This is a genomic window from uncultured Duncaniella sp., assembly GCF_910578445.1.
Classification (GTDB): domain Bacteria; phylum Bacteroidota; class Bacteroidia; order Bacteroidales; family Muribaculaceae; genus Duncaniella.
Genome location: NZ_CAJTQC010000026.1, coordinates 1 through 40,919, shown reverse-complemented (window position 1 = coordinate 40,919; position 40,919 = coordinate 1). Strand labels below are relative to the sequence as shown.

Annotated in this window: 33 protein-coding genes; 19 read left to right on the top strand and 14 right to left on the bottom strand. The window is 46.4% G+C overall.

Features of this window, described 5'->3' with window-relative positions:
* Window positions 1-549 precede the first annotated feature (549 nt).
* Window positions 550-1,008 (top strand): immunoglobulin-like domain-containing protein, encoded by a 459-nt coding sequence (locus QZ311_RS10190; protein WP_297067359.1) that lies wholly within the window; start codon window positions 550-552, stop codon window positions 1,006-1,008.
* Between the two features lie 291 nt (window positions 1,009-1,299).
* On the opposite strand, the gene QZ311_RS10185 is transcribed toward QZ311_RS10190, so the two are convergent.
* The 6 genes from QZ311_RS10185 to QZ311_RS10160 form a co-directional block, all read right to left on the bottom strand.
* Window positions 1,300-2,067 carry a TIGR02757 family protein gene (locus QZ311_RS10185; RefSeq protein WP_297067356.1) on the bottom strand — a complete coding sequence of 256 codons (768 nt, stop codon included), beginning with the start codon at window positions 2,065-2,067 and terminating at the stop codon, window positions 1,300-1,302.
* A 36-nt stretch (window positions 2,068-2,103) separates the two neighbouring features.
* Window positions 2,104-3,225 carry a TlpA disulfide reductase family protein gene (locus QZ311_RS10180; RefSeq protein ID WP_297067353.1) on the bottom strand — a complete coding sequence of 374 codons (1,122 nt, stop codon included), beginning with the start codon at window positions 3,223-3,225 and terminating at the stop codon, window positions 2,104-2,106.
* A 195-nt stretch (window positions 3,226-3,420) separates the two neighbouring features.
* A complete protein-coding gene (locus QZ311_RS10175) occupies window positions 3,421-4,512 on the bottom strand; it encodes a thioredoxin family protein (protein ID WP_297067351.1) in 1,092 nt (363 codons plus the stop codon).
* A 13-nt stretch (window positions 4,513-4,525) separates the two neighbouring features.
* Window positions 4,526-5,905, bottom strand: coding sequence for a RagB/SusD family nutrient uptake outer membrane protein (locus QZ311_RS10170; RefSeq protein ID WP_297067348.1), 1,380 nt, complete (start codon window positions 5,903-5,905; stop codon window positions 4,526-4,528).
* 11 nt (window positions 5,906-5,916) lie between these two features.
* Window positions 5,917-9,534 (bottom strand): SusC/RagA family TonB-linked outer membrane protein, encoded by a 3,618-nt coding sequence (locus tag QZ311_RS10165; protein WP_297067344.1) that lies wholly within the window; start codon window positions 9,532-9,534, stop codon window positions 5,917-5,919.
* Between the two features lie 35 nt (window positions 9,535-9,569).
* On the bottom strand, window positions 9,570-10,724 hold the full coding sequence (locus tag QZ311_RS10160; RefSeq protein ID WP_297067341.1) for a FecR domain-containing protein: 1,155 nt from the start codon (window positions 10,722-10,724) through the stop codon (window positions 9,570-9,572).
* Window positions 10,725-10,882: 158 nt separating this feature from the next.
* On the opposite strand from QZ311_RS10160, the gene QZ311_RS10155 reads away from it, so the two are divergent.
* Window positions 10,883-11,476: a sigma-70 family RNA polymerase sigma factor gene (locus QZ311_RS10155; RefSeq protein WP_297067338.1), complete on the top strand. Its 594-nt coding sequence runs from the start codon at window positions 10,883-10,885 to the stop codon at window positions 11,474-11,476.
* 111 nt (window positions 11,477-11,587) lie between these two features.
* Here the strand turns inward: QZ311_RS10155 and QZ311_RS10150 are convergent, their stop codons facing one another.
* On the bottom strand, window positions 11,588-16,075 hold the full coding sequence (locus tag QZ311_RS10150) for a pectinesterase family protein (protein ID WP_297067333.1): 4,488 nt from the start codon (window positions 16,073-16,075) through the stop codon (window positions 11,588-11,590).
* A gap of 314 nt (window positions 16,076-16,389) precedes the next feature.
* Between QZ311_RS10150 and QZ311_RS12455 the strand changes: the two genes are divergently transcribed.
* Window positions 16,390-16,479 carry a DUF4160 domain-containing protein gene (locus QZ311_RS12455; protein ID WP_363323604.1) on the top strand — a complete coding sequence of 30 codons (90 nt, stop codon included), beginning with the start codon at window positions 16,390-16,392 and terminating at the stop codon, window positions 16,477-16,479.
* A 159-nt stretch (window positions 16,480-16,638) separates the two neighbouring features.
* On the top strand, window positions 16,639-17,061 hold the full coding sequence (locus QZ311_RS10145; RefSeq protein ID WP_297067326.1) for a DUF2442 domain-containing protein: 423 nt from the start codon (window positions 16,639-16,641) through the stop codon (window positions 17,059-17,061).
* A 133-nt stretch (window positions 17,062-17,194) separates the two neighbouring features.
* On the opposite strand, the gene groL is transcribed toward QZ311_RS10145, so the two are convergent.
* From groL to QZ311_RS10120, 5 genes are all read right to left on the bottom strand, one after another.
* Window positions 17,195-18,832, bottom strand: a complete 1,638-nt coding sequence (gene groL / locus QZ311_RS10140; protein ID WP_297067323.1) for a chaperonin GroEL — start codon at window positions 18,830-18,832, stop codon at window positions 17,195-17,197.
* A gap of 92 nt (window positions 18,833-18,924) precedes the next feature.
* Window positions 18,925-19,200 (bottom strand): co-chaperone GroES, encoded by a 276-nt coding sequence (locus QZ311_RS10135; protein WP_123613007.1) that lies wholly within the window; start codon window positions 19,198-19,200, stop codon window positions 18,925-18,927.
* A gap of 343 nt (window positions 19,201-19,543) precedes the next feature.
* Entirely contained in the window at window positions 19,544-20,266 is a 723-nt protein-coding gene (locus QZ311_RS10130; protein WP_297067318.1) for a lysophospholipid acyltransferase family protein, read from the bottom strand.
* Between the two features lie 203 nt (window positions 20,267-20,469).
* On the bottom strand, window positions 20,470-20,910 hold the full coding sequence (locus QZ311_RS10125) for a hypothetical protein (protein ID WP_297067308.1): 441 nt from the start codon (window positions 20,908-20,910) through the stop codon (window positions 20,470-20,472).
* Window positions 20,907-22,148, bottom strand: coding sequence for a hypothetical protein (locus tag QZ311_RS10120; protein WP_297067301.1), 1,242 nt, complete (start codon window positions 22,146-22,148; stop codon window positions 20,907-20,909). Before QZ311_RS10120 ends, QZ311_RS10125 begins: the two co-directional genes overlap by 4 nt.
* Window positions 22,149-22,520: 372 nt before the next feature.
* Between QZ311_RS10120 and QZ311_RS10115 the strand changes: the two genes are divergently transcribed.
* From QZ311_RS10115 to QZ311_RS10095, 5 genes are all read left to right on the top strand, one after another.
* Window positions 22,521-23,195, top strand: a complete 675-nt coding sequence (locus tag QZ311_RS10115; RefSeq protein ID WP_136413757.1) for a succinate dehydrogenase cytochrome b subunit — start codon at window positions 22,521-22,523, stop codon at window positions 23,193-23,195.
* A 78-nt stretch (window positions 23,196-23,273) separates the two neighbouring features.
* Window positions 23,274-25,253 carry a fumarate reductase/succinate dehydrogenase flavoprotein subunit gene (locus QZ311_RS10110; RefSeq protein ID WP_297067362.1) on the top strand — a complete coding sequence of 660 codons (1,980 nt, stop codon included), beginning with the start codon at window positions 23,274-23,276 and terminating at the stop codon, window positions 25,251-25,253.
* Between the two features lie 17 nt (window positions 25,254-25,270).
* Window positions 25,271-26,026, top strand: a complete 756-nt coding sequence (locus QZ311_RS10105) for a succinate dehydrogenase/fumarate reductase iron-sulfur subunit (protein ID WP_289758453.1) — start codon at window positions 25,271-25,273, stop codon at window positions 26,024-26,026.
* Between the two features lie 507 nt (window positions 26,027-26,533).
* A complete protein-coding gene (locus QZ311_RS10100; protein WP_123613003.1) occupies window positions 26,534-27,037 on the top strand; it encodes an RNA polymerase sigma factor in 504 nt (167 codons plus the stop codon).
* A gap of 566 nt (window positions 27,038-27,603) precedes the next feature.
* Window positions 27,604-28,107, top strand: coding sequence for an RNA polymerase sigma factor (locus tag QZ311_RS10095; RefSeq protein WP_297067292.1), 504 nt, complete (start codon window positions 27,604-27,606; stop codon window positions 28,105-28,107).
* A gap of 154 nt (window positions 28,108-28,261) precedes the next feature.
* On the opposite strand, the gene QZ311_RS10090 is transcribed toward QZ311_RS10095, so the two are convergent.
* Both QZ311_RS10090 and QZ311_RS10085 read right to left on the bottom strand, forming a co-directional pair.
* The gene (locus QZ311_RS10090) at window positions 28,262-28,876 is read right to left on the bottom strand and encodes an OmpH family outer membrane protein (RefSeq protein ID WP_297067289.1); all 615 of its coding nucleotides are present in this window, start codon (window positions 28,874-28,876) and stop codon (window positions 28,262-28,264) included.
* 74 nt (window positions 28,877-28,950) lie between these two features.
* Window positions 28,951-29,130 (bottom strand): hypothetical protein, encoded by a 180-nt coding sequence (locus QZ311_RS10085; RefSeq protein WP_297067285.1) that lies wholly within the window; start codon window positions 29,128-29,130, stop codon window positions 28,951-28,953.
* 228 nt (window positions 29,131-29,358) lie between these two features.
* Here QZ311_RS10085 and QZ311_RS10080 point away from each other — a divergent pair, with 228 nt between their 5' ends.
* The 10 genes from QZ311_RS10080 (at window position 29,359) to QZ311_RS10035 (ending at window position 40,723) form a co-directional block, all read left to right on the top strand.
* Window positions 29,359-30,819 carry an aminoacyl-histidine dipeptidase gene (locus tag QZ311_RS10080; RefSeq protein WP_297067282.1) on the top strand — a complete coding sequence of 487 codons (1,461 nt, stop codon included), beginning with the start codon at window positions 29,359-29,361 and terminating at the stop codon, window positions 30,817-30,819.
* A gap of 333 nt (window positions 30,820-31,152) precedes the next feature.
* Entirely contained in the window at window positions 31,153-31,911 is a 759-nt protein-coding gene (locus tag QZ311_RS10075) for an N-acetylmuramidase family protein (protein WP_297067279.1), read from the top strand.
* Between the two features lie 272 nt (window positions 31,912-32,183).
* Window positions 32,184-33,140: an SPFH domain-containing protein gene (locus tag QZ311_RS10070; protein WP_297067277.1), complete on the top strand. Its 957-nt coding sequence runs from the start codon at window positions 32,184-32,186 to the stop codon at window positions 33,138-33,140.
* Between the two features lie 102 nt (window positions 33,141-33,242).
* Window positions 33,243-33,440, top strand: coding sequence for a DNA-binding protein (locus tag QZ311_RS10065; protein ID WP_297067275.1), 198 nt, complete (start codon window positions 33,243-33,245; stop codon window positions 33,438-33,440).
* Window positions 33,441-33,774: 334 nt separating this feature from the next.
* On the top strand, window positions 33,775-35,868 hold the full coding sequence (locus tag QZ311_RS10060; protein WP_297067272.1) for a hypothetical protein: 2,094 nt from the start codon (window positions 33,775-33,777) through the stop codon (window positions 35,866-35,868).
* 173 nt (window positions 35,869-36,041) lie between these two features.
* The gene (locus QZ311_RS10055; protein WP_297067271.1) at window positions 36,042-36,851 is read left to right on the top strand and encodes a S1/P1 nuclease; all 810 of its coding nucleotides are present in this window, start codon (window positions 36,042-36,044) and stop codon (window positions 36,849-36,851) included.
* Window positions 36,852-37,151: 300 nt separating this feature from the next.
* The gene (locus tag QZ311_RS10050; RefSeq protein ID WP_297067269.1) at window positions 37,152-39,206 is read left to right on the top strand and encodes a carboxypeptidase-like regulatory domain-containing protein; all 2,055 of its coding nucleotides are present in this window, start codon (window positions 37,152-37,154) and stop codon (window positions 39,204-39,206) included.
* Complete coding sequence (locus tag QZ311_RS10045) at window positions 39,175-39,759, top strand: outer membrane beta-barrel protein (protein ID WP_297067267.1); 585 nt, start codon at window positions 39,175-39,177, stop codon at window positions 39,757-39,759. The genes QZ311_RS10050 and QZ311_RS10045 overlap by 32 nt, the downstream gene beginning before the upstream one ends.
* The gene (locus tag QZ311_RS10040; protein WP_297067266.1) at window positions 39,756-40,556 is read left to right on the top strand and encodes a GLPGLI family protein; all 801 of its coding nucleotides are present in this window, start codon (window positions 39,756-39,758) and stop codon (window positions 40,554-40,556) included. The genes QZ311_RS10045 and QZ311_RS10040 overlap by 4 nt, the downstream gene beginning before the upstream one ends.
* Window positions 40,553-40,723, top strand: a complete 171-nt coding sequence (locus QZ311_RS10035) for a hypothetical protein (RefSeq protein WP_297067264.1) — start codon at window positions 40,553-40,555, stop codon at window positions 40,721-40,723. The genes QZ311_RS10040 and QZ311_RS10035 overlap by 4 nt, the downstream gene beginning before the upstream one ends.
* The last annotated feature ends 196 nt before the right edge of the window (window positions 40,724-40,919 follow it).

The following is a 40,919-nucleotide window of genomic DNA, read 5'->3' as shown; positions in this document are numbered from 1 at the left end:
TGTCGGACAATCAATTGACGTTGTTCTGATTTCTTATATCGAACTCACGTTAAAAAACATCGTCACGTGACTGTACTGTTTAAAGGCATGAACCGGCAACGGTTTCATGCCTTTAATCTTATTTAACTTTAGAGATAACCATACACCAATACCTCTTGATTATCTTTGTAAAAATTTCACATACCTTTTGGCAAGAGAGCCTGAAATATGTGGGAATTTTTCATTTTATAACTGAAAGGTGTTATTGAAATTATCTTCCGTTCTCAAACTTGGCGGTTTGTATTCCTACGAAGATGATTGGCAATAGCACCTGCATCGATTGCTATACCCCTGCCTTCCATATGGAGCGTAAGGACAGATTGGCATATTCGGTGTGGGGCTATTGCTTTATCCGTAGGAAAAGGTACGCCAAGACCTGAGAGCGGGATAAAGCAAAATAAATCCTCACACCTTTTTATTTATCATTTTAAAACCATGCCTTTAAAATCTTTATGGCAGATATTCTAAAGCAGATAATGTGATGAATCTTTTAAATTTAGAAAGGTACTAATGAAAACCGCTTATATTATATGTTTTGTTGTTGGTTTATGCGGGTGTGTGAATAGCGTTTCTCATACTCAAGAAAAAGCAAACCAATCTAATATTATTGTTGATGAAGATTTGCATCACAACGACTCAATATATTTGATAGTAAAAGACATGGATAAATTATCACCGTCTGACACTGTTAGAATTGAAATAATCAACAATAAAGATACGATTTGTTCGACAGGACAATATTACAAGATTGAACAACTGATTGGAGGTCACTGGGTCGCAGTTCCTTTGGGTCCTGGAATATTCTATGATATTGGTTATGAGATTCAAGCTCATAATTCGAGAAAATTTGAAATAGATTTAAACGAAACTAAGGACGTTCTTCAGAAGGGTATTTATAGAATAAGTAAAATTGTTAAATTTAGAGGGGAAGAATTAATCGTTTCAGATGAAATAAACATACATGAATAGAAAGATGGACTATATTCCCTCTTTCTATTCATGTATGTTTATCAACTATTTATTTTACTGACAATGATTCGGTAAAATTTGAAGTTGAACAGACCTGCTAAGCGGATAACTGAGCCAACTTGTTGTTTTTATCTTCTGGATTATTTTGATATGCGGAGATTTTCCGTAAGTCGAAATATTTGTCGAAGCAAGATAAGACTCAAACATTAGTCTCTTGAATCGGGCTACTGACAGATTCGGATAACCTTTCCTTATGACCTCTTTGCAGACATTGAGAGCCGTGAAAGAAAATTACAGCTTCATGCCGATTCCGAAGAGGGCGAAGTCGTAGATGGTCGGGTCGGAGGGATTGAAACGGCGGAGGTGGGCGGTGACCTCATCGACCGAACGGCGGTCGTTGGCCTTGCGTGTTAGAAGTCCAAGCTCACGCGAAATGTCACCGACATGGACATCGAGAGGAATGTAAAGCTGTGATGGGGAGATTATGTCCCACACACCCATGTCCACGATACCGTCGTTTCTGACAAGCCAGCGCAAAGCCATGTTCACACGCTTGAGAGCGGTCGTCGAAAGATTCTGAGGCAGACAGCGGGATGCGAACTCATTGTTTGCCGGATCGGTCGCCTCAAGCACACGGTTTATCCCCTCTACAAGTTTCCATGCCGGAGCTTCGGATGAAGCTATAGACTCGCTGCGTCCGAATTCCTGAAGCGAACCGTGACGCGCATAGATGGCACGCAGGCCTCGGAGATAGTGTTTGAGATGCTGAGTGAAAAAAGTGCGGTGGATATTCTGACCGTCAGGCAAATCCTCGTAGCCCTCGTCCATGACGTAGGCAAAAGGTTTATTGTCCATCAGCGCGAGCAGACGGTCACAGTCACGGCATATCATCTTGCGGTTGCCCCATGCGATGCCTGAAGTGAGCAACGCGGCAATCTCTATGTCGCGGAGGTCTTCGAAACGACGTGGAAACCGGACGGGATCATCCTCAATGAAAGACGGCGAGTTGATTCTCGCCGCCTCTGTGTCAAGGAGATTTTTCAAATCTCTTTCTGTCATAGTCTATGTTTTTACAGTCTTTTGAATCGACTTGTCTCAGAAAATCACATTTGTGTCAGTCTTGACAGCAGCGGTATCGTTGGCAGATGTCGCAGCCGGAATGACAAGTGCCTGAGGCTCGTAGGTCGACATAGCTTTGTCGACATCATCGATAAGAGCCTGACTATACTTGTCGCGTGACACGATGACTCCATCAGGATTGATAAGTATGATGCAAGGGATGCCTGTGATGCCATAGAGGTCGGTGGGAACATTCTGGGCATTGATGATGCAGGGCCAGTCAAGACCGTGGCTCTTGATAGCTTTCAGGGTATTTTCAGGTTCGTCCCATACGGCTACGCCGAGAACATCGAGACCTTTGTCCTTGTATTTTGCATAAAGTTCCTTAATTACCTTTGTCTGACGGATGCACGGACCGCACCAGCTTGCCCAGAAATCGACGAGCGTGTAGCGCCCGGGCTTCACATAGTCGCTGAGTTTTTCGGTCTTGCCATTGTAGGTAATAGAAAAATCCTTGTAGTGCTTACCTTCGGATGTCTCGGCACGTGCAAGGAGCGACTTACGGAGAGTCTGAACACGTCCTGACGAAGCGAGATTGGCATCGGCAGCAATAGCTGCGTCGAGCTGTGCGAGATCCATTTCATAGGCCAACTTAAGGAAATAGTAAAGGCCGAGGGTATTTCCCTTGTTTTCTGCATATGCCTTTGACGGTATGCCATCATATTCAGCCTGCAGAGCCTTTGCCTTAGGCATCAGTGTCGAATCGTTCTGATCAATGTTCTGATACTCATCGACAATTTCCTTCATGCGCTTGGCATATGTCTCCATCTTGGCATTGAGTGGAGTTCCGGAGGCTACTCCGTCGGGAGAAACGGTCACATTTCCCTCTTCAACGATAAAAATCGGGCCACGCGCACCGTCGACAACCAGACGTCCAATGAAAGGCGACTGTGAGTTGCCAGAAAACTTGGCCTGACCCTCAGCTACAATTACGGAATCAACCTTCTGGCCATTGTCCCAGTTGAGAAGATAGGCCATAGTATTGTTTTTCTCGGCCGGCACACTCGCGGTCACCGAATAATTTGACTGCGCATTGAGAGTGCAGGCGCTCACTGCAAGCATCCCGGCAGACAGCGCAAAAATAAATTTTTTATCCATAAATAATAATGTAGTTTATTGAGACAAAAGTACGTAAAATCCACCAAACAGCCAAAATGTCAATCCATCTAAAAAAGAGGCTGTGTCAAATTGAATTGCACCCCAAAAGTTAGACAAAAAACTTTTGGGGTGCAGTTTATAAACCTTAATTACGACACAGCCTCCATCTATTATAAGGCAAAGACAAGGTTTAAATCAATGGGATTTTTCAAGCTCAATCAATGTTCTGACAGCGAAATACATGTCTCTCGAATCAAGTGTTCCGATATATTTGCGTATGAACGACGACAGTCTTTTTTCCTGCTGTTCCATATCGGCAGAAAAAATTGTATTTATCTCCGTCAAGAAGCGAGCTTGTTCGATTTCTCCTAACTTTGAGAAATTGACGTCGCAAAAAGAGAGATATTCTTCATCAGTCATATTTTTTCGCATTTCGCAGAACTCAAATATCGGTTCGAGTTTCTTCATTTTTCCAAATGATTCAACTTTAGATTTGAATTTTCGGTATTCGGCGATGCTATCATCATTATTAAGCAGATTCGATGAAAAATATCTCATTGCTTCCTCATAATACAGCCTGTCAATCACATCGCCGAGCTTAGCACGGTCATCGGGGTTAAATTTATTCAAATTTTCCACAATAAACGGTAGTCTCGGATTACTGTAGGCCCATGTATAATTGGTGAATACAAACAGATTTTCACTCTTCAGACGTTCTTCGTACGGAAGTGAATTAAAGTATTCGTCAATAACCGTGGAGACTTCCTTTATTGCAGAATCATAGTCATCATATGAATCCATGATGTTCATGGCGTATGACTTTACTGTCTTCGCGTCACGGATGCCTGATTTATAACGGGCGGCAACTCTATCGGGGTGCATGTCAGGATTGCAGCAGTTTTCAACGGCTGCAATAAATTCGTCTTCGCCACGATAGCCTGAAAACATACCGGCAAGCTCTCCATCGCAGTTAAACACCGCAATTGTCGGATATGCTTCGACCTTTATTCTTTCCGCCAGACCGACACCTTCTTTTTCCGCGTCAAGTTTCAGACATATAAAATTGGAATTGAGATAATCTCCGACAGCTTTGGACGGAAAAATCTCTTTTGACAGCTTTTTGCATGGACCGCACCATTGGGTATAAAAGTCAACAAAGACTTTTTTGTTTTCCGCTTTGGCAATTTTCAATGCCTCATCAAAGGAAATCTCGCCAAACAGGGTCTGTCCATGCACCGTGAGTGCTGACAGCAGCATAAAAACGTTCAACACAATTTTTCGTATCATTTTTCAGGCAGTATTAATAGTTTTGTGTCAATGATGAATTTCTGTTTACAGCGTCCAGCGGGAACGGGAATACCCAAAGCGGGGAATCCGGACGAAGGCTGACAGACTCACCTTCGCCGAGGTCACGGACTATGGTCCGTTTATATCTTTCCTCAGTGTTCCATCTGCGCAAATCGAGAAAATTCTGAACCGTGTAGATCATTTCAACCCTTTTCGCACGCTCAAGCAAGCGCATCGCTTCTGTCTCATCGACGGGATTCTGGGCTTTATTTATAATCGGCTCATAACAGTAATCATAGATTCGTTTTTCACGAACTCTGTCGACCATTTTCAGGCCTTGGTCATATTTGCCTTGACGAATAAGACATTCAGCCGCAGCATAGATAATCTGTTCGGTTCTTATCCCGTAATTACTGATATTTGCACTTGAAGTATTGAAGTAGGCGCCATTATACTCCTCAGCATAATCCGGGTCCCAGATGTAATTTTCCATCAATATGTCGCCTTCTTCAAATAATTCAACCGTTTCTTTTGATATCATAGTGTACCCGATTGATGTGTTGGGGCCACGTGAATATACGAAAAAGTAATTTGACGGATGGTCCCAGCTCAACTTCCAGTCACCTCCGCTGACAGTCTCTGTCCTGTCCTCGATAACTGAATTTATCGCCAACGCCTTATTTGCGTATATCAGAGCCCGGTCATAGTCTTTCATCTGCAAGAGGACAAGGGCACGCATGCCATAACCGAAATCCTTTGCGACTCTCTGATGAACCTTAGTCGGGTTATCATATAGCTTTTCAATGACTTCATCAGAACAATCTTCAAGAATTCTGTCATACGTTTCTTTCAATGAGATTTTCTTTTTCTGTTCTTGGAAATTAATATTATCAACGTAGGCGATTCCGCCTTCGCCGGCTGCCTGGCTTTCATTGTCATATTGTTTGGCATGAATATTGGCAATGAGAAAATGGAGCCAGCCTCTGACAACTCTGGCCTCTGCGACAATCCGCTCTTTTTGTTTGGAATCGCCCTTGGCCTCAGGTGTTTTGGCTATTACAATATTCGTATTAAGAATATAATTATAAATTGTATTATACCGGACATCTGTCAGACGGAGAGCCTCTCGCTTAACCGACTCGTCATAAGACGCAAGGATGTATTCATATGTCCCTTTTAAATCTGCTGAAACTGAAGCGTAACACGTGTTGGTAAGTGTCTCAAGGTCTCCCGGACTTTCATCAAGATTATATACCTGATTGAGCAATGTCTCAAGGTCATCGACAGTCGTAAGCGTTGTCTCTCCCTTGGGGATAATATCAAGCTTGTCGTCGCATGATGACAAGCATAAGGCTGAGATACATAATAGTATCAACGGATAAATATTTTTCATTATATTCGCTTTTAAAAATTAACTAACAGACTCATAGTGTAGCTCCTGGGAGTCCTGTTTATGCTGATTCCACCCATGACCGCTTCCGGGTCAAGGCCGAGCGGATTACGTGCCCATGTACAGACATTATTTATCTGTGCGCGAAGCCTCAAATCTCTCAGCCTGAGTTTTGAGATGATAGCCCTGTCAAACTGGTAAGAAAGGACGATGTTGCTGATTTTAAGATAATCAGCATGATAGACACTCCGGTTCATATATGGCGCATAGTCATATCCGATGGTGGAATATGCCTTGTAACCGTTAGGCATAGCTTCTACGTCGCCTTCCCAGTATCTAAGACAAGAGGAAGGAGTGGCGCCACTGGTATATCCAAGGTCATTGCCGTAAGTGTTCCATCTTTCGTTACCTGCCCTCATATAGTGTCCGCCATAGAAATTAAACATTGCAGAAAGCGAAAAACCGGCATATTTAATCTCAGGAGTAAATGAGGCTGCTACAGTCGGGTCGGCCGAACCGTGGAAAATAAGGTCATCTTCAGAAAATTCCGACTCATATATGCTCTCACTGTGTATATTTCCGTTGTGGTCCCTCCATCCGATAGATCTTGTACCGTCCTCATTGTCAATCAACCCGGCATAATCGAAAGAGAAAATTGAACTGCGTGGATAGCCTTCACGCAGATATCCATAAAGATAGTCCGAAGCGGTTGGCGGTATATGGTTGAGGCCCGTAACTTTATTCTTGTTATAGGCTATGTTGAAATATACGTTCACCCCTACGGAATTACGCAATTTCTGAGGTAGGATATTAGCGTTAATCTGAAGTTCCACGCCGGTGTTTACCATATTACCGGCATTAATCGTCATCACGTTGTCCGGCAGACCTAATGTCGGGTCCATATCAGTTTCCGTCAGCAGGTCGCTGCCCGATTTGTGGTAATAGTCAACCGAACCGCTAAGCCTGTATCCACAGAACGCATAGTCGATACCGATATTGGTAGTGGCTGTCTTTTCCCATCTGAGCTGGTCATAAGGAGCATTTTTTATGACACCCATCGGCAGAGAATTCATCCAATTGTTTTTGATTGCGGCTGTCAAATATGAACTGGCGTTTGAATCAATATTTCCAGTGAGGCCATAAGAGGCTCTGAGTTTTAACGCGTTCAGCCATGTATAGGCCTTCATGAAGCTTTCATTGTGAAGGTTCCAGCTTGCACCGACAGACCATAACGGACGACCACGAAATTTCGGGTCGGAGCCGAAAAGGTCCGTTTTATCGACTCGCCATGACCCCGATAAAGAATAGCGCGAATCAAAAACATAGTTTCCGGTAAAATATACAGAGTAATAGCGATGAAGTATGTCACCGTCCTTATCGGGCAGACGTGGAGCCCCCTGCACTCTATATTCATTTCCAAGCGCGCTTTTGCCTGGCGAAGTGATATAGTCCCAGTCGGTGGCCATGTTACCATTATTTAAGGTCAAGGGATTATATCCATATCTTATGTCCGAACTATCCCATGAATGGGTCTGCCGGTATTCCATGCCGGCCAGAGCGTCAACGAAATGTTTACCGAATGTGTTGTTATATCGTGTCTGCCCTCTGAATGTATAGTGTACGCCATGTACATGTGATGTCGTGAGGAGACCACCGTCAGGTATATGATGTGTTGTTTCGTTAACCGTTATTTCCTTTTTGCCAAAATTAGGTTGGGTTATTATATCCCATACATTCGGATCATCCCAGTCTATATTATCAAAAGCATCTGGGTCGTCGACCCATTTTTTCACCTGAGTAGAGGATGTGTAGAGATTGTAAAGGTAGCGCATATAATATGAATCATTCTCACGGAGCCTTCTTGAACGCGATGAAATATCTTCATACTGAAACTGTGCCTGTGCTGTCCAACCGGGCATAATCCGGAATAACGAATGGATATGGGTCCTTATATTAGTATAGTCTGATTTTGTGAAATTCCGGTTTAGCTCGTCATGAGTGGAGAATCCAACCGGCTTCAGTTCCAACTCTGCATTACCTAAGTTCGGCTCTTTAAGATAAATGTCTCGCTCGAGTTCCGCATAAGTGCCATCTTCATTATATATAGACTGATATGGCAGAAACGCATTGATGCCGAGTCCGTCCACACCAGAACGATATTTTGACGCTTTATTCCGGACTTCTACGCCAAATGACAAATCTAACCATGATGCCACTTTCAAATCGCCTTTATATTTATACTGGAGCGTATGTTCATGCTCCTTGTATGCGCCGCGGTTGTTGTCGCGATAGTTTACAACCATACTCGAGGCGAGATTACGACACAGTACCCTGACGGCCAAGTTATATGATTGTTCGACACGCTGTCTCTCGGCTATCTCCCGATACTGCCTGCGATAGTCGTTCTTACTCCATTGGCTCAGTTTGCTTTCAAGAATCTCGTCTGAAATATCGCCACGATGATTCTCAACCAGCAGTCTGGTGACAGGAGTCATCCCCTGAACACGACCACCGGTATATCCGTTTATAAGGTTTTTAAACGCCGACTGGTCCTCATCATCACGCATCGCATTAAAATTATATCTTTCAAGTTTAATCATCTGCCCTGCATCCGCCCAATCAAAATTATCATAACTCTGTCGCTCTGACACAGTGATATCGGCATTGAATTCAACTTTAACCCGCTCGTTGGCGGCCTGCTTTGTGGAAACTACAATGACACCATTCGTGGCTCGCGCTCCATAAATGGCTGCGGCAGCGGCATCTTTCAATACAGTGATATTAGAAATTTCATAGGGATTTATACTTTCAATTCCACCTTCGATAGGCAAGCCGTCCACTACAATCAGAGGAGCTCTTCTTGCATTAAATGTTCCAGTCCCTCGGATTACCATTTTATCGTCACCGAGATCATTAGCGTTTTTTGACAGAACGAGACCGGGGACCGCACCCTCAAGGTTCTGGATTATATTGGACGTATAACGTTTATCCAAATCGTCAGCAGTGATGGTCTGGAACGCACCCGTGGCGTTTTCACGTTTAATATTCTGATAGCCTGTCACAACAACCTCGTCCATGACTGACGCATTGTGTTTAAGGACAATTTTCAGATGCTTGCCGATATTAGATTTGGAGAGGCGCTGTATTGACGGATGCATACCGACATAGTTAACCACAAGGACCGGACTGTCATTGTTTATATCCATGGCAAAGTTTCCATCGACATCTGTCACGACACCGATTGAAGTCCCCTGTATGACCACAGCCGCGCCAGCCAATGGCTCTCCGGTTTCATCTAAAACTGTTCCTGATACTCTGGACTGAATTCTGCCTGACGGCATCTTTTTAAGAGATATCGATTTGTCAACGATTACATAACTGAGACCCAGCTGGTCAGAAAGAGTCTTGTCAAGAAGTTTTTTCAGACTGACACCGTTGAAAGTTCCATACACTTTGCTGCTGATGTCATCAAACAGTCCGGACTGATATACAAAATCATATCCTGTGGCTTTTGAAATAATCTCGATCGTCTGCTGAGGATTATTTCCGTTAAAAACCGCATCATAGTTCCTGGCCAGAGCCGAAAACGGAACTATCAATGCAAAAAGCATGATAATGAAAGGTTGTCGCATAATTGAGTTGATTATAATAGTTTGATGAATTGATTCTATTGCTGTCCTGATATCTTGACATGGTTTCCATTAATGGCAAATTTTACGCTTCCACAGTTTTCTATAATGGTCATCGCTGTGACAAATTCAGAATATCGGGGAATACTCCCGTGGAAACGAATCTCCGCTACATCAGGGTCCTTGAATTCATAATAGAAATTATACCATCGGGCGAGATCCCGCATGATATTTCTCAATGGCTGCCCTTCAAATACAAATCGTCCGTATCGCCAACTGGTTATTACATCTGGCTTTACGAGCTTCATCGAAAGCTGTTCATCATTTTTGTTGAAAACAGCCTGATGACCGGGAGACAAATAAACTTCCGCACCGGGACTGTCAAGCCGTGACATGGCGATTGAACCTGACTCTAAAGTTATATATGACATGTCGTCATCAGAATAATCCTTGATATTGAACGCAGTACCGTAGACTCTTATCTGCTGATTTCCCGAAACGACGTAAAACGGCCTGTCCGGTTCATGATGAACATCAAAATATGCCTCTCCTGAAACTATTACACGACGCTCATCCCCACCGAAGGTTTCAGGATATCTCAGAGTAGATTCAGAGTTAAGCCAGACTTCAGTAGAATCCTCAAGAATAATTTTAAACTCTCCGCCCCTCGGGACTTCAACACATAAGGATTCCGCTACAACACTGCCCGAGTCGGATTCTTTCGGAACAAAAAATGAGCTGTTTACAGCAGTGTCATTCGCATTCAAGGCTATTGTCTTTTCATTTGACAAGCGAATTAGCGCTTTGGTCTCTCCGGGATGTATAAGACACTGTTCATGGCCTGAACGTGCAATTTCAGTCTCCGACATATCAATCCTGACATCATCGGAGTTAAACATAATCATGACAACCCCCGCAAACACGGCGGCAGCCGTCCAGTAGACTAGTCTCTTTTTTATCAAATGCCTGCGTTCAGCCCTCGCAATCATCTGTTTCATCTGAGCTTCAGCACGTGAGACATCCACAAGTTTCCTGTAACGGAACTCGCGCTCCAGTTCATTCGGGTCACTAAGCAGCCGAAACAGAATCTGACGTTTATGATTCTCGCCAACCCATTCGGATAGGGTCTTTTTCTCTTCGTCAGATATATTACCGACAAAGAGTTTATAGAATAAGTCGCTAATTAACTTCATGACTAAATCTGAATTAAAACTATCTTGAAGACAGATGCTGAATTTTCCATCTCTTGTTATCTATTATTACGGACTCAGCATACAGAGGGTATAATATTTCTGAAAAAATATTTTTATTTGTTGTCAGGACGGTTTTAAACAACTATATTTGCAACATAATGATGCCAGACTATACATACATATTTGAATCATTTTGTAAAGGACGACTAAGCCCGTTCTATAATGAATTATATCCGGCCTTACTGCGTTATGCTGTAAAAATATCAGGAGAGAATCTATCTTATCTTGCTGAGGATTGTGTGCAAAGCGCTATTCTCGAGACATACCTTCATCGCGAAAGTTTTGAATCAACGCTGCATTGGCGCAATTGTCTGTTAAGAAATATCAGGAACAGAGTTATTGACCTTATCAGAAAGGCTGATTGCAACAAAGCCTATATCAACAACCTGTTACTCAGCGACCAAGTTGAAGATGATATTTCTCTTGCCATAATTTATCAAGATGCTTTAGACGTCATATATGCAGCTGTTGAATCGTTGCCCGAAGAATACCGTAAAACGTTTGAACTCAGCTTTATTCAGGGATTGAAAAATGCGGAAATAGCCAATTTGCTCTGTGTTGCCGAGATTACTATAAAGAAACGAAAAGCAAGACTTTTGGATAAAATCAGAACTATGCTTGGAAGTGACATAGATGAACACACATTACTGATTATAATTGCTTCGGACATCAGTAGACATGCAGTCGGTTAATTCACGTTAGACAGTCACGGACAGTGTGAATTTACGATAAAATAAGAGGCTGTGTCATAATGACACAGCCTCTTATACAGTATGGTTAAAGTCTTAAAAAATGAACTATTCTCACTTCACAACGACTTTAGTAGAGACAGTGCGGCCTGATTCGAGCGTGTCGACCTTGATGAGAACGCCCTGAGTGCCTTCGCTCACGCGCATGCCCTGAAGGTTGTAATAGACAGTCGAAACGACAGCGTCGTCAGCAGATATGCCATCAATGGCCGAAGTTGCGCCTCCGACAGCGACAGCCTCTCCGAGACCACCCATTTCGTTGGCGGCACGGACAGCGTAAACCTCACCGGCACGGCTGGCCTCGACTTCAAACTGAGGCTCGATGGTGAAGGCGATCACCTTGCCGTCCTTGCATACAGCCCAGCATGAAACGTAATCGCTATTGTCCCATGAAAGCATACCGTTTTCAAGAGTGACATTGGTCGGGGCGGGAGCCTGCTCAGTGAAGCTTGCGGGATCCCAGTCGTCATTTGAACCAATGACAGCCTCATAGCTCATTGCATCGGCTTCTTCCTTGGTAAGAACCGGATTGTTTTCGTGTGAATCGGCAAAAATTTTCTTGCGCTGGCTGAGATCAATCACAGTGCCTGTAGATGTCATTGAATTGTATTCGGCAAAGCGTGCAGGCCAACCGCCGCTCATTTCGTTCCATCCGATAGCCGAAGGCTTAACGGTCATCTTGGTGTCGATATACACAGCAGTGGGAGTACCCTTGCCCCAAGGACGTCCGAGAGTATAGTTACCGTCGATATCATCCTTCTCGCCAACGATTTCGCAATCCTTGAATACGTAGCCGTACTTGCGGGGATTTGACGGAACAGCGAGGTAACCACCCTTCTCACACATCTGGAGGGTAACGGCGTTGTAGTAAACGTCGCCCTTGCCACAGAGGAAGTCGGTGCGTCCGCGGAGGACACCACCTTCAAAGTAGAAGCGACCCTGCTCGTTGTTTGATACATAGGTATCCTGATAAGCCCAGAGACATACATCTTTCATCATTGTCTTGTCAGAACCGTCGTTGAGCACAATGTCACGGCCACGGGCATCGCCCATCGAGCTCTTCATCGTGAGGTTCTGGAAGTAGGTGTTGGCCGCGGTCTTGTCGAGACGGAGCACATCGCCCTTGCCGATACCTTCAAGAAGATTGGATGCACCGAAGCCATTGTTGCCCTCGCCTTCAGGAACGGTGTTGGTGATGACAACGCCTTCCATACTTTCGCCGATGAACGAAATGTTGGGGGTATTGATATAGGTCGTGGGATCGGGGTACGACTTGCCATCGCTACCAACCTTGGTGGCGGTGGTGCTTGCCGGAATCTTATAGAAACCGTCGTGGATGAAGATGCGGAAACGCTTGGTCTTATCTTCGCGAGCACCGGCAGCCTTGATGGCAGCGACAAGTTCGTCGACATTGCTTACCTCTGCGTCATAGAGAGCCTTCGCTACGACAGGACGGGTCTTGGTGGTGAAGTTGATTTTAATCTCTTCACTGATTGTGTTGTCAGTGAGGTCCATCACACTGTTGGCAGGAAGAGTGAAGGTGTAGTCGGTAGCGTAAGCAAGATTCTTGTACTGGAAAAGTATGGTCTTACCTGAAACAGAAGGCGTAAGAACCTTGTCGCCGAGAGAGGCCGTCGTACCTTCCTTGACTTTCACCTTCTCGTCGAAAGTAAGAACAATCTTGCCGTTGATAGATGCCGACGAAGAACCGTTCTCGGGAATGAACGAAACAAGCACGGGTGCAGTGCCGTCGTCAATCATTCGGGATGTTCCGATGATGTAGCTTGCACCGATACAAGCGCCGTCGTTGTCAGACTTGGTTCCGTCAATGTCGGAATCACGGTCGGCAATCCAGCGGATGTACACTGATTTCTGATTGTTGGCTTCAGCGGGAAGATTGAACTCACCGTCAGTCCAGTTCTTTGCTCCCTGCATGAAGAGAGTGCCTACAGTCTGCCAGTTTTCACCGTCAAGAGAATACTGGACATTGTATTTCTGATAAGCATTGTAGTTGTAGACCATAGCGGTGATGACCTTGAGGTCGGTGAAAGCCTCGGCGTTGACCATTGTCTGCCAATAGTATTTTCCGAGACCGTCAGTCCGCCAGTTAACACCACCGGGACGGCCTTCATAGCCACCGGCCGAAGCACTCTTGTCGAGCCAGCCCTGAGAATTTCCGGCCTCATCGCGGAGCACGAGAGCAGCAGCGTCATTGTCGGCAGCAGCGAAGTCGGCTACACGTCCGTTGTTGCCCGCACGATGGAAGTCCCATCCGGCAACGAAGTCAATGGACGAATAGCTGGCTGTAAACGACTTGTCGGCATCCATTACAATCTGTATCTCGCTCGACGACTGACCATCGTTCCAGTTAGTGAACGTAAGGATGGGGTTGCTGCTTGCCGTGAGGGTCACGGTAGTGCCTTCCTCATACATATTCTTTCCGTCGACAACAGTCGGAGCAGGAGTCGGAGCGACCATGTAGCTGTTGGCTCCGCCCTCTACGTTATAATCGAGAGCAAATGTGCGGAGCTGCTCGAAGTTGGCAATAATCTCAGAGTTGGCATCGACAACGTAGGTGAACGAAGTTTCGGCGGAAAGCTCCTTGCCGGAAGCATCGGTCCAGTTGATGAATTTATAGCCGAAATTGCGGACGGCAGACAGAGTGACCTCAGTGCCTTTCTCATATTCGTCGGCAGCAGGATAGACGGACACCTTACCGGCAGCTTCGATATTCTGAGATAGTTTAAGAGAGAATTTCTCAACCGCCTCAACTGTTCCGTTGAGTATACCGTTGATGTGGACATCGGAAACAAGAAGGCCTTTGGTGTTGGCATAACCATTGTTCATGACAAGATTGAATCCATCGCCTGAAGTAAGAGCCTTCTGCTGGTCGGGGGTCAGAGTGTATTCAAACTTGACTGTGTATGAATCAAGATTTCCCTTGGAGTCCTCGGCCTGAGTCTTGTTGTTGCGGTGAGGTGTAATAGATGCAAATTCTACAGATTCGCCACCTGTGACCTCGCCACGGACAGTCACATCATTGCCGGCTCCGTCTGTTCCGTCACGTCCGACATAGAAGCTGACGCTGACGGGAGTAAAGGTCAGACCCTTGACAGGCTTAACAGTCCATTTGATTATGTCAGACGGGCCGTTGGCAGACTTGATGTCGACAAACTGTCTGTCGGGGCACATGGTTGTGCTGATAACTTTCTTGAAAGTACAAACGCCTATGTCGAAATTGGCAATCGAGAATGTAGCCTCAGGCATTGCCACGACATCTTCCATGAAGTTTGACGAATTGAATGCCCATACGACCGAGGCTTCCTGATTTTCGAAGGTTGCACCGGCAATGTCCTTGGGAACGAAGGGCAGAACCACCTGAATGTAGCGGTAGTAAGATCCGTCGCCGATCACGAGGTCAACGAATTCAGCCTTTCCCTGACAAGTAAACGAGGGATTCTTGGTTCCGTCGGCAATCGAAATGCCATCGACTGTCGTGGTGGTCGGCGAGCTGTATGCCTCAGTCGAAACGACCGCGCCTTTGCAGGAGGGAACTTTAAAGGTAGTCCCGGCATTCATCTGAGCCCAGTCGTTCCAGTTGCCGTTGGCAATCTTACCGCCGTTGTTGGTGTCAAAGTCGAGTTTCACGTCGATGATTTCAGTGCCAACCTTAGCCTGAGCCACCCAGAAACCGGTCACGTTCTGGAATCCTACGGTCGGAGCACCGTTCTGACGCTGGAAATCCCATTTGATTGTCACAGGATCTTTGCGATCGGCAAGCGAGACAGCATTGTCGACGAAAACAGGAGTCAGAGTGACAGGAGCTGTGACAGTCATGAGTTCACCGATTTCATAGTTCTTGCTGCCGTCGGTCCAGCCCACGAGGGTCTTGCCTTCCTGATACATTGTAAAGTTGGCAGGGATTGTGAAAGTCTTGCCGGCCTCAATCTTCTCTGAGGCAGGAAGAATACCGGCATCGGCATAGTCACCGAATCCGAATGAAACCTCTACGTCTTCCACAATATCCGAAGGATTTACTTTCTCGACAGCGATGTAGGGGGTGTAGCTTCCACCTGCGATTGTGAGAGTAGTGGCATCGCCTTTGTAGATAACCGATGCGATGTTTGCAGTCTTGTCATTGTGATAGCAAGCACCGTTGTTTGTGTTGAACGTTGCAACAGTTTCTCCGGCAACATTCTTGACAGTCACATCGCCACCCCAAGCGCATGTGCCCATAGAGATTTTCACAGGACCATCAACAGACACGGTCGAGCTAAAGTTGCCCCAGCCGTGTTCGTCGGAATGATACTTACCCGAAAGGATTATTGCAGCGGAAGCATCGTCGGATGCAACACGCGAGACAACTCCGTCAGCACCGACGGCAACTCCGAAAGTGGTCGACGATTTGTCAGCCTTCTCACTATCGGTGAGAAGATTGCCATTGGTCAAGTCCACTCTGATGTCCTTAAACTCAGCACGCGCCGACTGGAATCCCAGCAAGCATGCCAAAACGAGGACAACATTCCAAATTCTTTTTGTCATGAGTAGAAATTAGTAATAATTGGTATTAAATTTATTAATAATAAAATAGTGATTACTCGAACATAGCACTTATTGTAAAAACGAATGCCCGGACATGTGGTATCAGACTATTCCTAAGTGCAAATCTACGACTTAATTCGCTAATATCCAAGCATTGAGCAACTGAATATTAAAATATTATAAAAATTCGCGTCTGAATATGTTTTACCGACATAAAACTTTTGAAGACGGGAAATAAGTCCTATTTTTGCAAGAACGATGGAAGACATGCCACTTCCAGCATTCACTTTAATATCAAAAACACGAATATAAATATGCCAACTGTCCTATACATTTTCGGAATCCGTTTCTTTTTCTATCCAAATGACCATGAACCCATACATGTTCATATCCAATATCAGTGATTGTCAGCCAAAATACAAGTCGAGCCTGAAATAAAACTTATAGAAAACAACGGAATAAAACAACAGACCATAAAGAAAGCATTAGACACAGTGGCGTTTTATAAAGATGACATCGTGGCTGAATGGCATAAAGTATTCACAAAATAACCCCCATAAATTATGGAACGTATAGAAAAAGTCTGGTTTGAGGACAACCATATATGGATTCAAACTGAAACGGGCAAAAAATATCACCAACCGCTCGAAGCCTTCCCCACCCTACTGGATGCTACTGATAAACAACGTAAAAATTTCTATTTATGGGAAGATAATCAAAGTATACGCTGGGACGAAATCGACGAGGACATACACATATCCAACTTTTTTGAGACTTATACCGTCAACTACGACAATCCCGTGAACAACCTTCTCTCTCGTTTTCCATGGCTGAATCTCGCAGCTTTTGCAGAAATGGCAGGAATGCATAAGAGTAAACTCGACCGTTTCAGGTATGGTGTCTGGACTCCAAGTCAGGAGACTCTCAACACAATCCGCGAGACCATCATCAAAGCAGGTAAAGAGATGTGTGCGGCAATGTTATAAGCAAACTTGATTATACGAGGCGTCGTAATACATAAAAAATCGGCCCGTCCCTTCTATTGCTGAAAGGTAACGGGCCGATTTTCTTTATTTATATCTTCGCTTGGGAAGCGGTCAATTGATAATCACGGATTGATTACATCATGCCGCCCATGCCACCCATGCCGGGAGCGGGCATTGCGGGAGCGGGATTGTCTTCCTTCTTGTCGGCGATAACACATGAAGTAGTGAGGAACATGCCTGCAATCGAAGCTGCGTTTTCAAGAGCCACACGTGTAACCTTGGCAGGATCGATGACACCGGCAGCGAGAAGATTCTCGTAGTTGCCTGTGCGTGCATTGTAGCCGAAATCAGCATTGCCGTCCTTGACTTTCTGAACCACTACAGCACCTTCTTCACCGGCGTTGGCAACAATCTGGCGGAGGGGCTCTTCGATAGCACGGAGCACGATGTTGATACCTGTGGTCTCGTCGTCGTTAGCACCCTTGAGATTTTCGAGTGACTTCACGCAACGGATGTAGGCTACACCGCCGCCGGGAACGATACCTTCGGCGATGGCTGCACGGGTTGCAGAAAGCGCATCGTCGACACGGTCCTTCTTCTCCTTCATTTCAACTTCGCTGGGAGCGCCGATGTGGAGCACAGCTACACCGCCTGCGAGCTTGGCGAGACGTTCCTGAAGCTTCTCGCGGTCATAGTCGCTTGTGGTCTGCTCAATCTGAGTCTTGATCATAGCGATGCGCGATGCGATAGCCTCCTTGTTGCCTGCACCATTGACAATGGTGGTGTTCTCCTTGTTGACTGTGATTTTCTCAGCGCGTCCGAGCATATCCACAGTAGCGGTTGCAAGCTGCATGCCCTTTTCCTCAGAGATTACAACACCACCGGTGAGCACTGCGATGTCTTCGAGCATTTCCTTACGGCGGTCGCCGAAACCGGGGGCTTTGACAGCGCAAACCTTGAGCGAACCGCGGAGACGGTTGACAACGAGAGTTGCAAGAGCTTCCTGATCGACATCCTCTGAAATGATGAGAAGGCCACGGCCAGACTGTGCGGTCTGTTCGAGCACGGGAAGAATATCCTTGATGTTGGAAATTTTCTTGTCATAGATGAGAATGTAGGGGCTTTCCATCACACATTCCATCTTTTCAGTGTTGGTCACGAAATAGGGTGAGATGTAGCCACGGTCAAACTGCATACCCTCGACGATGTCGACAGTGGTTTCAGTTCCCTTTGCCTCATCAACAGTGATGACACCCTCTTTCTTCACCTTCTTCATAGCTTCGGCGATGAGATGGCCGATAGCCTCGTCGTTGTTTGCAGAGATGCGGGCCACGTCTTCGATTTTCTTGAAATCGTCGCCTACTTCCTCGCTCTGAGCCTTGATGCCTTCAACCACAACGGCAACCGCACGGTCGATACCACGCTTGATGTCCATGGGGTTAGCACCGGCGGCAACGTTCTTGAGACCAACGTTGATGATTGCCTGTGCGAGCACTGTGGCAGTGGTTGTTCCGTCGCCGGCATCGTCGCCTGTTTTCGAAGCCACTTCCTTGACGAGCTGAGCACCCATGTTCTGGAATGCGTCTTCAAGCTCGATTTCACGTGCTACGCTGACACCGTCCTTAGTGATGTGGGGTGCGCCAAACTTCTTTTCGATGATCACATTGCGTCCCTTAGGACCGAGTGTAACTTTCACAGCATCGGCGAGAGCGTCGACACCCTTTTTGAGCTCTTCGCGAGCCTTTATATCGAATTTAATTTCTTTTGCCATTTTATTTCTTAATAATTTAAGAGTTATCTTTTTGAGGGGATATCAGGATATTTCCGTATCCTGTTTTTTTGTCAGATTCTTCCTGTCAGGAATTATTTTTCGAGGACAGCAAGGATGTCGCTCTGACGCATGATGAGATATTTAGTGCCGTCAAGCTCGATTTCCGAACCGGCATATTTGCCGAAAAGGACTTCATCGCCGGCCTTTACGACCATCTCTTCATCCTTAGTTCCGTTGCCGGTAGCCACGACTGTTCCACGGAGGGGTTTTTCCTTTGCAGTATCGGGGATGATGATACCTGCGGCTGTTACTTCTTCAGCAGGAGTGGGGCTAATCAGCACTCTGTCAGCTAATGGCTTGATATTCATAGTTTCTGATATTATAAATTATTATTGATTAATTTTTCAAATATTTTTAAGGTCGGCCGGGGCGCTTAGCCCGTCGTTACCGCTTCATGATATCGCATAAATCGTGCCAAAGGCAAGGACTGTCAGTCGCGACTGACAAAATGTCAATCAGGCAGACGTGTGGACTCATGGCATAATGACAAGACCGGCACACAGCACCGGCTATCCATAGACAGAAACATTTTAATAAGCAGAAATGTTCAGCAACGCATCAGCCAATCTGAGCGCCACAACCTGACTGCGACGCCCCGAAACCAAAATGAGCACTTATAATATTTAATATAATAAGGTGGTAACAGCCCGCTCAGAGCGCTGAAGCAATCGATGACCGCGATTCCTCCATAAGCCGTGGCAGATCGTGACCGTCGGCCGACGGATGGATGGGCTTATGTATGGTCAGATGGATATGCCCGGGGACAGGCAGTTTCTTGAATCGCGGGAGCACCTTGAATGCGCCGTCAATGGTCAGCGGAACGACCGGAAGATTAAACTCTAAGGCAAGTCGGTAGGCCCCGCGTTTGAACGGCCGCATCTCGCCTGTCCATGTCCTCGCCCCTTCCGGGAAGATGACGAGCGACATACCTCCGCTAAGCTGACGCTCGGCACGCTCCATGGTACGGCGGGTGGCCGCTGGAGATGAGTTGTCGACAAAAATCTGCTGCGCCCAGCGGCAGGCCCAGCCGACGAAAGGTATCTTCTGCAGACTCTGCTTCATCATCCAACGGAAATTATGACCGAGATAGCCGTAGACGGTAAAAATATCATAAGCCCCCTGATGGTTGGCCACGAACATATAGCTGACCTTTGAGTCAATGTTCTCGCGACCGCTGACAGTCACCCTGACAAACGCCAGCCAGCAAAACAGACGCGCCCAAATGATTTCAGGATAGTAACCCCACCAGCGCCCGAAACCGAGAGCCGAACCGACAGCCGTGGCGACAGCCGTGATGATGGTCGCCACTATCAGTAGCGGACACATGATTAACACCTGATAGATGCGATAGAGGATGAGCAAAATTGCTGGCATGTGCGTATGTTTTAGAGCGTCTAAAAAAGGTTCACAGGGCATTTGGCCCGTTTAGTGCTCGCAAAAATACACATAATTCCTATAAATGTCAAATAAATATAAATCATCTCGGATTTCAGCATCTCAACGTCAATATACATATATATTTAAAAGACAGCCTGATGACCTTAAGTCAGCAAGCTGTCAGTAATTAATCAAGAACTCTATTTCAGCTCATCAAGAGAGTGAATCAAACGTTTTCCCTCAAATGATTTCAACTGACACCTCCTGATTTTCTTTAAAATTTCATTCTTTGTCAAATTGGCTTTAGCTAAAAGCTCGGTTTCTGTGCCATTGTATTCTCTATAAACAAGACCTTCACAGACATATCCCTTAAATCCTCCATCGGAAGAATATGCAGAACCACGCCAAATATAACCAATCTTCTTCATCTCAAGATTATATATATTACATATATCATCCGAATCAATATAATCATCATATCTGGCTACAAGACAACCATTGTAATCTGTAATATTTCCATCAGCAATAAAACAAAATACGATTATACGGCCTTTAGTTATTTCATCAATAAGTATCTTGTTCGAAATACAAGATGATGCCACAATAAAGACTAATATAATAATTGAATATAGCAATTTCATCTAGTTGGCATTTTTTCAAAGCTATTAGAACCTATCACTTCTCCTGTATCAAGAGATTTTTCCGTGAGAGTATAATGAACTTTAATACATGATATACCTTCCCATCTTCCAAAAATAGTAAATCTACGACCGGATTCAACACCTTCGACATCCATACTATAATCACATGAAATAGTACCACTTTTAATCACAGCAGTAAGTGTCGCTTCTGAACGAGGAGACACGATAAGTTCCTGAGTAAAAGTATATGATATATTATGCGACGAGTTTTCACCATAAGTAAAACTCTGAGAAGTTGTTTCCGTTACTTTACCATCAGCGCCAAATCCCAATATCTTAAAACTCGCACCTCCACTGACATTAGATGTATATGACTTGTTTTCTTGGAAAGAAGATGTCTCAACAAAACTATCAGCAAAAGTAAAGGTATGCTTTTGTGAGTTCCTTGTTTCATTGTTTACAGATGTACTGATTACTTTATCAGGCTCTAAATCAACCGAGGCATCACTAATATTATATCTTGGAGATCCGAGCATCCTTAGATTTTCAATCAATCTAATTTCAAACTCTTGCGTTGCACTTTCAAAATACCTATTGAAATATAATCTAGAATCTTTAACACCAAGAACTTCATAATAAGCACCTCCCGGTTCTCCCCAACCAAATACTTCTGCTGTATTTTCGAGGATATTCGACTGTGGTCTTTTACGTCCTTTTAAGAAAGACCATAGCCCCCCAAGTTGAGAGTTATCATCTCTAGCATAGAGCACCTTCGTTTTAGAAGGGTCATTAGAGAATTTACCAATTGATAAAATACAGTTATTATTATCAGTTATGTAGATACTACTCGAAATTGGATTCAAATTAATTCTAAATTTTTGTTTTTTATTCTCTCCTGACTCTGCTAATCCCACTTCCTTTCCTGCTCCATTCGATGACAAGAATCTTGCTTTTGAATTAGCCACATTTTCACGGACGACGATATTCACCTCCATTCCTTCAATATCCCCAAAAATATCATTCTCATTTTCTGATATATCTCGATTTGTATCCATAATTATATCTTCATAATATGGGACAATCTCCCCCAAATCATATAGACGGTTATCCATGTCCATTATCACATTAGATTGAGATTCACCACATTTATCCATAGAAATAGTCATTTCTTCTGTACAAGAGGTAAACAACACTAACGAAATCAGAATGATTTTTTTTAATTTACAATGCTTTTTCATAGTAATTATTGTTAATAAAAAATTTAATAGGTTTCCACAAAAGTAAAACACTTTTTACATACCTACAAATCAATTTATTGAATTTAAACATCATACATATATACTATACAAAATTCAATTAATTAATAAAAAAAATCGTTTATTGTAATTTATGAACCATTCTTTCCTATCATTAGTTAAAGAAATTTTTCTTTAATCCTTGTAAAGCCCGATGTTTTGACGTAACTTTGCACTATCAAGCGCACACTGCGCATTTTTGGCAACGACTACCCATAGATTCCCGGTCTCCGGATTTCGGGAGTCTACCATTTTCTCCATAGCACAATTTCATAAATCCAATCTAATAATTTCTAATTTCATTTCCAAACTACTATGTGGTTAACATGCTCATCTATAGGAAGGAAGTTCGTGATGGCACTCACGGGCATTTGCCTTGTCCTATTTGTCACGTTTCACTGTCTGATGAACGGAGTGGCTATTTTCTCGCCTGATGGCTACAACGCTATCTGTGCATTCCTCGGAGCCAACTGGTATGCTCTCGTAGCATCAATCGGCCTCGCAGCCCTCGCAATCATCCACATCTGCTATGCAGTGTGGCTCACCATCCAGAACCGCAAGGCCCGTGGCAATGACCGCTATGCCGTCGTTGCAAAACCCGCACAGGTTGAATGGGCTTCGCAAAACATGCTCGTGCTCGGTATCGTGATCCTCGCCTTCCTCGTGGTCCACATGATTCAATTCTGGGCCAAGATGCAGCTGGCAGAAATTCTCGGCGAGCACTTCCCCGATCCACAGAACGGCATCTACTTCATCAATGAAGCGTTCAAGCTCGTGTGGACTCCTATCGTCTACATCATCGGCTTCATCGCCCTCTGGTTCCACATGAACCACGGCTTCTGGTCAATGTTCCAGAGCTGCGGATGGGACAACGACACATGGCTCCCGCGCCTCAAGAGCATCGGCTTCTGGTGGACTACCATCGTGGTTCTTCTTTTCATCGCCGAAGCTATCGTGTTCACAGTCCGTGCCCATAGCGGATGTTTCTAATCTCATCGTTAACAATCCCACATCACAGATATGGCAGACAACAAGAACCTTGAGGGTATGATCGACTCTACCCCCATCATGAAGGATTACGCCGACATCGAATCCTCCAAGCTTCCTGAATATCAGATTGATTCAAAGATCCCCGAAGGCCCTCTCGCCCAGAAGTGGACAAACTATAAGGCTCATCAGAAGCTCGTCAATCCCGCCAACAAGCGTAACCTCGACGTGATTGTCGTAGGTACAGGTCTCGCAGGCGCATCAGCAGCCTCGACCCTCGGCGAACTCGGCTTCAATGTGCTCAACTTCTGCATACAGGACTCACCCCGCCGCGCACACTCGATCGCAGCTCAGGGTGGTATCAATGCAGCAAAGGACTATCAGAACGACGGCGACTCTGTTTACCGCCTCTTCTACGACACCATCAAGGGCGGTGACTTCCGCTCGCGCGAAGCAAACGTCTATCGTCTCGCAGAGGTGTCAAACAACATCATCGACCAGTGCGTGGCTCAGGGTGTGCCTTTCGCACGCGAATACGGCGGCCTCCTCGCAAACCGTTCGTTCGGTGGCGCACAGGTGTCGCGTACATTCTATGCCAAAGGACAGACAGGCCAGCAGCTCCTCCTCGGCGCTTACGCTTCACTCAACCGTCAGATTAAGAAAGGCACTGTGAAGTCGTTCAACCGTCGCGAGATGCTCGACGTTGTCATCATCGACGGCCGTGCACGCGGTATCATCGTCCGCAACCTCGTCACAGGCGAAATCGAACGCTACGCCGCTCATGCCGTAGTTCTCGCTACCGGCGGTTATGGCCGTGCATTCTTCCTCTCGACAAACGCAATGGGCTGCAACGGCTCTGCTGCAGTTCAGGCATTCAAGAAGGGTGCTTACCTCGCCAACCTCGCCTTCACCCAGATTCACCCCACCTGTATCCCCGTTCACGGCGAAGACCAGTCGAAGCTCACACTCATGAGCGAATCGCTCCGTAACGACGGCCGCATCTGGGTTCCCAAAAAGAAAGAAGACGCCGAGGCTATCCGCGCCGGCAAGAAGAAACCGACCGATATCCCCGACGAGGACCGCGACTTCTATCTCGAACGCCGCTACCCCGCTTTCGGTAACCTCTGCCCCCGCGACATCGCCAGCCGTGCTGCCAAGGAACGCTGCGACGCAGGTTTCGGCGTAGGTACAGGCAACGCCGTTTACCTCGACTTCAAATACGCAATCAACCGTCTCGGCGAAGATGTCGTGCGCGACCGCTACGGCAACCTCTTCGACATGTATCAGATGATTTCTGACGACAATCCCTACGAGACACCTATGATGATCTTCCCCGCAAGCCACTACACAATGGGTGGTATCTGGGTCGACTATGAGCTCCAGACTTCAGTCAAGGGTCTCTTCGCCATCGGTGAATGTAACTTCTCAGACCACGGTGCAAACCGCCTCGGTGCGTCTGCGCTCATGCAGGGTCTTGCCGACGGTTACTTCGTGATCCCCTACACAATGCAGAACTACCTCAGCGACCAAATCAAGGTTCCCCACTTCACAACCGACACCAAGGAGTTTGACGAAGCAGAGAAGGCCGTACGCGCCCGCATCGAAAAGCTCATGAACATCAAGGGAACAAAGTCGCCTGACCAGATCCACAAGCGTCTTGGTCATGTGATGTGGGATCTCGTCGGTATGGGACGTACACTCCAGAGCCTCGTCAAGGCACTCGACGAAATCGAGAAAGTACGCAAGGAATTCTACACAGACCTCCGCATCGTAGGCCGTGCCGACGACCTCAACACCGAGCTCGAAAAGGCACTCCGTCTCGAAGACTTCCTCGTGATCGCCAAGATGATGGCAATCGACGCTCTCAACCGCAACGAATCATGCGGCGCTCACTTCCGCGAAGAATACCAGCTCGCCGACGGCGAAGCCGCACGTAACGACAAGGACTACATGTATGTTTCCTGCTGGAAATATACCGGCGACAACGAAAAGCCCGTCCTTCTCAAAGAGCCCCTCAATTACACCGAAATCAAGGTTCAAACACGTAACTACAAATCATAAGAAAATTTCGAAGACAAATGGAACATACTATAAATGTAAACCTCAAGATTTGGCGTCAACGTGGCCCAAAAGAACCGGGTTCATTCCAGACCTATCGTGTTGAGAATGTTTCGACCGGCAGCTCATTCCTTGAAATGCTCGACATGCTCAACCAGCAGCTCGTCGACCGCAACGAAGAGCCTGTGGTATTCGACAGCGACTGTCGCGAAGGCATCTGCGGTATGTGCTCACTCTATATCAACGGACACCCCCACGGTCCTGTACAGGGCATCACAACCTGCCAGCTCCACATGCGTAAGTTCAACAACGAGGACACCATCACCATCGAACCGTGGCGTTCGGCCGCTTTCCCCGTGATCCGCGACCTCATGGTCAACCGCAACGCTTTCGACCAGATTCAGCAGGCAGGCGGCTACGTGTCGTTCAACTGCGGTGGCGCTCCTGACGCCAACAACCTTCCCATCTCGAAGGAAGTGGCCGACGTGGCAATGGACTCTGCAACCTGCATCGGTTGCGGTGCTTGCGTGGCAGCCTGCAAAAACGGCTCTGCAATGCTTTTCGTCAGCGCCAAGGTAAGCCAGTTCGCACTCCTCCCGCAAGGTCAGGTAGAACGCGCACGCCGTGCACGCGCTATGGTCAAGAAGATGGACGAACTCGGATTCGGCAACTGTACAAACACCGGTGCATGCGCAGCCGAATGCCCCAAGAACATCCCTCTCAGCAACATCGCACGCCTCAACCGCGAATTCGTAAAAGCAAAATTCGCCGACTAAAGCCAATCACGCATAACGCGTATCAATAAAAAAGTGACCGCCGTCAATCCAGTTGAAGGAATGACAGCGGTCACTTTTTTTGCACCATAATGCCAATGCGCCATACCTACTTTAATTGACACAAAAGACACCACTAATGCAAAATTTGGTTAAAATTCCGATTGTCCGAAAACAAAACGCCCATCTGATGAATTAAATGTATGCAATCGAATCCCAACATGCCGGCAAATGCGGATTTTATTGCAAATCACACCCAACTGTAACAATTTTGCAACAATTATGAATTCAGACTAAACTGCTAAAATTCAAAATATTATCTTATTTTGTGACAAATTTGTCATTGTTTTAACAAAAATTTATATTAAATTATTTATTGCGATAATAATTTGTTGTAATTTTGAATTGTCAAATGCGTCCGGACTATTCCGGAAGCATCCTGACGACAAAAGGAACACAACAACAATCCTCGATTCTTTTTGATACGTTCAACTCTCTAAATTTTCAATTATGGGAACTCAGGAATTTCAAAACAAGCTTATGAGTCTTCAAGGCAACCTTCTGAACTTTGCCTACATGCTCACCTCAAACAGAGACAACGCTTACGACCTGCTCCAGGACACCACCCTGAAAGCCCTTGATAATGAGAGCAAATATGTTGACAACACCAACTTCAAGGGTTGGGTTTTCACCATTATGCGCAACATCTTTATCAATAATTACCGCCGCGTCGTTCGTTCCTCTACAGTTATTGACCAGACTGAAGATCTCTATCACTTGAATCTCTCACAGGATTCAGGCCTCGAAACACCCGAGGGCTCTTTCGGAGCTAACGAGATTTCAGATGCCATCAATGAATTTCCCGACGAATACCGCATTCCTTTCTCCATGCACATCGCCGGGTACAAGTACAATGAAATCGCCGAAAAGATGAATCTCCCTCTCGGAACTGTAAAGAGCCGCATCTTCTTCGCTCGTAAAAAACTTCAGGTGCGTTTTGCCGACTATCGCTGATAGGCCGATAAGACTGCATCTTGAACAAGAAAAACATGCACGACCAAAGCTAAACATAAAAACTATTTTGTAGAGATTAAATTTTTCCTGTATAACTAACCGTACGTTTCCATAAGGAAAAGCGGTAAATCAGATTGTTTTACGATTCACTACATCGAGATTTATCATGGTATTGATTTGACAGAACCATACATAGAGATAAATATGTCATTATTTTCTTAAGATGCTAATTTTATCCTTTCAGCTATAGGAATCACACACACTGATAACAGATCCGGAACGCCTGCGAAGTTGATTCGCGGGCGTTTATTTTAAGAAATCTGTAATAAAAAGATACATTGCAACAATTCCGCAACATTATAAACATCGCAATACACTACTGTTAATCAATACATTACATTTACATCTCAGTCCTCTCATCACCAATTAACATTCTTTCACAATAAGAATCCTCCTTCAAGCGATTTTAGCGGTAACTTTGACATGTAAACAAAAAACGACATTGTTGAAAAGCACACTTTTCACAACATCAACACTCCGTTCAACCGCATAAAAACAACGAATTTATGGGAACTCAGGAATTTCAAAACAAGCTTATGAGCCTGCAGGGCAATCTCCTCAATTTTGCCTACATGCTCACCTCAAACAGAGACAACGCTTACGACCTGCTACAGGACACCACCCTGAAAGCCCTCGACAACGAAAGCAAGTATGTTGACAACACCAACTTCAAAGGCTGGGTTTTCACCATCATGCGCAACATCTTCATCAACAACTACCGTCGGGTGTCACGCTCGGCGACCATCATCGACCAGACCGACGACCTCTATCATCTTAATCTGTCTCAGGATTCAGGTCTCGAAACCCCGGAAGGCTCTTTCGGAGCAAATGAAATTTCGGATGCCATCAACGAATTCCCCGACGAATACCGCATCCCCTTCTCAATGCACGTAGCCGGCTACAAATACAATGAAATCGCCGACCACATGAACCTCCCGCTCGGCACTGTCAAGAGCCGCATTTTCTTCGCCCGCAAGAAACTCCAGACCCGCTTTGCCGACTACCGCTAAAAGCCCGACACCGGCATGGCCACCCTGCTCCTCCCGGCCCTGCTAAACGACTTACACATATGAAATATACATATCTATTCTTTTAAATTAAAAAAACAGGCCTCCCATCCGGAAAGCCTGTTTTTTAATTTCTTATTCTCTGATCGAGCGCCTCTTATTTAGCAGACTCAACCTTGTTGTAGCGTGCGTTAAGGCCATCAATGATGTCACGGGTGATATCAAGTTTCGGATTGAAATAAATGCCGGCAGCCTTGAAAAGGATAGCGTCATATCCCTTCGAAGCATTGTAGAGCTTTACATAATTTTCAATCGAGTCATTCAGCTGAAGCTGCTGCTGGCCGAGCTCGTTTTCGGTATTGCGGCTGAGATTTGCAAGATAATTTTCGGCATCCTGCTGCATCTTCTGGAGCTTCTGCATATCCGCATTGTAGCTGGCCTCGCTGAGATAGCCGTTGCTGCGTGCTTTCTGCTCGATGGCAGCGGCAAACTTCTGGATTTCGCCGGCTTTGGCCTGACGTGCGCTTTCAATCTTCGACACAGCCCTCATTGAAGCCTCCTGAAAATCCTTTGCAAGATTATAGTGGGTCATGAGTGAATCAGAGTCGATATAGCGGATATTAAGGACGGAAGAGGTTGCGCCATCGGCTGTTGCTGCTTGAGCCGGAGCTCCGGCTGCAGGGTCGCTTGACGTTGAACCGCCGCACGAGGTAGCAGTGAGGGCAAAAAGACTTAGAAGCAGCGTCGAAGCTGATATTGCTAACTTGTTCATGTGTTAAAGATGTGAGATAATATTGAATTTTGTGATGTTTATATTCTTGGTGTCTAAACTGAAAATCCGATGTTTCATGGTTCGGTGTGACTGTGCGCACACCCTATGCCTCGGCGCTTTAGCTCCGGGATGTCATGCGCATGTCCGCTCGGGAATTTACCTCCTTTGACAAAGAGCGCCTTAACTCCCATAATCACCACAGCCACACCTACGAGGATAACGGCTGCAACTACTGTCAGAAGTACAATTTTCATAGACAATCGGGGTTTTCAGATGCAAAAGTAGCAATTTAGCGCAAATTATAGCGTCTATCTCAATTTTATTTTATAATTTAGTGGTGCAAATCAGAGATATTTAACAATTGTTTCACACTTGCGCTAATATTTCCTAAAATATGCGTATACAGAGACTATCTGCAACACATATTTTTAACATGTCCGTAAAATTTTCATTACGTCCATAATTCCTTAAATATTTCATATATGGAAATCAAAGATCTTCAACCGCGTGAGGTATTCTCTATCTTCGACGAGATTACCAAAATCCCCCGGCCTTCCAAGAAGGAGGAAAAAATCCGTCAATACCTTCTTGATTTTGCCGCAAAGCACAATCTGACAGCAAAGACCGACAAGGTTGGCAACGTGGTCATTTCAAAACCGGCAACCCCGGGCCATGAAAACGCCCCCACAGTAATCATGCAAGGCCACATGGACATGGTGTGCGAATCAAACGACAAGCACTTTGACTTCGCCAACAGTCCCATCCCGGCCGTGATCGACGGCGAATGGATCCGCACCGAAGGCACTACTCTCGGTGCTGACAACGGTATCGGCATGGCAGCATCGCTTGCAGCCCTCATCGACGATTCGTTCGAACACGGTCCGCTCGAAGCCCTCTTCACTGTCGATGAAGAAACAGGCATGACAGGAGCAAACAACCTCGGTACAGACATGATCACCGGCTCTATGCTTCTGAACCTCGACTCTGAGGACGATGCTGAAATCTTTGTCGGATGCGCCGGCGGTGTCGACACTCAGGCCTTCTTCACCTACAACCGCTCTTTCGCTCCATCCGATTTCCTTTACTTCAAGATAAACGTCGAAGGCCTCAACGGCGGTCATTCAGGTGGTGACATACATCTCGGACGTGCCAACGCCAACAAGCTCCTCGCCCGTTTCCTCTTCCTCCTCTCAGGAAAGCACGAAGTCGTACTCGCTGAAATCGACGGCGGAAATCTGCGCAACGCAATTCCCCGCGCAAGCCATGCTGTCATCGGAGTCCACACATCGCACAAGGAAGAAGTGCGCGTAGCCCTCAACCACTACATCGCTGATCTCGAAAACGAATACCAAGGCATCGAGCCTAACCTCAAGATCACGATGGAGAGCGTCGACACCCCTGAGTTCTCAATTGACCAAACCACATCGACCAACATCATCCGCGCCCTCTACTGTGCGCCTCACGGAGTCGTGTCGATGAGCCGCGAGCTCGAAGGTCTTGTCGAAACTTCGACCAACCTCGCATCTGTCAAAATGGCAGCCAACAACACCATCGTTGTCACCACAAGCCAGCGCAGCTCTGTCGAATCGCGCAAGTGGGACATCGCCCGTCAGGTAGAAGCAGTCTTCCTCCTCGCAGGTGCACGCGTTGAACACGGCGACGGCTACCCCGGATGGCAGCCCAACCTCGAATCACCCATAATGAAGATTACCCGCGATGCCTATCAGGAACTCTATGGTGTGACTCCCGCTATCAAGGCTATCCATGCCGGACTCGAATGCGGTCTCTTCCTGACCAAATACCCCCACCTCGACATGGTGTCGTTCGGTCCGACCCTCCGCGACGTACACTCTCCTTCAGAGAGAATGCACATTCCGGCCGTCGAACGTTTCTGGTGTCAGCTCAAACGCACACTCGAAAAGGTAGGCGAACTTAAGAAATAAAAAAACAACATCGTAATACTCACGTGTCACATCTGCATACACGCAGATGTGACACGGATTATTGAAAAAACATACTCCGGACCGACAGGCCACGGACATTCTCTCCCCCTCATCTTTCCCGGATATTTTCAGAGGAAAAAACCGGTCAAAAATAAATCTGAGATTAAACCTCAACGCCGACAAGGCGTCTTATTGTCAGGCGTAATGCCGAGCCAATGCAGCGAAAGGTATGGACTCCGCATGAAACCCTGAGTAAAATCATCACTTCTGAGATAGTTATCCCCTCCGCACCGTGCGGTGCACAAGGGAATTGTTTTACTAAAGTAAATTTTTATGCACAGACGTTTCGCTCTGCTCATGCTTGCAGCTCTCTTCTCGGCGGTGCTTTTCTCCAAAAACGAACAATCTTCGTTGAGCACAAGCCCCGACAACCTCTCCCAAGTATTGGCAGAATGTGAAAATCTTCTCTCCGACACGATTATTCAGCTTACAGAGGAAGATTTTGAAGAGGTGGCCCAACGACTTGGAGTCGAAGTAGCCGCCATTAAAGCCGTTGTCGAAATTGAAGCCGGCCACTCACACAACGGCTTCGCATCGCCCGGCAAACCCCTCATCAATTTTGATCTGACAATGTTTCGTCGATTTGCCACCCGCCGTGGTGTCAACCTGTCGAAATACAGCAAATCACACTCCGTTGTCTTCACCTCATCGCGAGGCTCGCAGACAAGGGCCCACAAACGGCTCGAAGCGGCAATGTCAATCAATCCCAATGCTGCTATTGAAGGCACATTCTGGGGCATGTTTCAGATTGGCGGATTCAACTGGAAAAAATGTGGCGCAAAGAATCTCGACGATTTCGTGGAGCGCATGTCGACTTCCGAGCGCGAACAGCTCGATATGTTTGCTGAGTTCATCATCAACTCCAACCTCCTCAAACCGCTTCAGGACAAAAACTGGGCAACTTTCGCCCGTGGATACAACGGCCCCGGCTATGCCCGCCGTAACTATCACACACGCATGGCCAAAGCATACAACCGCTATTCACAGGCCGCATTAGTGGCCGAAAAGGCCAACGAAAAGCCGGAAAACTAAAACCGGCATCCACTCCGACATCAGAAATCACACACGTATCTCTAAACCCACAGCGATGACAGCTCCCTTTTCCGGGAAGCTGTCATCGCTGTTTAATGTCCGACGATCACATCCCTCTCCCCTCCCTCCTCCCTCCAAACAAAAATAAAAATTTCAACCGGAAAATTTGGAACTGACATAAAATGAAGCTATATTTGTGATATAAAATAATATCATTTTAATATCACAACCGTTTCATCGGATATTTTAATAATCCCCTAAAATTAATCGCCATGACCACTACCGACACCAACAAGGAATTCAACTATGAAGGCCGCGTCTACAATGGCTTCTTCATGCTTTTTCTCAACATCATCCTGATTCCTGCCCTTATAGGCGCTATGTTTACCTTAGCCCCCGACACGGAATCTTTCACGTTGTGGATACCGGTTGTCATCCTCGCAATTCTGTTTTTCATCTGCCTTGGCGGCTTTTTCATCCAGCAGCCCAATCAGGGTCGTGTAATGATATTTTTCGGAAAGTACCGTGGCACATGCCGACAGACAGGATTCTACTGGGTCAACCCCTTCATGACACTCAAGAAAATATCGCTCCGCATACGCAACATGGACATTGCGCCCATAAAGGTCAACGATAAAGTCGGCAACCCTGTGATGATCGGCATGGTGCTCGTATGGAAAGTCAAGGACACATACCGCGCAGTGTTTGATGTCGACGCTGACTCTACCGCTCCTGCAACCACCGCAGCCGCAGCTTCGCGCGCGACATCCAACGCGCTCGAAAATTTCGTCAGCATCCAGAGCGACGCTGCTCTGCGCGAGGTCACCGGCCGCTTTGCCTACGACGAGGAAGACTCATCATCCACTGAAATCACTCTCCGTGGCGGCAGTCAGGAAATTGTCGAACTTCTTGAAGACAAACTCAACGAACGTCTGTCCATGGCAGGAATCGAAGTGGTCGAAGCACGACTCAACTATCTCGCCTACGCTCCCGAAATCGCAGCCGTCATGCTCCGCCGCCAGCAGGCATCAGCCATAATCGCCGCCCGTGAAAAAATTGTCGAGGGCGCAGTCTCGATGGTGAAAATGGCTCTTCACCAGCTCAAGGAGGAAGATGTGGTCGAACTCGACGAAGAGCGAAAGGCAGCTATGGTCAGCAATCTGCTCGTGGTTCTCTGCGCCGACGAACCTGCACAACCCGTAGTAAACACTGGAACTCTTTACAACTAACAGCCTGCACCGTGGTGTGCCACCGTCCCGGCGACGGTGGCACACCACGGTGCAACCATCAATCCCACCTTATCACCTATTATATATAGAACATTATATAGAATGGCAAAGAAAGAAACAGGCAAAAGCTTCCTGCTGCGACTCGACGCCGCCACAATGGAAAAAGTTGAGGCATGGGCGGCGCAGGAATTCCGTTCGGTCAACGGCCAGATTCAATGGATTATCGCCGACTCACTCCGTCGCCACCGCCGCCTTTCCTCAACCACACCCCCGACTAACGACACCGAAGAGCACATCTAAAAAAATCAAACCTTCGATTCCAACCGGCATAAAAATTTAAGCGCTGAAAAAAACAGCGCAACATCCTTGATATAGACTGATTTCGGGCATCAGCCTGCTACACCCCAAACACACACAGCGACTCCCTATCTTATCGCAACTCACTCAACCACACAGTCAAAACAGCTTTCATTTAATTTTTTTTCTATTTTTTGTTACAATCCGCAGCATGCTTCGTTAAGATAAGTGAAATCCGATACAAATAGGTTTAAGTTTATTTGTACACTTTTAGGTATGGCAAGGAATTTTAATAGGCCATAACTTTGCAACGTAGTAATTCAAATTATAGAACAACATGAAAACTGCTTTACCAATCATCTGCGCATTGTTCCCGTTGACAACCTTGGCCCAGTCAGCGCAAAACGACAGCATTGAGACCCAGCAACTCAACGAAGTCGTGGTCGAAGGACAAATGCAGAATGTCAAACCCGGAATATCGACATATTACCCTGAAAGCAATCAGAAAAAATCAGCTCAGGATGCAATTGACCTGCTCTCGCAGATGGGTATGGCACAGATTCGTGTGAATCCCGTATCAAACTCAGTTCTCACCCTTAACGGAAATACTGTCTCAATTTATATCGACAAGCAACCTGCCTCACAAGCCCAGCTGGATGCTTTAAAGCCGGAGGACGTAAAGAAAGTGGAATATCTTGTCTACCCTACCGACCCCCGCTACCAGCATAAACCCTATGTCGTAAACTTCACCATGCGCAGATACGAAATCGGAGGCTATGCCAAATTTACAGGAAAAGACAATATTATGACCGGCTCGGGCAGCGGGATGGCCTATGGCAAGATGGCCTATAAGAGCATGACTTACGACCTCGTGGTTTCCGACAGATACACCGACCGTCACAATCAGGGCTCTGACCGGAAACAGATATTCCGTTTCCCCGAAGCCGACGGCTCTCTGAAAGAGATTACGCGGGAAAACGTCATGGACTACAGCCGGTTGCAGCGGAACAATCTCGGCATATCTTTCCGTGCCGTCTACGGAACTGAAAAAATCTCGATATCCAACACCGTCTCTCTGGATGCCACAAACCGTCCGCGCCTCAATACTGAGGGTTCAGTGATTTTCACTCCCGATATTTACAGTCAGTCAGACTACAGCTCAACGGCAAGCTCTAAAGTGATATATCCCACTTGGACCGGCAACTTTTATTTTGACATCGGCCACGGTTATCAGTTAAACGCTGTGACACAGTTGCAGTATCAGCTCACGACAAGCAACAGTACCTATCGGGGCGCTGGTGAGACCGCAATTGTCAATAATGCACGCGACAAGGCGATGTTGGGTCAGCTGATGGTGCAGCTCAACAAGAATATCAATGACCGGAATACCGTAGACGTGCAGGCATACTATGTAGTCAACCACGACAAAGTAGACTACTTAGGCTCAACCCGCTCGACCGACCGTTTCAGGCAGATTGCCTACGGTGCTCTCGCCGGATACTCATATAAGGCGGAAAAATTCTACGGACGCTTTGAAGGTGGTATAATCGGCGAACAAAACAAAATCGACAACACTACGATGTCTGACATTCTCCCTCTCTTCAATCTCAACATGCAATATGTCTTCAACGATAAAAATTCGCTCAATTTTTCCGCAAACTATAACTGCAATTTCGTTGACCAGTCCGACAAGACATCTACAATCCTACAGGAGAATGAACTTCTCTACAAGACAGGCAACCCCGACCTCAAAAACACACGGTGGGGAGCGGCTGACCTGCAATACACTTGGCTTCCGAATAATCGATTTCAAATTGCAGCCTCAGGCGGCTGGAGTCAGTATTTTGACAGACCTGTCCCGATGTTCACACCCACAGGGCCCGACGGCATGATGCTCCGCTCCATAGTAAACAGTGGCGACTGCCGGAATTTTGATGTCGGCGTCTCGTTTACGGCACGTCTGTTCAAACGATCACTTGTCTTACAGCTACAGCCACGCATGTGGTTCGGCAAACTGACAGGAATATACAACGACTCTTACAACTACCTGATGGTCTCGGCCAGCGCCACATACTACTTTAAACCGTTCTATGCCTCACTGTATTATTCGACGGCAGACCGTGGACTTGTGCAGTATTCACTCAATGAAACCTTCAACCGAGGCCAGTCGCTATATCAATTTAAACTCGGCTGGCGAAATAAAAACTGGAACATCAGCATCGCAGCCGTAAATATCTTCCGCAAAAGCTGGATAGACCAGACATCCAGTCTCAAAAGCGAGTACTTTGACCAGTATAACACAATATACAATTCCAGCAGTCACAGATGTATTCGTCTTACGGCAAGCTACACCTTTGGCTTCGGCAAGAAAATCAAAAGAGGCGACGAAATTCAAACCATAACCTCATCCGGCTCAGCCATAATGAAATAGGTGGTATATAAATCATCTGTAATAGTGTCAGGACTCCGTCAGCGTCAATGCCGGAATCCTGACACTATTATTTTTGTCGGACAACGGTCATGCAGTTCGAAAAGTTTTTGGTTAATCGGTGGAAGTTGTGTAGATTTGCATGACAAAAAGAATCATAAATCTGTTTTTTACCTATGAAACGTAGCTTAATATCAATATTTATGTCCGTGGCGGCTGTCTCTGCTTTCGGATGGGGACAGAAAGGCCACGACGTGACAGCATATATCGCCGAAAAGCATCTCACTCCGGCGACGAAATCGGCCGTTGATTCGCTTCTCGAAGGCCGTTCGATGGTATATTGGGCAAACTGGCTTGACAATGCGAGCCATACACCGAAGTATGCCTACACAAAGACATGGCACTACAAGAACGTCGACGAAGGCGAACGCTATGAAGAAGCGCAGGCCAATCCTGCAGGCGATGCCGTCACAGCAATAAAAGCTCAGATTGAGACGCTCACGAATGATAAATCATCGTTCGACGAATCACAGCTCGCACTCAAGATACTCGTCCATGTGATGGGCGACCTCCACCAGCCCCTCCACATGGGCCATGCGACTGACCTCGGCGGAAACCGCACACAGGTCAAATATTTCGGACGCGATGCCAATCTTCACTCCGTATGGGACTCGTCGATACCTGAATCAGCCCACAAGTGGAGCTACTCTGAGTGGCAGGACCAGATTGACCGGGCAAGCGAAACCGAGCAGGCTGAAATCACAGCAGGCACTGTCGACGACTGGGCAAAGCAGACTATAGCAATCTGCGGTGATGTCTACAAGGCATTTCCCACAGGCACGAAAATATCCTACAACGAAGTTGCCGAATGGACTCCAGTAGTCGAAACTCAGTTTCTCAACGGCGGTCTGCGCCTCGCCCATGTACTGAATCTCATATTTGACCCATCATACCGCTCGACAGTTTCATCCCCGATACAGTTATAGCATATATTTGACAGTAAGGTAGTTGAGCTTTTAGAATACAAACCGGTAATTTGTAGGGTTCACACCTTCAAACAGGGTTCATCGAACACCTCTTAAATCTTCTCAATGTGAGATAATTTGGGGATAGTGTCATTTTATGGATATGCAATTTGGGGGATAGCGTCAAAGTCATTATCTTTACCCTTGAAAACAAATTCGCATATGCTTCAGTGGAAGCATGAGTCCGGTGGTCAAACTGCATTGCTCATAAAGGGAGCAAGGCGTGTTGGAGTATGATTATCTCGAAACTGATTATCACAAATGAACCGTGTTATCACATACCTGGTATTTCTCTTAGTAGCGGTCAGTGCCGTTGCACAGGTCAATGTGTCTGGTACGGTCGTTGACAAGGAAAGCAATGAGCCTCTTGCCGGGGCGTCGGTAATAGTCAAAGGCGCAGACGGCAAGATAAAGAAATACGCCACATCGAAAGGCGACGGAGGCTTTGCCATGTCATTACCGTCGGTGACAGGTTGCCGATTAGAGGTGTCAATGATGAGCTTTGCCAAGAAAACAATACCTCTCGACAGTGTTTCTTTTCCTCTCACAGTTTTTCTGGAGCCGGGCACAACGCTGTTGAAAGAGGTAACAGTCAAAGCTGACCGCATACGGGAGCAAGGCGACACTATCTCCTATAATGTCGGCAGCTTCGCACAGGCACAGGACCGCTCTATCGGCGACGTGCTGAAACGTATGCCCGGAATAGATGTTGACAACAACGGCAAAATCCAATATCAGGGCGAGGACATCAATAAATTCTATATCGAAGGTTCCGATCTGCTCGGTGGCAAATACGGTATTGCCACTAACGGCATAAGCCACGAGGATGTGGGTGCGGTCGAGGTCATGGAGAACCATCAGCCTATGCAGGTGCTGTCGGGCATATCATTCTCCGATAAGGCGGCTATCAACCTGAAATTGAAAAACAAGGCTAAGGCAACGTGGAGTTTCCACGGCGATGCCGGAGGCGGATACTCATGGCAGCCCGACGGCGCTATTTGGGATGGCGAGCTATTCGCTATGGCTGTGATGCCCAATTTCCAGAATATAACGACTTTCAAGACTAACAATATCGGCGAAGACCTCTCGGCACAGGCAACAGACTTCTTTGCCTCCCGACGGGGAACCGACCTGAGCCGATATGTCGGTGTGTCGCTCCCCAGTGTGCCTAACCTGAGCCGGAAACGCACGCTGTTCAACCGCTCGGCACTTGTTTCTACCAATGCGTTGTGGAAACTCGGGCGTGGCGAGTTCAAGGCACAGCTTGACTACTCTTTCAATCGCGTTACGGCTGACGCCGCCAACATAACGACATACTTTCTCAATGATGGCAACCGTGTTGTCACCGAGAACCGCAACGGAGTTGACCGTTCACACTCTCTGTCAGGCAAGTTCATCTATGAGCTGAACCAAAAGACTGCGTTCATAAACAACACACTGAAAACCAATATTGACTGGGATGACGTGCGCCTCGGCGTGACAGGCTCATTGCCAAACGACCAGACGGCATCGCTCCCCGACTACTATGTAGGCAACGATTTCAAAATCATCAAGCGTTTCAACGGCTCATCGCGGAACGCGCTTGGCTCCGCCAAGAACCATCTTGTTACCTTCATAAGCAAGAACGAATGGGAGTCGCTTCCGCAGACGCTTTCCGTGTCAATAAATGACGGAGTTTTGCGTCAGCAGGTCAAAGACCATGCTTTCTATACCAACGAGAGTGCGGCTTATGCCTTTTCCGTCAAGGGAATCACAATCAGTCTTGAAGGAGGTGTCAAAGGATATTTCCGCACTCTCAACACCGAGCTGCCCGATATGCCCGAGGAAATACCGGGTGAGACAACGAATGTGCTTAACACAAACTATTTCACGGTATATGCCACCCCGAAATTCGAGTATTGGGCAAAACGAGTCAAATTCTTGCTCAGTGCTCCCGTCAGTTTTGCTCATTATACTTTCGACAAGGCTCTCGCCAACCGCAGCGAGGTTTATTTCTCACCGTCGCTAAGTATGAACTGGAAACCTAACAACCGCTTTGATATGAGCCTTAGCGGAGGAACAGGTCGGTCTCCGATGGATCTGAACATGATACAGCCCGGATATGTGATGACTAACTATCGCTCTTTCCGTCGGGGCGTGGATGATTTCTACAATTCCACTTCGCAGAACGTGTCTGCCAATGTCTCTTACAAGCATACCCGACGCGGATTGTTTGCAAATGCTTTCGTGATGCAGTCGTGGAGCCACAATCCCTATACCTTGGCACAACAGCTTTACGGCGACTATGTGGTCTATTTACACATCAGCGAAAAGTGACGGACAGATGCTTATGGCAAGCGGAAACATCGGCAAGACTCTCGATTTCATGCGAGGCAGTGCAAACGTAAACGGCTCGTTCAGTCGCCACGAATCACATCTTATCTCGGAGAACAGTGCGGTTAATTCGGTCGGCACTTCTTGGTCGGTCGGAGCGAAAATCAATGGTTCGCCGCTCCGTTGGCTCAGTTTCGACTATCGGTTCGAGTGGGCTTCGAGTCGTCTTTCAATGAACGGCACTAATGCCTCTTGGCTCGGCAATATGGAGAATGAATTGCTGCTCAATATCATGCCCCACAAAAAATGGGAGTGGCACATCAGCGGCGAACATTACCGCAATGAGCTTACCACCGACCAATTCAAAAACGTGTTCCTGCTCGACACAAAGGTAATCTACAAGCTCAACAAGCGACTGGAACTATCCGCCTCGTTGAGCAACATCTTCAATCAGCGCACATACAACTATACAACATACAATCAGCTTACCTCCTTCGAGAGCCAACGCTGGCTCCGGGGCCGCGAGCTACTAATCTCAATATCCCTCAGAAAATGAACAGACTAATCACATTCCTTCTTGTATGTTTTGCGGTAAGCACAGTTACCGCACAGGAAAAAGCGCAAATCAAAGTGGAGTACACCGAACGGTACAAAAACTGGACAGGCGCTAATAAGAAAGAAAAAATGATATTATTGGCGAATAGTGAGATTTCTCATTTTTATAATCCGATGACACTCGTTGTAGATTCAATGCTTTCAACCCCACAAGGGACTGTTCAGTTCAACAGTATGGTTGAAGCAGCAAATGCAGCAGGACAGAAACCGGCTTTACTTCCAGGCTCAAGAACATACGTTGTTAAAAATTTCGGAGAAAGAAAAACAATGTATTATGGAGAAGCCGCCGGGGAACTTGGTCACTACGAAGAAAATATGGATGAACAAAACTGGAAAACTTCCGATTCGACACAAAACATTCTCGGCTACGAATGTTTCATGGCAGAGACCGACTATCACGGTCGGCACTGGAAAGTGTGGTTCACTCCCGAAATACCAATTCATGACGGTCCATGGAAATTGTGCGGACTGCCTGGTCTAATCCTTAAAGCTGATGCCGATAATGGAAAATATCGCTTTGATGCAACTGGAATAGAAGCTTCTAATAGAACTTTCCCGGCAAAAATGTATGGGCACGAACTTTCAAATAAGGCGAAACGTAAGGATATGCTGGAATTACAATGGACATTCTATAACAATTCCGGAGCGCAGATGAATGCAGAATTTGGAACCTCAATGCAAGAAGTTCAACTTCCAGAAGGCTTTGATTTGATTGAAACTGATTACAGAAAGAAATGAAAAAGATACTCTCATCAATCATCGTGTGCCTTCTGGCGATAGCTGCAATGGCACAGAAAGCACAAATAAAGGTCGGATATGAATATCATTTTTTCGACCCAAGGGGTATTGAGAAAAGACAGGATTTCATACTTCTTGCCGGGCAGGATTGCTCGAAGTTTTACTAAAGCTTTGTCGATATTGAAATAAACCACCTACAGCAAAAATATCTACTGCCACATCCTGACGAACGACATTCTATATGCGTTTCCAATCCGGATATGGCAGTATTTTTTTAATTTTGGTCAAATCAAAGAAAGTGGTAAATCGCAATATTGTCCTAAATAATTTTTGAGTGCTACTCAACGTGCAGAGGCATCAGCC

Excerpts from the sequence above, each read along its gene's own strand:
- QZ311_RS10190 (WP_297067359.1), top strand. The coding sequence starts at position 550 with ATGAAAACCGCTTATATTATATGTTTTGTTGTTGGTTTATGCGGGTGT.
- QZ311_RS10185 (WP_297067356.1), bottom strand. The coding sequence starts at position 2,067 with ATGACAGAAAGAGATTTGAAAAATCTCCTTGACACAGAGGCGGCGAGA.
- QZ311_RS10180 (WP_297067353.1), bottom strand. The coding sequence starts at position 3,225 with ATGGATAAAAAATTTATTTTTGCGCTGTCTGCCGGGATGCTTGCAGTG.
- QZ311_RS10175 (WP_297067351.1), bottom strand. The coding sequence starts at position 4,512 with ATGATACGAAAAATTGTGTTGAACGTTTTTATGCTGCTGTCAGCACTC.
- QZ311_RS10170 (WP_297067348.1), bottom strand. The coding sequence starts at position 5,905 with ATGAAAAATATTTATCCGTTGATACTATTATGTATCTCAGCCTTATGC.
- QZ311_RS10165 (WP_297067344.1), bottom strand. The coding sequence starts at position 9,534 with ATGCGACAACCTTTCATTATCATGCTTTTTGCATTGATAGTTCCGTTT.
- QZ311_RS10160 (WP_297067341.1), bottom strand. The coding sequence starts at position 10,724 with ATGAAGTTAATTAGCGACTTATTCTATAAACTCTTTGTCGGTAATATA.
- QZ311_RS10155 (WP_297067338.1), top strand. The coding sequence starts at position 10,883 with ATGATGCCAGACTATACATACATATTTGAATCATTTTGTAAAGGACGA.
- QZ311_RS10150 (WP_297067333.1), bottom strand. The coding sequence starts at position 16,075 with ATGACAAAAAGAATTTGGAATGTTGTCCTCGTTTTGGCATGCTTGCTG.
- QZ311_RS12455 (WP_363323604.1), top strand. The coding sequence starts at position 16,390 with ATGCCAACTGTCCTATACATTTTCGGAATCCGTTTCTTTTTCTATCCA.
- QZ311_RS10145 (WP_297067326.1), top strand. The coding sequence starts at position 16,639 with ATGGAACGTATAGAAAAAGTCTGGTTTGAGGACAACCATATATGGATT.
- groL (WP_297067323.1), bottom strand. The coding sequence starts at position 18,832 with ATGGCAAAAGAAATTAAATTCGATATAAAGGCTCGCGAAGAGCTCAAA.
- QZ311_RS10135 (WP_123613007.1), bottom strand. The coding sequence starts at position 19,200 with ATGAATATCAAGCCATTAGCTGACAGAGTGCTGATTAGCCCCACTCCT.
- QZ311_RS10130 (WP_297067318.1), bottom strand. The coding sequence starts at position 20,266 with ATGCCAGCAATTTTGCTCATCCTCTATCGCATCTATCAGGTGTTAATC.
- QZ311_RS10125 (WP_297067308.1), bottom strand. The coding sequence starts at position 20,910 with ATGAAATTGCTATATTCAATTATTATATTAGTCTTTATTGTGGCATCA.
- QZ311_RS10120 (WP_297067301.1), bottom strand. The coding sequence starts at position 22,148 with ATGAAAAAGCATTGTAAATTAAAAAAAATCATTCTGATTTCGTTAGTG.
- QZ311_RS10115 (WP_136413757.1), top strand. The coding sequence starts at position 22,521 with ATGTGGTTAACATGCTCATCTATAGGAAGGAAGTTCGTGATGGCACTC.
- QZ311_RS10110 (WP_297067362.1), top strand. The coding sequence starts at position 23,274 with ATGAAGGATTACGCCGACATCGAATCCTCCAAGCTTCCTGAATATCAG.
- QZ311_RS10105 (WP_289758453.1), top strand. The coding sequence starts at position 25,271 with ATGGAACATACTATAAATGTAAACCTCAAGATTTGGCGTCAACGTGGC.
- QZ311_RS10100 (WP_123613003.1), top strand. The coding sequence starts at position 26,534 with ATGGGAACTCAGGAATTTCAAAACAAGCTTATGAGTCTTCAAGGCAAC.
- QZ311_RS10095 (WP_297067292.1), top strand. The coding sequence starts at position 27,604 with ATGGGAACTCAGGAATTTCAAAACAAGCTTATGAGCCTGCAGGGCAAT.
- QZ311_RS10090 (WP_297067289.1), bottom strand. The coding sequence starts at position 28,876 with ATGAACAAGTTAGCAATATCAGCTTCGACGCTGCTTCTAAGTCTTTTT.
- QZ311_RS10085 (WP_297067285.1), bottom strand. The coding sequence starts at position 29,130 with ATGAAAATTGTACTTCTGACAGTAGTTGCAGCCGTTATCCTCGTAGGT.
- QZ311_RS10080 (WP_297067282.1), top strand. The coding sequence starts at position 29,359 with ATGGAAATCAAAGATCTTCAACCGCGTGAGGTATTCTCTATCTTCGAC.
- QZ311_RS10075 (WP_297067279.1), top strand. The coding sequence starts at position 31,153 with ATGCACAGACGTTTCGCTCTGCTCATGCTTGCAGCTCTCTTCTCGGCG.
- QZ311_RS10070 (WP_297067277.1), top strand. The coding sequence starts at position 32,184 with ATGACCACTACCGACACCAACAAGGAATTCAACTATGAAGGCCGCGTC.
- QZ311_RS10065 (WP_297067275.1), top strand. The coding sequence starts at position 33,243 with ATGGCAAAGAAAGAAACAGGCAAAAGCTTCCTGCTGCGACTCGACGCC.
- QZ311_RS10060 (WP_297067272.1), top strand. The coding sequence starts at position 33,775 with ATGAAAACTGCTTTACCAATCATCTGCGCATTGTTCCCGTTGACAACC.
- QZ311_RS10055 (WP_297067271.1), top strand. The coding sequence starts at position 36,042 with ATGAAACGTAGCTTAATATCAATATTTATGTCCGTGGCGGCTGTCTCT.
- QZ311_RS10050 (WP_297067269.1), top strand. The coding sequence starts at position 37,152 with ATGAACCGTGTTATCACATACCTGGTATTTCTCTTAGTAGCGGTCAGT.
- QZ311_RS10045 (WP_297067267.1), top strand. The coding sequence starts at position 39,175 with ATGTGGTCTATTTACACATCAGCGAAAAGTGACGGACAGATGCTTATG.
- QZ311_RS10040 (WP_297067266.1), top strand. The coding sequence starts at position 39,756 with ATGAACAGACTAATCACATTCCTTCTTGTATGTTTTGCGGTAAGCACA.
- QZ311_RS10035 (WP_297067264.1), top strand. The coding sequence starts at position 40,553 with ATGAAAAAGATACTCTCATCAATCATCGTGTGCCTTCTGGCGATAGCT.